At 69.4% G+C, this 57,671-nt stretch carries 46 protein-coding genes and 1 riboswitch (2 of these 47 only partly in view); of the genes, 20 read left to right on the top strand and 26 right to left on the bottom strand.

Features of this window, described 5'->3' with window-relative positions:
• Positions 1–825: the 3' portion of a GMC oxidoreductase gene (locus ACTMO_RS0114080; RefSeq protein WP_019855335.1), read on the top strand. Its footprint begins 810 nt before the window's first position; only the last 825 of its 1,635 coding nucleotides appear in the window; its start codon lies beyond the left edge, outside the window; the stop codon is at positions 823–825.
• 13 nt (positions 826–838) lie between these two features.
• Here the strand turns inward: ACTMO_RS0114080 and ACTMO_RS0114075 are convergent, their stop codons facing one another.
• Complete coding sequence (locus tag ACTMO_RS0114075; RefSeq protein ID WP_019855334.1) at positions 839–1,447, bottom strand: dTDP-4-dehydrorhamnose 3,5-epimerase family protein; 609 nt, start codon at positions 1,445–1,447, stop codon at positions 839–841.
• 398 nt (positions 1,448–1,845) lie between these two features.
• Here ACTMO_RS0114075 and ACTMO_RS0114070 point away from each other — a divergent pair, with 398 nt between their 5' ends.
• Both ACTMO_RS0114070 and ACTMO_RS0114065 read left to right on the top strand, forming a co-directional pair.
• On the top strand, positions 1,846–3,072 hold the full coding sequence (locus ACTMO_RS0114070) for an NAD(P)-dependent malic enzyme (RefSeq protein ID WP_019855333.1): 1,227 nt from the start codon (positions 1,846–1,848) through the stop codon (positions 3,070–3,072).
• Between the two features lie 428 nt (positions 3,073–3,500).
• A complete protein-coding gene (locus ACTMO_RS0114065) occupies positions 3,501–5,957 on the top strand; it encodes a putative bifunctional diguanylate cyclase/phosphodiesterase (RefSeq protein ID WP_019855332.1) in 2,457 nt (818 codons plus the stop codon).
• 33 nt (positions 5,958–5,990) lie between these two features.
• Here the strand turns inward: ACTMO_RS0114065 and ACTMO_RS0114060 are convergent, their stop codons facing one another.
• A complete protein-coding gene (locus ACTMO_RS0114060; protein ID WP_019855331.1) occupies positions 5,991–7,535 on the bottom strand; it encodes a bis-aminopropyl spermidine synthase family protein in 1,545 nt (514 codons plus the stop codon).
• Between the two features lie 286 nt (positions 7,536–7,821).
• On the opposite strand from ACTMO_RS0114060, the gene ACTMO_RS0114055 reads away from it, so the two are divergent.
• From ACTMO_RS0114055 to ACTMO_RS21105, 5 genes are all read left to right on the top strand, one after another.
• Positions 7,822–8,946 (top strand): ABC transporter ATP-binding protein, encoded by a 1,125-nt coding sequence (locus ACTMO_RS0114055; RefSeq protein ID WP_019855330.1) that lies wholly within the window; start codon positions 7,822–7,824, stop codon positions 8,944–8,946.
• Positions 8,931–9,605, top strand: coding sequence for an ABC transporter permease (locus tag ACTMO_RS0114050; protein WP_019855329.1), 675 nt, complete (start codon positions 8,931–8,933; stop codon positions 9,603–9,605). Before ACTMO_RS0114055 ends, ACTMO_RS0114050 begins: the two co-directional genes overlap by 16 nt.
• Positions 9,551–10,288, top strand: coding sequence for an ABC transporter permease (locus tag ACTMO_RS0114045; protein WP_019855328.1), 738 nt, complete (start codon positions 9,551–9,553; stop codon positions 10,286–10,288). The genes ACTMO_RS0114050 and ACTMO_RS0114045 overlap by 55 nt, the downstream gene beginning before the upstream one ends.
• A 2-nt stretch (positions 10,289–10,290) precedes the next feature.
• Complete coding sequence (locus ACTMO_RS0114040; RefSeq protein ID WP_019855327.1) at positions 10,291–11,172, top strand: ABC transporter substrate-binding protein; 882 nt, start codon at positions 10,291–10,293, stop codon at positions 11,170–11,172.
• A 296-nt stretch (positions 11,173–11,468) separates the two neighbouring features.
• Positions 11,469–12,686, top strand: a complete 1,218-nt coding sequence (locus ACTMO_RS21105) for an alpha/beta fold hydrolase (protein WP_019855326.1) — start codon at positions 11,469–11,471, stop codon at positions 12,684–12,686.
• Here the strand turns inward: ACTMO_RS21105 and ACTMO_RS0114030 are convergent.
• The gene (locus tag ACTMO_RS0114030; RefSeq protein WP_019855325.1) at positions 12,628–13,470 is read right to left on the bottom strand and encodes an IclR family transcriptional regulator; all 843 of its coding nucleotides are present in this window, start codon (positions 13,468–13,470) and stop codon (positions 12,628–12,630) included. The genes ACTMO_RS21105 and ACTMO_RS0114030 overlap by 59 nt on opposite strands.
• 91 nt (positions 13,471–13,561) lie before the next feature.
• Here ACTMO_RS0114030 and hutH point away from each other — a divergent pair, with 91 nt between their 5' ends.
• The 5 genes from hutH (at position 13,562) to hutI (ending at position 20,686) form a co-directional block, all read left to right on the top strand.
• Positions 13,562–15,139 (top strand): histidine ammonia-lyase, encoded by a 1,578-nt coding sequence (gene hutH / locus ACTMO_RS0114025; protein WP_019855324.1) that lies wholly within the window; start codon positions 13,562–13,564, stop codon positions 15,137–15,139.
• Complete coding sequence (hutU, locus tag ACTMO_RS0114020) at positions 15,136–16,791, top strand: urocanate hydratase (protein ID WP_019855323.1); 1,656 nt, start codon at positions 15,136–15,138, stop codon at positions 16,789–16,791. The genes hutH and hutU overlap by 4 nt, the downstream gene beginning before the upstream one ends.
• Positions 16,792–16,895: 104 nt before the next feature.
• Complete coding sequence (locus ACTMO_RS0114015; RefSeq protein WP_026449237.1) at positions 16,896–18,095, top strand: allantoate amidohydrolase; 1,200 nt, start codon at positions 16,896–16,898, stop codon at positions 18,093–18,095.
• Positions 18,096–18,118: 23 nt separating this feature from the next.
• Complete coding sequence (locus ACTMO_RS0114010) at positions 18,119–19,444, top strand: formimidoylglutamate deiminase (RefSeq protein WP_026449236.1); 1,326 nt, start codon at positions 18,119–18,121, stop codon at positions 19,442–19,444.
• A gap of 78 nt (positions 19,445–19,522) precedes the next feature.
• Entirely contained in the window at positions 19,523–20,686 is a 1,164-nt protein-coding gene (gene hutI, locus ACTMO_RS0114005) for an imidazolonepropionase (protein WP_019855320.1), read from the top strand.
• Positions 20,687–20,762: 76 nt separating this feature from the next.
• On the opposite strand, the gene ACTMO_RS0114000 is transcribed toward hutI, so the two are convergent.
• The 8 genes from ACTMO_RS0114000 to ACTMO_RS0113960 form a co-directional block, all read right to left on the bottom strand.
• Positions 20,763–22,226 (bottom strand): aldehyde dehydrogenase family protein, encoded by a 1,464-nt coding sequence (locus ACTMO_RS0114000; RefSeq protein ID WP_026449235.1) that lies wholly within the window; start codon positions 22,224–22,226, stop codon positions 20,763–20,765.
• A gap of 146 nt (positions 22,227–22,372) precedes the next feature.
• Entirely contained in the window at positions 22,373–22,807 is a 435-nt protein-coding gene (locus ACTMO_RS0113995) for an Asp23/Gls24 family envelope stress response protein (RefSeq protein ID WP_019855318.1), read from the bottom strand.
• Between the two features lie 141 nt (positions 22,808–22,948).
• Positions 22,949–23,848, bottom strand: coding sequence for a LysR family transcriptional regulator (locus ACTMO_RS0113990; RefSeq protein WP_019855317.1), 900 nt, complete (start codon positions 23,846–23,848; stop codon positions 22,949–22,951).
• Entirely contained in the window at positions 23,845–25,047 is a 1,203-nt protein-coding gene (locus ACTMO_RS0113985; protein ID WP_019855316.1) for a glycine C-acetyltransferase, read from the bottom strand. The genes ACTMO_RS0113990 and ACTMO_RS0113985 overlap by 4 nt, the downstream gene beginning before the upstream one ends.
• Before the next feature lie 46 nt (positions 25,048–25,093).
• Entirely contained in the window at positions 25,094–26,137 is a 1,044-nt protein-coding gene (gene tdh / locus ACTMO_RS0113980; RefSeq protein ID WP_019855315.1) for an L-threonine 3-dehydrogenase, read from the bottom strand.
• A 279-nt stretch (positions 26,138–26,416) separates the two neighbouring features.
• On the bottom strand, positions 26,417–26,611 hold the full coding sequence (locus tag ACTMO_RS0113975; protein WP_019855314.1) for a DUF6104 family protein: 195 nt from the start codon (positions 26,609–26,611) through the stop codon (positions 26,417–26,419).
• A gap of 327 nt (positions 26,612–26,938) precedes the next feature.
• Entirely contained in the window at positions 26,939–30,733 is a 3,795-nt protein-coding gene (locus ACTMO_RS0113965; protein WP_019855312.1) for a multifunctional oxoglutarate decarboxylase/oxoglutarate dehydrogenase thiamine pyrophosphate-binding subunit/dihydrolipoyllysine-residue succinyltransferase subunit, read from the bottom strand.
• A gap of 356 nt (positions 30,734–31,089) precedes the next feature.
• Positions 31,090–34,905: an ABC transporter ATP-binding protein gene (locus ACTMO_RS0113960; RefSeq protein ID WP_019855311.1), complete on the bottom strand. Its 3,816-nt coding sequence runs from the start codon at positions 34,903–34,905 to the stop codon at positions 31,090–31,092.
• Positions 34,906–35,263: 358 nt separating this feature from the next.
• Between ACTMO_RS0113960 and ACTMO_RS0113955 the strand changes: the two genes are divergently transcribed.
• Complete coding sequence (locus ACTMO_RS0113955; RefSeq protein ID WP_019855309.1) at positions 35,264–35,479, top strand: hypothetical protein; 216 nt, start codon at positions 35,264–35,266, stop codon at positions 35,477–35,479.
• 82 nt (positions 35,480–35,561) lie between these two features.
• Here ACTMO_RS0113955 and ACTMO_RS21100 read toward each other — a convergent pair whose 3' ends face one another.
• From ACTMO_RS21100 to ACTMO_RS0113900, 13 genes are all read right to left on the bottom strand, one after another.
• Entirely contained in the window at positions 35,562–36,428 is an 867-nt protein-coding gene (locus tag ACTMO_RS21100; RefSeq protein WP_019855308.1) for a phosphatase PAP2 family protein, read from the bottom strand.
• Positions 36,429–36,774: 346 nt separating this feature from the next.
• On the bottom strand, positions 36,775–37,602 hold the full coding sequence (locus ACTMO_RS0113945) for a hypothetical protein (protein WP_019855307.1): 828 nt from the start codon (positions 37,600–37,602) through the stop codon (positions 36,775–36,777).
• The gene (locus tag ACTMO_RS0113940) at positions 37,602–38,504 is read right to left on the bottom strand and encodes an ABC transporter ATP-binding protein (RefSeq protein ID WP_019855306.1); all 903 of its coding nucleotides are present in this window, start codon (positions 38,502–38,504) and stop codon (positions 37,602–37,604) included. Before ACTMO_RS0113940 ends, ACTMO_RS0113945 begins: the two co-directional genes overlap by 1 nt.
• Positions 38,505–38,517: 13 nt before the next feature.
• Positions 38,518–39,273, bottom strand: a complete 756-nt coding sequence (locus ACTMO_RS0113935; RefSeq protein WP_051099079.1) for a hypothetical protein — start codon at positions 39,271–39,273, stop codon at positions 38,518–38,520.
• A gap of 629 nt (positions 39,274–39,902) precedes the next feature.
• The gene (locus ACTMO_RS0113930) at positions 39,903–40,697 is read right to left on the bottom strand and encodes an ESX secretion-associated protein EspG (protein ID WP_019855304.1); all 795 of its coding nucleotides are present in this window, start codon (positions 40,695–40,697) and stop codon (positions 39,903–39,905) included.
• Positions 40,697–42,256, bottom strand: coding sequence for a PPE domain-containing protein (locus tag ACTMO_RS0113925; protein ID WP_019855303.1), 1,560 nt, complete (start codon positions 42,254–42,256; stop codon positions 40,697–40,699). The genes ACTMO_RS0113930 and ACTMO_RS0113925 overlap by 1 nt, the downstream gene beginning before the upstream one ends.
• Before the next feature lie 21 nt (positions 42,257–42,277).
• Positions 42,278–42,805 carry a DUF3558 family protein gene (locus ACTMO_RS22990; protein WP_157062895.1) on the bottom strand — a complete coding sequence of 176 codons (528 nt, stop codon included), beginning with the start codon at positions 42,803–42,805 and terminating at the stop codon, positions 42,278–42,280.
• Positions 42,793–43,200 (bottom strand): hypothetical protein, encoded by a 408-nt coding sequence (locus tag ACTMO_RS22465; RefSeq protein WP_245556307.1) that lies wholly within the window; start codon positions 43,198–43,200, stop codon positions 42,793–42,795. The genes ACTMO_RS22990 and ACTMO_RS22465 overlap by 13 nt, the downstream gene beginning before the upstream one ends.
• A gap of 323 nt (positions 43,201–43,523) precedes the next feature.
• Positions 43,524–44,375: an ABC-2 transporter permease gene (locus ACTMO_RS0113920; RefSeq protein ID WP_019855302.1), complete on the bottom strand. Its 852-nt coding sequence runs from the start codon at positions 44,373–44,375 to the stop codon at positions 43,524–43,526.
• On the bottom strand, positions 44,375–45,454 hold the full coding sequence (locus ACTMO_RS21095; RefSeq protein ID WP_019855301.1) for an ATP-binding cassette domain-containing protein: 1,080 nt from the start codon (positions 45,452–45,454) through the stop codon (positions 44,375–44,377). Before ACTMO_RS21095 ends, ACTMO_RS0113920 begins: the two co-directional genes overlap by 1 nt.
• A gap of 211 nt (positions 45,455–45,665) precedes the next feature.
• Positions 45,666–46,340 (bottom strand): hypothetical protein, encoded by a 675-nt coding sequence (locus ACTMO_RS21090; RefSeq protein ID WP_157062894.1) that lies wholly within the window; start codon positions 46,338–46,340, stop codon positions 45,666–45,668.
• Positions 46,341–46,764: 424 nt separating this feature from the next.
• Positions 46,765–47,880, bottom strand: coding sequence for an alanine dehydrogenase (ald, locus tag ACTMO_RS0113905; protein ID WP_019855299.1), 1,116 nt, complete (start codon positions 47,878–47,880; stop codon positions 46,765–46,767).
• A gap of 271 nt (positions 47,881–48,151) precedes the next feature.
• Positions 48,152–49,744 (bottom strand): PucR family transcriptional regulator, encoded by a 1,593-nt coding sequence (locus ACTMO_RS0113900; RefSeq protein ID WP_019855298.1) that lies wholly within the window; start codon positions 49,742–49,744, stop codon positions 48,152–48,154.
• Positions 49,745–49,928: 184 nt separating this feature from the next.
• A riboswitch (glycine riboswitch) is annotated at positions 49,929–50,046 on the top strand.
• A gap of 222 nt (positions 50,047–50,268) precedes the next feature.
• Between ACTMO_RS0113900 and gcvH the strand changes: the two genes are divergently transcribed.
• Both gcvH and ACTMO_RS0113890 read left to right on the top strand, forming a co-directional pair.
• The gene (gene gcvH, locus ACTMO_RS0113895) at positions 50,269–50,640 is read left to right on the top strand and encodes a glycine cleavage system protein GcvH (protein ID WP_019855297.1); all 372 of its coding nucleotides are present in this window, start codon (positions 50,269–50,271) and stop codon (positions 50,638–50,640) included.
• Positions 50,641–50,829: 189 nt separating this feature from the next.
• The gene (locus ACTMO_RS0113890) at positions 50,830–52,185 is read left to right on the top strand and encodes an L-serine ammonia-lyase (protein ID WP_019855296.1); all 1,356 of its coding nucleotides are present in this window, start codon (positions 50,830–50,832) and stop codon (positions 52,183–52,185) included.
• A gap of 94 nt (positions 52,186–52,279) precedes the next feature.
• On the opposite strand, the gene ACTMO_RS0113885 is transcribed toward ACTMO_RS0113890, so the two are convergent.
• Both ACTMO_RS0113885 and ACTMO_RS0113880 read right to left on the bottom strand, forming a co-directional pair.
• On the bottom strand, positions 52,280–52,726 hold the full coding sequence (locus ACTMO_RS0113885; protein WP_026449233.1) for an SSI family serine proteinase inhibitor: 447 nt from the start codon (positions 52,724–52,726) through the stop codon (positions 52,280–52,282).
• A 162-nt stretch (positions 52,727–52,888) separates the two neighbouring features.
• Entirely contained in the window at positions 52,889–53,617 is a 729-nt protein-coding gene (locus ACTMO_RS0113880; RefSeq protein WP_019855294.1) for a MerR family transcriptional regulator, read from the bottom strand.
• 104 nt (positions 53,618–53,721) lie between these two features.
• Here ACTMO_RS0113880 and ACTMO_RS0113875 point away from each other — a divergent pair, with 104 nt between their 5' ends.
• From ACTMO_RS0113875 to ACTMO_RS0113860, 4 genes are all read left to right on the top strand, one after another.
• Positions 53,722–54,918 carry a CaiB/BaiF CoA transferase family protein gene (locus ACTMO_RS0113875; RefSeq protein ID WP_051099307.1) on the top strand — a complete coding sequence of 399 codons (1,197 nt, stop codon included), beginning with the start codon at positions 53,722–53,724 and terminating at the stop codon, positions 54,916–54,918.
• 5 nt (positions 54,919–54,923) lie between these two features.
• Positions 54,924–56,072: an acyl-CoA dehydrogenase family protein gene (locus ACTMO_RS0113870; RefSeq protein WP_019855292.1), complete on the top strand. Its 1,149-nt coding sequence runs from the start codon at positions 54,924–54,926 to the stop codon at positions 56,070–56,072.
• Between the two features lie 140 nt (positions 56,073–56,212).
• Positions 56,213–57,364: an alkaline phosphatase family protein gene (locus ACTMO_RS0113865; protein WP_019855291.1), complete on the top strand. Its 1,152-nt coding sequence runs from the start codon at positions 56,213–56,215 to the stop codon at positions 57,362–57,364.
• 6 nt (positions 57,365–57,370) lie between these two features.
• On the top strand, positions 57,371–57,671 hold the start of the coding sequence (locus ACTMO_RS0113860) for an oxygenase MpaB family protein (RefSeq protein ID WP_019855290.1). Its footprint extends 605 nt past the window's final position; the window shows 301 of its 906 coding nt (coding positions 1–301); the start codon lies at positions 57,371–57,373; its stop codon lies off the right edge, out of view.

The raw sequence follows: 57,671 nt of genomic DNA, 5'->3' as shown, positions 1-57,671 counted from the left end.
GCGGTGGGAACCGGCAACGTGCGCATCGAGAGCCTGCGCCGGGTGAGTTCGATACGTCGAGAACGGGACGGCACCTTCGTGGTCTCGGTGCGGCGGATCGACGAGTCCGGCACCGTGCTGGACACCCGGGAGGTGGGATGTCGGTGGCTTTTCCTCGGAGCGGGCAGCAACGGGACGACCGAGTTGTTGTTGCGCTCCCGGGAGACCGGGTTGCTTCCCGAGTTGAGCGAACACCTCGGCCACGGCTGGGGGACCAACGGGAACGTGATGTTCGGGCGGTCCAACCCGCTCTGGGATCCGACCGGGGCGTGGCAGTCCACGATTCCGGTGGTGGGCATCGACGACCGGGACAACCCGCACGGGCCGGTGTTCGCCGAGAGCGTCCCGCTGCCGGCGGGAGTCGAGACCTTCGTCAGCCTGCACCTGGCGATCACCGAGAATCCGGAACGTGGTCGTTTCGTGTTCGACCCCGCCAGTGACTCCGCCCGGCTGCGATGGAACCCCGAACAGGGGGAACCGTCGGTGGTGGCGGCCAGGGCCACGTTCGACCCGGTCAACCGAGCCAACGGGACGATCTACCGGCGGGATCTGTTCGGGGACACCAGAGCGTTCGAGAACCGTTTCACCTATCACCCACTGGGTGGGTGTGTACTCGGTGCCGCCACCGACGACTACGGCCGGGTTCGTGGTTATCCCGGTCTGTACGTGACGGACGGTTCGCTGATCCCCGGGGCGGTGGGAGTGAATCCCTTCGTCACCATCACCGCGTTGGCCGAACGCAACGTGGAGCACGTGTTGGCCGCCGACCTGGGGATCCGCCGGTGAGGGGCGGTCGTGCTCAACCGAGGGAGCGTCTCCGCTCGTACTGGTCCAGACAGTCCTGATAGGAGGGAAGCGCTCCGGCGGCTGCCGCCTCGGCCAGTCCGGGGGCCTCGCGGTCCTTGTCGGACAGGATCGGGGAGGTGTCCAGTTCCCCCCAGGGCAGGCCCAGCTCGGGGTCCAGCGGGTTGACCGCGTGCTCGGCCGGAGGGTTGTAGGGGGTCGAGCACAGGTAGATCATCACGGTCTCCTCGGTCAGTGCCGCGAAAGCGTGACCGAGCCCTTCGGCGAGGTAGACGGCGTTGTAACGCTCGGCGTCCAGCCGCACCGCCTCCCACCGTCCGAAGGTGGGGGAACCCTCACGCACGTCGACGACCACGTCCAGCAGGCTCCCCCGTGCGCAGTAGACGTACTTGGCCTGTCCGGGGGGGACGTCGGCGAAGTGGACCCCGCGGATCACTCCCCGGCGGGAGACGCTGTTGTTGACCTGCGCCAGCGGCATGGGATGCCCGGTGGCCTCGACGAAGGGGGCCTGTTGGAAGGGGGCGACGAACAGTCCGCGCTGGTCGGGAAAGACCGGAGGGGTGAACTCCAGGGCCCCGTTGATGTCGGTGTGACGTACTCGCACGAGGGTAAGCCTAAGGAGTCTCTCGGTAGCCCCGCCGGGTGGTCGGCTGACGACGCACGCGGCGGCCTCGCGTGGTGCGGCGGCGGCTGCCTCGAGGAGAGGATCGGCTGCTGTGGGTGTTCCCCAAGCGGCCCACCGTGTCCGGATCCGCGGAGAATATATTGACATTTTGTTGAAGATACTGGTGAGCTGTGACACCAGTCGCAGACAGCCGCGGGGTGGCCTGGCAGACTTGTCGGACCGCAGCGTCCGCCGAGCCGCTGCCCGATCCGGGCAGTCAGTCTCGGTCACCCCTAGACGCCTCCCGGAGGCACCAGCTTCTCCGGTATGGCGTCGCCCGTCCGCCGACCGGAAAGCTCCTTTCCCGTCGGCCAGGTCAAGGCAACAGGAGGGACGCCGTGACCACCGTTAGTGACCAAGAGAACACGTCCGATTCGGCGGAGACGCCCCCATCGGCGGTCAACGCTGAACTCACCACCGAGGAGATCTTCGGTGCCCACGAGGGCGGCAAGCTTTCCGTCGCGCCGTCGACCGCGCTGACGACCCCCCGTGACCTCTCGATCGCCTACACCCCCGGTGTGGCCCAGGTCAGCCGAGCCATTTCCGCCGACGAGACCCTGGCCGCGCGCTACACCTGGACCAGTCAACTCGTGGCCGTGGTCAGCGACGGCACCGCCGTGCTGGGACTCGGCGACATCGGCCCCCGGGCCTCGCTGCCCGTCATGGAGGGCAAGGCCGCCCTGTTCAAGTCCTTCGCGGACCTGGACTCCTTCCCCCTGGTGCTGGACACCACGGACAACGACGAGATCGTCGAGACGCTGGTGCGTCTGCGTCCCTCGTTCGGGGCGGTCAACCTGGAGGACGTCGCGGCGCCCCGGTGCTTCGACCTCGAACGCCGGCTGATCGAGGCGCTGGACTGCCCGGTCATGCACGACGACCAGCACGGCACGGCGGTGGTGACCCTCGCTGCGTTGCGCAACGCCTGCCAGTTGTCCGGCCGCGAGTTCGGCTCGCTGCGGGTGGTGATCTCCGGCGCCGGTGCCGCCGGAGTGGCCTGCGCGGAGATCCTCGAAGCCGCCGGGGTCGGCGAGGTGGTCGTGGCCGACTCCCGTGGGGTCATCCACGCGGGCCGGGACAACCTCACCCCGATCAAGGAGGAACTGGCCCGGCGTACGAACCCCCGAGGGATCACCGGGGGTCTGGCGGAGGCGCTGCGTGGTGCCGACGTGCTGATCGGGGTCTCCGCCGGAACCATCCCCGCCGAACACGTGGCCACCATGGCCGAGGACGCGATCGTGTTCGCGCTGTCCAACCCCGATCCGGAGATCCACCCGGACACGGCCGCCGCCCACGCCGCCGTGGTGGCGACCGGCCGCAGCGACTTCCCGAACCAGATCAACAACGTGCTGGCCTTCCCCGGAATATTCCGGGGAGCCCTACAGGCCGGGGCGCGCATGATCAGCGACCGGATGAAGGTCGCCGCCGCCGAGGCCATCGCCGAGGTGGCGGCCGAGGCGCTGTCCGCCGACTACATCGTGCCCAGCCCACTCGACCCCCGGGTGGCTCCCGAGGTCACCGCCGCCGTCGCCGAGGCCGCCCGTCGTGACGGGGTGGCCACCGCCTGACCCGCCGGAGCGACGGGCACGTGAACCCCGCCTTCCCGGGGGCGTGCCCGCCCCGAGCGGGGTGAGTGCCGGGGCGCCGGAAGGAACGGCGGGACTCTCCCGCCCGCCACGTCCGCCCGGTGCCCGGCCTCCTCCGGTGCGGAAGAGCCGCCGACGTCGACCTCCGTGACTCTCTCCGCGTCCGTCCGCCGGAAACACCGCCCGATTCCGTCGAACACGGCGAGAGCGGTGTGACTTGTCCGGCACGGCATCACATTTTCGGCCGTTGTGCGTCCCACCTTGAGAAGTGTTCGGTCACTTCTCGACGTTGTGGCTGAATTTTTCACTCGAATGCCGGTATGGTTGGAAGAACGAGGTGTGGTGTCTACCACAATCCGGATCCCAGCCAGTGTGCACGGCGCGCGAAGCGGTGATGCGGAGGTTGGCCCTTGACCGAACGCAGCAGGCGAACCCGGTGGGTGCGTGAGGGGCTGCCCTCGGTGGACAGTGCCGAGGTGATCGGACCGGGAGTCGCCGACTCCCGGGTGGCCGTGGAGTCCCTGCCGGACGCCCCCGCCTTACTCAGCACCTCCGAGGGCCTGGTCATTCGCGCGACCGAACAGGCGGCGAGATCGCTCGGCACGGGTTCCGAGGAGGAGCTGCTGGGACGGGAGCTCACCGAGCTGCTGCGGGTGGAGGGGGAGTTCGCTCGCCCCCGGAACGGGGACGGGCGGTCGTGGTTTCGGGTGCTGAGTTGGTCGCACCGGGAGAACCCGCTGCTGACCGTCACCCTGCTGGTCGACGTGTCCGACCTGGTGACTCCGACCGCGGGGATGTTGGCCGCCGAACGGCACAAATTGCAGAGCGCGCAACGCGCCGCCCGCATCGGTACCTGGGAGTGGGATCCCCGCACCAACAGCACCCGGCTCTCGGAAATACTCTTCGAGATCACCGGCACCCCGCCGAGCACCGAGACCACCTTCGAGTACTACCTGGACCGCATTCACCCGGAGGACCGGGCGCGGGTGCGGGCCTGTTGGAAGCGACTCGTGGACGAGCACGTCCCCCTGGAGGTCGAACACCGCTACATCCGTCCGGACGGTGCGCTGCGTGTTCTGCTCTGCCACGGCGGGGTCTCCAGCGACGAATCGGGGCGGACCCTCATGGTCGGCACCGCACAGGACGTCACCGAACAACGGACGGCCGTGCGCAGGATGGAGAGGTCCAGTCAGCGGTTCACCGACCTGGTCGACGTCACTCCGATCGGGATCGGGCTGTTCGACGAGAGCCAACGACTGGTCGACGCCAACGACGCGCTGTGCGAGCTGCTCGGCTACCGTCTGGAGCAGCTGCGTGGCACGAGCGCGGTGGGGATCACCCACCCCGATGACCGGGCGATCGACCTGACCGACACGGAGTCCTCCGGTCGACGGCGCGGGCACGGGAACTCTCCGCAGCAGCGGATGTTGGTCCGTTCCGACGGGCAGCCGGTTTACTGCGAACTGCGCAGTGTCCCCTCGGTGCAGGACGACGGAACCAGGTTCTGGCTGGTGGTGTTCCAGGACGTCACCGAACGCAGACGCAACGCGGAGGCGTTGCGTTTCCAGGCCACCCACGACGAGCTCACGGGGCTGCCGAACCGGACCGCCGTCAAGGAGATGCTGGCCGGGATGCTCGCCGGGCGGAACCCCGGGAGCACGGCCGTGCTGTTCTGCGACCTGGACAACTTCAAACGCATCAACGACGCTCTCGGGCACGACGCCGGTGACGAGCTTCTCGTCGCCTTGGCCCGCAGGCTGGAGGACGGTCTTCCGCCGGGGTGCGTGGCCGCGCGCATCTCGGGGGACGAGTTCGTGGTGCTCTGTGTCGACGTGGACCGGGTCGGCGGTACGGACGCGCTGGCCACCCGGGTGTCCGGTCTGCTGGGGACCGCCGTGCCCCTGCGCGGACAGCTGGTGCGGCTCTCGGCCTCCGTCGGTGCCGCCGTACCGAGTGACGAGGCGACCGACGGCGACGATCTGCTCCGTTTCGCCGACGCGGCGATGTTCGAGGCCAAACGCAGCGGCCCCGGGCGGGTGTCGTTGGCCGGTCCCGCGCTGATGGCCTCGGCCGACAGTCAGTTGCGGATGGAGGGCCAGCTGAGGGAGGCCCTGGACGGGGACCAGCTGAGTCTGCACTACCAGCCCGTGGTGAACTCCGCCGGAAAGATCGTCAGTGCCGAGGCCCTGCTGCGCTGGCCGCATCCGGAGCGGGGGTTGCTTTCCCCCGGTGCCTTCCTGCCGGTGGCGGAGCAGGCGGGGCTGTTGCGGGACATCGACCGGTGGGTGCTGCGCACCGCTCTGCGGGAGGCGGCGGACTGGCCGTGTGGCCCCGTGGGGCCGGTGTCGGTGGCGGTCAACCTGGGGGCCCTGGTCCCCGGGGACCACGGTTTCGTGGACTACGTGACTGACTGTGTCGCCGCCTCGGGCCTCGACTGGGACCGGCTCGTCCTGGAGCTGGTGGAGACCTCACTGGTCGAGCTCCCCTTCCGGTCCAGGGACGCCATGCGGGAGCTGGTGGCCCTGGGGGCACGGTTCGCCGTGGACGACTTCGGTACGGGATTCTCCTCGCTCGCGCGGTTGAAGGAGCTGCCCGCGCAGATCATCAAGGTCGATCGGCAGTTCATTTCCGAAATTCATTCGAACAGTTGTGATCTGGCCGTGACCAAGGCGGTCGTCGACATGGCCGCGGCCATAGGCAGGGAGTGCGTGGCCGAGGGCGTGGAGAACTCCGCCCAGTTCGAGACGCTCACCGGCACCGGCGTGGACGGTTACCAGGGATGGCTGTTCTCCCCGGCCGTTCCGCCCGAGGAGTTCCGCGCCGTGCTCACCGCGGGAGTCCTGCCGTGGAAGCCGGACGAAGCGTGAGCCGTGCTCCGGTCTCCGCGCCGGAGAAGCGGCTCAGACCCCCTCGCTGTGCAGCAGGGCGTTCAACCGGTGCCGAGGCAGGTCGATCAGCCGCAGCCGGAGGTCCGCGGCGTCGGGGACCAACGCGGCCACGTGCGCGGCGGCCTCCTTCTTGGTCAGGGGAGTCTCGGAGTGGGCGATCAGCGCCTCGCGCCACGTGTTGGTTAGCTTTCCGTGCGCACGGTGCAGCAGGTAACCGGCCACCCCGCCCTGTGCTCCCCGGGCTCGTGCGGACACCACCGCGTGGGTGGCGTCCGGGGTGCTGCGGTGGAAGCGGAGCGTGTACTTGCCGTCGACCAGCTCGGTGAGCGCCTGTTGGGCGTGCTCACTGGTGATGTCGGGATGACGGTTGTCCACCAGGAAGGCCGCCTGGTCGGCGTTGCAGGCCAGCAGCATACGGACCAGCCAGGGACCCGGATCGGAACGCAGGTCGAACAGGGGGGTTCCCGTGCCGCCGCGCAGGGGACGTTGCCAACCCACCGGACGCGGCCCCTCCACGGCGGTGCCCACCACGGAGGCGACCGCGTCCACCAGTTCCGGGGTGACCTCCTCGGGATCACCCTCCACGGACTGGGGACCGTGGGTGTAGATCCGGTGTTTGTGTCGTTCCACCGACCTGCGGGCCTGGCCGGTCGGCTGGCACACGTACAGGTCGCTGGTGCTTCCGATGGCCTGAGCGCCCTCGTACTCGTTCAGTCCGGTGACGATGTTCTCGAACACCAGACCCAGCCGCAGCAGTTCGCGCTGCACCTTGTGTCCCAGGGCCGGGCTGCGGGAGCTGAAACCGTAGGCCAGCAGCAGTCGGGCGGCAGTGCCGGACATCCCTTCCAGCGCCCTGGTGGCGAACAGCCCGATCCCTTCCGGGGTGTAGGGCGGGTCGCTGAAGACCAGGTCGAAACCGCCGGCCAGGGACGGCGGAAGCCCGAACCGCAGGTCCGCGTGCACCGTGTGTACGGCAAGTCCGTGTTCGGCGGCGATCCCGTCGATGTGGGCGAGGATGCGTTCGTCGACGTCGACGACGGTGGCCCGGACTCCGGGGGCGAGCAGGCAGGTGGCCAGCGAGGTCAGGTCGTGGTCGCCGAGCAGCAGCAGTCGCGTCCCGTCCAGCTCGTAGTTGTCCCGCATCCACTCGGCCCGCCGGAGCGCGGTTTCGGGAGTGGCTGTCACGTGGTCCAGCGCGGTGGCCGGGGTGGGGCCACCGGCCACGAAGCCGCGGAGGAGTTCGGCCGCCTCGTGCGAGGACCTGCCGGCGGGTCGCTCGTCGAGTACCCGAGCGCGGTAGTCGGCAAGGGCCCGTTCGGCGAGCCGGTACCCCTCCGGCAGGTTCTCCACGTCCGCACCGGCCAGGGCCAGCAGCTCCTCCACGGTGCGGCGTGGTGTTCCGCAGACGCGCACCAGTTCCCGCAGCGAGTGGGGACGTTCGGCCAGCAGGGCGAAGACCCGGCGCAGGGGACGCGCGAGTGCGCCCTCCTGGCTGATTCGGTGGCGAACGGCTTCCGGCCCCGTGGACTCGGAAGCGGTTTCGGTCGGTGTGCTCATGTCGTGCCCCGGGATTCGTCGCCGCGGAACCCGTCCACCTCCGCGGTGGTGCGGATCCCATTGTCCACAACAACGGTTCCCGCACACGTGGCGCCCGCCGCCCACGCGGAGTGACCGCTTCCCTCCGCTGGGGCAGGGGGGCGTTCCGGGTGAGGAAACCGAACGGTCCTGGTGGCGCCGATGACGCGTAACGCTCATTACATCGCGTGAAACGTCTGATCGGGTTAGGCTCGGCGAAGCTTGTGACGGTCGGCGAGTGACCGTCGGTGATCCTCGAGGGGGCTCGATGATCGAGTTCCGAACCGTGCGCAAGCAGTACGACGACGGCACTGTCGCCGTCCAGGAACTCAGCCTGACCGTTCCGGCGGGAACCATCACCGTGTTGGTCGGCCCCTCCGGGTGCGGCAAGACCACGCTGCTGCGGATGGTCAACCGCATGGTCGAGCCCTCCTCCGGTGCCGTGTTGCTTGACGGCAAGGAGATTCGTGATTCGGACCCGGCCGAGTTGCGTCGCGGCATCGGGTACGTCATCCAGCAGGCTGGGCTCTTCCCACACCGCACGGTGCGGGACAACGTGGCCACCGTTCCGCTGTTGTTCGGGACGTCCCGCAGAAAAGCCCGGCGTGACGCCGAGGAACTGTTGGAGCGGGTGGGGTTGTCCCGGGAACTGGGTAAGCGGTATCCCGGACAGCTTTCCGGAGGACAGCAACAGCGGGTCGGAGTGGCCAGGGCGCTGGCCGCCGATCCGCCCGTGCTGCTCATGGACGAGCCGTTCAGCGCCGTCGACCCCGTGGTGCGAGCCGGTTTGCAGCAGGAGCTGTTGCGGTTGCAGGAGGAACTGGGCAAGACGGTGTTGTTCGTGACCCACGACGTCGACGAGGCCGTCCAACTGGGTGAACGGGTCGCGGTGCTGCGGCAGGGAGGAGAGCTGGCGCAGTACGCCGCACCGGCGGAACTGCTCGCGCGGCCGGCCGACGACTTCGTGGCCTCGTTCGTCGGCAAGGACCGCGGGTACCGTGGGTTGTCCTTCGTGGACTCCTCCGGCCTGGAGCCCGGCCCCGTCGACACCGTCCACATCGGTGACACCAGTGCGGATGTGCCCAGCCGGGCCGGGTGGGTGCTGGCGCTGGACGCCCAGGACCGTCCACGTGGTTGGCTGCCTCCTGGGTCGACCGTGCGCGGACGGCTCACCGAGGACCAGCTGGTCGCGGTCGGATCGCTCCACACCCTGGGCTGCCCGCTGCGCGAGGCACTGGACGCCGCGCTGTCTTCCCCGACGGGACGGGGCGCGGTGGTCGACGCGGACGGCGTGTTCCAGGGCGTGATCACCGCCGGACAGGTGTTGGAGCTGATCGAGAACAGACGACATCCCGCGCTGACCGAGGGTGCTGTCCAGTGTTCGAGGGACTGATTCGCTACTTCTCCAGCTCCAGTAACCGGGAGGTACTGTTCGAGCAGCTCGGCCAGCACGTCTACCTCTCCCTGGTGCCGTTGGCCGCCGGTGTGCTGCTCGCGTTGCCGCTGGGCAGGCTCGCCCAACGACTCCGTTGGCTGCGCGCCCCGCTGCTCGGCGGAGCCAACGTGGTCTACACGGTGCCCTCGCTGGCGGTTTTCGTGCTGCTGCCCAGCGTGATCGGCACCGGATACACCTCCTCGGGCAACGTGGTCATCGCACTCACGCTGTACACGACGGCGCTGCTGCTGCGTCCGGTGCTGGACGCGTTGGAGGCCGTTCCGGAGCACGTGACACTGGCGGCCACGGCCATGGGGTATCGCCCGCACCGTCGGTTCCTGGCCGTGGAGCTGCCGCTGGCGGTGCCCGCGTTGACCTCGGCCGTGCGGGTGGCCTCGGTGAGCAACATCAGTCTGGTCAGCGTGGGGGCTCTGATCGGCGTCGGCGGGTTGGGCAGGCTGTTCACCGTCGGGTTTCCGATGCCGGACACGGTGCGGATCGTCGTGGGAATCGTGGCCACGGTGCTGTTGGCGTTGGCGGTGGACCTGCTGCTGGTCGCGCTGTGGCGGCTGCTGACCCCCTGGGAACGCGCCGGGAAGGCGGTGAGCCGGTCCTGATCACCGAAATACTCGCCTGGCTGCTCGACCCGGGGAACTGGAGCGGACCCGACGGGATTCTGCGGCAGACACTGTTGCATCTGTTCTACTGTGTTCTCGCGGTGACCAGCGCGGTGCTGCTCGCGGTGCCCGCCGGGCTCTACATCGGACATACCGGGCGCGGTGCGGTGTTCGTCGTCGGGTTCGGCAACGCGCTGCGTGCCCTGCCCACACTCGGCCTGGTCACCCTGTTGACACTGGTGTTCCGCGGACGTGTCGCGTTGGTGGCGCTGACGGTGTTGGCGATACCAGCCGTGCTGTCCGGAACCTACGCGGGAATACGCGCCGTGCCCGCTCACGTGGTGGACGCGGCCAAGGGTATGGGCATGACCTCCCGGCAGCGACTGTGGAAGGTGGAGCTGCCCAACGCGCTGCCGCTGCTGATGGGCGGTGTCCGTAACGCGATGTTGCAGGTCATGGCCACCGTCATGGTGGCGGCCTACGTGGGGCTCGGTGGACTGGGGCAGATCCTGCTGACCGGGCAGCGGATCAACGACTACGAACGAATGGCCGGAGCGGCGATCCTGATAGCGCTGCTGGCGGTGCTGGTCGATCTGGTGCTGGCCGGGGTCACCCGTCTGGTCACACCTCGCGGCGTGTTTCTCACCGCACGGAGCGGGACCACGTCCCGGAGAAGGAGGTAACGATGAAACGGTTGCTCGTGTCGGTGGTGACACTGGTGACCGCCCTGGGAGTGTTGGCGGGGTGCTCCGACCCGACCGGGACGGGCGACGACTCCGGCGGCCCGATCGTGGTGGGGTCTGCGGATTTCAACGAGAGCCAACTGTTGATGGAGATCTACGCCGAGGCACTGCGCGAGACCGGTGCCGAGGTGCGCACCAAGGGACGCATCGGTGCCAGGGAGGTCTACGTCAACGCCGTCCGGGACGGGGAGATCTCGGTGATTCCCGAGTACACGGGGAACCTGCTGCGGCACTTCGACGACGACACCGAGGCCACCGGATCGGAACGGATCCACTCCGAGCTGCGCGCGAGGCTTCCGGACGGGCTGCGGGTGTTGGACTACTCCTCCGCCGAGAACTCCGACGTGCTGGCGGTGACCGAGAAGACCGCCGACAGCGGCCTGCGTTCGATGGCCGATCTCGGTGGTCGGTGTGGTGATCTGGTGCTGGGAGCCCCGGCAGAGTGGGCACCGCGTTGGAAACAGCGCATCTCCGAGCTGTACGGGTGCGAGTTCTCCGAGATCAGGAACCTGCAAGCCGGTAGCGTGCGGGTCAGGGAACTGACCGAGGGACGGATCCAGGTGGCCAACCTGTTCAGCACCACGGCGGCCATCGACCGGAACGATCTGGTCACGCTGGACGATCCGAAGGACATGTTCCCGGCGCAGAACGTGGTTCCGCTGGTGAACCAAGGTGAGCTGAACGACGGGCAGCGCAAGGTGCTCAACAGGGTCTCGGACCAGCTGACCACGCGAGATCTGACACGGATGAACAGGCGCATGTCCGTGGACAAGGCCAATCCGCGCGACCTCGCCGAGGAGTTCGTCGGCGGTCTCGACCTGTGAGGTACGACGGGAGGCCCCGCACCGGCGGCTTCGGTTCGCCGATCCGGGGCTTTCGTCGGTTCTCGTGACGCGGACCTCGCCGGCACCGGAGGCGCGAAGTGTGAAAGAGCCGAGTCGGACGAAACGGCCTCCGTTGCTCTTCGGGTCGAGGTGCCGGGCTTCCGAGCTCGGAACCCGTCGTCCCGCCGTGCTTCGGGAACTCCTCCGCTTCGGGACTCGTTGGCCCGGGTGTGAGGGCCACGTATCCGAAGCGTCCCCGAGTCCCGGGGACGGCGCGTCGTTGCCCGGTTCGTACGGTGCCGCGTCCGATCACGGCCGAAGGCGGCGGGTTCTTCGACCTCGCCTACACCCGTGAGGGGATCGCGGGAGGAACCCCCCTTCTGGTGATACCGGGAGGTCCCGGCCTGGCCTCGGTGGTCCCGTACCGGTCCGTCCGTCGTCTGGCGCGCCGGTACGGCTTCGACGTGGTGATGGTCGAACACCGTGGTGTCGGGCTCTCCCGGTGCGATCGGCGAGGACGTGTCCTGCCGTCGGAAGCGTTGACGCTGGAGGCGGTGGTGGACGATCTGGTCGCCGTGCTCGACGACTGCGGTTGGAGCCGGACGGTCGTGTACGGCTCCTCCTACGGAGGGACGCTCGCACAGGCGCTGGGTGCGTGGTACCCGGAGCGTGTGCGGGGGATGGTCCTGGACTCCACGGGATCCTCCGCCGCGGAGGAGGAGGTGGCGCGGGATTACGTCCGCGCGTTGCTCTGGCGCGGTGAGGACCCCGCGACGGCCACCACGGCCGCGATGCTGCGTGAACTCGTCGCCGACGGCCTCGTCCCCGTCGAGGAGACCGGTCCGGTCGTTGTCATGGGCTACGAGTTCGGCGGCACACCGTTGCTGCGCGAGTTGTACCGTACGGTCCGCGCCGGTCGCCTCGGTGTGTGGAACCGGCTCGCCCGGCTCGGGGTCCAGGCACTGCGTTACCGGCGTCCGTACCGCTTCGAACCCGATCCGGTCAGTGTCATCTACCATCGGCAGCTGCGCGGGATCGAGCCCGACGGGCAACCGTTGGATCCCGCCGTGCTGTTCGCCTCCCAGGCCCACCGGTACCCGGGTTTCTCCGGAGAACCGCTGGATCTGTTCGCTGCTCTGAGCGGGTTCACATGGCCGACGGCGGTACTGTCCGGCCTGCGGGACACGCGCTCGGTGCGTCCCACCGCGCACCGTGTCGTGGATTCGCTGCCCCACGGGGTGCTGGTGCCGTTCGAGGACTCGGCGCACAGCTTTCTGGACTTTCACCCCTCGGTCGCGCTGCTCGCCGCCAGCGCTGCCGCCGCGGGCACCGTCAACCGGCTTCCGGACCTGGCCGAGCGGTGCGAACGGCTTCCTCGTCCCCCACACGCCGCTGCTACCGGGATGATGCTGTCGAGCGGGATCAGAGCCGAGAAGGCGCTCGCCACGGGGCCGTTCAGTGTCGGCCGGACCAGGACTCGGTCGGGGCCGGGCGCCCACCGACACGCGAGGTGAGTTCCTCGGCGGTGGCGCGCACCAACCGCGCCAGTTCCGGCCAGACGGATCCGCACGGCTGCCGGTTCCGCCCGGTGTCGTCGGCCTCGCCGGGCTCGGAGCAGTGGTGCCGCATGGTCATGCTGATCGCCGCGGTCGGATGTCCGTTGTGGTCGAAAACGGGGCAGGCCACCGAGGCGAAACCCTCGGTGATCTCCCCGTCCTCCACCGACCAGCCGCGTCGCCGTTCCCGCGTCAGCAGCCGCCGCAGTTCCGGAAGGTTCCGCGGACCCCGCTCGGTACGCAGCACGAAGCTCTCCGCGCGGGGGAACAGCGCCCGCACCTGCACCCGGGGCAGGTGAGCCAGCATCGCCCGTCCGGAGGCCGTCAACTGCGCGGGCAGCCGCACCCCCACGTCGGTGACCAGGGTCTGTGGCTGCGCGGGGCGTTCCTTGATCAGGTACAGCAGTTCCCCACCGTGCAGCACACCCAGGTGGGCGTTGTATCCCGCCTGGTCCACCAGCCCGCGCAGCAACGGCCCGGCCAGTCTCTCCAACGGGTCGTGCCGCAGGTAGGCCGAGCCGACTTCGAAGGTGGCCACCCCCAGGCCGTAGCGACGCTCCTCCGGAAGGTGCGTCACGAAACCGGCGTCGACCAACTCACCCAGCAGGTGGTACGTCGTCGAACGCGGCAGCTCCAGTTCCCGGGCGATCACCGCCGCCGAGACCGGCCCAGCCCGTCTCGCCAGCAGACGCAACACCGCCAGTCCCCGCCGCAGCGCCGGAACGTCGCTGCTCGCTCCCATGGCACCCCCCCGGGGGTCGATGTCTGAAATCCCAGACACGAACACGCTACCCCGGCTTTCCGAGTCCCTCCCACCGCGATGGGATGGAGGTATGCAGCACCACGCCGAAAGCGCGGACCACACCACCGAACTCGGTCCCGAGCCGCTCACCGCCGAGACCGTGCTCGCGGTCGCCCGGGGCCACGCCGAGGTGCGGCTGTCCGAGCGGGCCGAACAGGGGATCGGCGAGACCAGGAAACACATCGACACCCTCGCCGCGGCCGAACAGCCCACCTACGGCGTCTCCACCGGGTTCGGGGCGCTGGCCGTGCGCCACATCCCCCCGGAACGTCGCGCGGCCCTGCAGGCCTCCTTCGTGCGTTCGCACGCGGCGGGCACCGGACCACCGGTGGAACCGGAGGTGGTTCGGGCACTGATGCTGCTGCGGTTGCACACCGTCGCCACCGGACGCACCGGTGTGCGCCCGGAAACCGCGCACGCGCTGACCGCGCTGCTCAACTCCGGCATGGTCCCGGTGGTGCACGAGTACGGTTCCCTGGGGTGTTCCGGGGACCTCGCCCCGCTGGCCGCCGTGGCCCTCGCGCTGACCGGGGAAGGGGAGGTGTTCGACACCTCCGGCACCCGTCGTCCCGCCGCCGAGGCCCTGCGTGAGGCGGGGATCGAGCCGGTCGCCCTGGCCGAGAAGGAGGGGCTCGCCCTGACCAACGGCACCGACGGGATGCTCGGGATGCTGGTGCTGGCCCTGCGCGACCTCTCCGAACTCGTCGACGTCGCCGACGTCACCGCGGCCATGAGCGTGGAGGCTCTGCTGGGCACCGACCGGGCCTTCGCCGCCGATCTGCAGGCCCTGCGCCCGCACCCGGGACAGGCGCTGTCCGCCGCCCGGATGAGTGCGCTGCTGAGCGACTCGGGAATCATGGCCAGTCACCGTGGCCCCGACTGCACCCGGGTGCAGGACGCCTACTCGATGCGCTGCTCTCCGCAGGTGCACGGCTCGGCGCGGGACACGATCGCCCACGCCCACACCGTCGCCGAACGGGAACTCGCCGCGGCCATCGACAACCCCGTGGTGCTCGACGACGGACGTGTGGAGTCCAACGGCAACTTCCACGGCGCACCGCTGGCCCACGTCCTCGACTTCCTGGCGATACCGGTGGCCGACGTGGCCGGCATCGCCGAACGGCGCACCGACCGCATGCTCGACGTGGCCCGCTCCCACGGTCTGCCCGCCTTCCTCGCCGACGACCCGGGGGTGGACTCCGGCTACATGATCGCCCACTACACCCAGGCGGGGGTGCTGACCGAGCTGAAGCGCTCGGCCAACCCCGCCTCGGTGGACTCGGTTCCCACCAGCGCGATGCAGGAGGACCACGTGTCCCTGGGCTGGTCGGCGGCCCGCAAACTCCGCTCGGCCGTCGACGGGCTGCGTCGGGTGCTGGCCGTGGAGCTGCTGGTCGCGGCCCGCGCCCTCGACCTGCGGGCACCGCTGAGTCCCGCCCCCGCCACCGGCGCCGTGCGCGACCTGCTGCGCACCCGTGTCGCCGGGCCGGGGTCGGACCGCCACGTGGCTCCCGAGATCGAAGCGGCCGAACAGCTCCTCGCCTCCGGGCGGGTGCGTGCGGTCGCCGCCGAACACGTCGATCCCGCCGTCCAGGGAGGAAACCAGTGAACACCGGCCCCCGCACCGTGCGCGCCCAGCGCGGCACCGAACTCACCGCCCGCGGCTGGAGCACCGAAGCCCCGCTGCGCATGCTGCGCAACAACCTCGACCCGGAGGTGGCCGAACGCCCCGAGGACCTCGTGGTCTACGGCGGGACCGGCAAGGCCGCCAGGGACTGGGACAGCTACGACGCCCTGGTGCGCGAACTGACCACCCTCGGCGAGGACGAGACCCTGCTGGTGCAGTCCGGCAAACCCGTGGGGGTGCTGACCACCCACGAGTGGGCTCCGCGCGTGCTGATCGCCAACGCCAACCTGGTCGGAGACTGGTCCAACTGGGAGGAGTTCCGCCGGCTCGACGCCCTCGGGCTGACCATGTACGGCCAGATGACGGCCGGATCCTGGATCTACATCGGCACCCAGGGGATTCTGCAGGGCACCTACGAAACCTTCGGTGCCGTGGCCGCCAAGCGTTTCGGTGGCAGCCTGGCCGGAACCCTCACCGTCACCGCCGGACTCGGCGGCATGGGCGGGGCGCAGCCGTTGGCCGTGACCATGAACGAGGGCGTGGCGCTGGTGGTCGAGTGCGACGCCGAGCGGGCACACCGCCGGGTGCGGCACGGCTACCTCGACGAGGTCGCCGAGGACCTCACCGACGCCGTCACCCGGGCGGAGCGGGCCAAGCGCGAACGCAGGCCCTGGTCGGTGGCGGTGATCGGCAACGCCGCCGAGGTCCTGCCGGAGCTGCTGCGCCGCCGGGTCGAGGTGGACGTGGTCACCGACCAGACCTCGGCCCACGACCCGCTGTCCTACCTGCCGATCGGAGTGTCCACCTCGGAATGGCACGAGCGGGCCAGCCGTGACCCGGAAGGGTTCACCGCCAGGGCGCGGGAGTCCATGGCCGAACACGTCCGTGCCATGGTCGGGTTCCTGGACGCCGGAGCGGAGGTCTTCGACTACGGCAACTCGCTGCGGGGCGAGGCGCGCGCGGCGGGCTACGAACGGGCCTTCGACTACCCGGGTTTCGTGCCCGCCTACATCCGTCCCCTGTTCTGTGAGGGCAAGGGTCCGTTCCGATGGGCCGCGCTGTCCGGGGACCCGGCCGACATCGCCGCCACCGACCGGGCGATCCTCGACCTGTTCGGCGAGGACGAGCACCTGGCCCGGTGGATCAGGATGGCCGGGCAGCGGATCTCCTTCCAGGGGCTGCCCGCGCGGATCTGCTGGCTGGACTACGGCCAGCGCGAGCGGGCCGGGCTGCGGTTCAACGAGATGGTGGCCTCCGGGCAGCTGCGAGCCCCCGTGGTGCTGGGCAGGGACCACCTGGACACCGGCTCGGTGGCCTCGCCCTACCGGGAGACCGAGAGCATGGCCGACGGTTCGGACGCGATCGCCGACTGGCCGCTGCTGAACGCGCTGGTCAACACCGCCTCCGGGGCGAGCTGGGTGTCCGTGCACCACGGCGGCGGGGTCGGCATGGGACGTTCGTTGCACGCGGGTCAGGTCACCGTCGCCGACGGCACCGACCTGGCGGCGCGCAAGCTCAGCCGGGTGCTGAGCAACGACCCCGCCACCGGGGTGCTGCGCCACGCGGACGCGGGCTACGAGCGGGCCCGGCGTGTCGCCGCCGAGCGCGGCCTCCACGTTCCCCACCAGAGCTGACACCGGGTTCCGCGCGGGCACTCCGGACGCGCGCCCGGGTCGAACGAGTCGTCCTGACGGAGAACACCGGGGTGTCGGGCACACCCGGACGAACGGAGGATGCGGTGGCCACACCGAACGAACTGCTCGCCGACATCGCGGACGTGGGGCTCGTCCCCGGCCGGGGCGGCTATCACCGGCACGTCTTCGACCGCGCCGAGACGGAACTGCGGGAATGGTTCGTCGGGCAGGCGGGAGCACGGGGACTGGACGTGCGCACCGACGGCAACGGCAACATCTGGGCGTGGTGGCCCGAACCGGGCGACGACGCGGTGGTCACCGGCAGCCATCTGGACTCGGTGCCCGGCGGAGGGGCCTACGACGGCCCACTGGGCGTGGCCAGCGCCCTGTCCGCCGTGGACATGCTGCGGGCCGAGGGGTTCCGCCCCGGCAGGCCGCTGGCCGTGGTGGTCTTCGCCGAGGAGGAGGGCGGCAGGTTCGGAGTGCCCTGCCTCGGTTCCCGGCTGGCCTGTGGGTCCGTCGATCCCCAACGGGCGCTGGGACTGCGGGACGAGACGGGCACGACCCTCGCCGAGGCGATGCGCGCCGCCGGGGCGGATCCGGAGCTGGCCGGGCCGGACCGGGTCAACCTGCCCCGGGTGGGCAGGTTCGTGGAACTGCACGTCGAACAGGGGCGAGGTCTGGTCGAGCACGGCTCGGCCGTGGGTGTGGCCTCGACCATCCTGGGACACGGGCGTTGGCGGTTCGGGTTCACCGGTCAGGGGAACCACGCGGGGGCCACCCCGATGGACGACCGCAGGGACCCGATGATCCCGGCCGCGCGGCTGGTCACCGAGGCACGCGCCGTCGCGCGGCGGTTCCCCGACGCCCGGGCCACGGTGGGCAGGCTGCGCCCGAGTCCCGGCGGTACCAACGTGATCGCCGGGTCGGTGGACGTGTGGCTGGACGCCCGGGCGCACGAGGACGCCGACACCAGGGCGCTGGTCGAGGAGCTGTCCGCGCGGGCTCGGGAAGTGGCCGCGGAGGAGGGGTGCACGGTCCGCGTGACCGAGGAGTCCTACTCGGACACCGTGCGGTTCGACCCGGAGGTGCGGGACGAACTGGCCACCGTGCTCGACGCGCCCACCCTGCCCACCGGGGCGGGACACGACGCCGGGACGCTCGCCGCGCACGTTCCCACCGGGATGCTGTTCGTGCGCAACCCCACCGGCGTCAGCCACGCTCCCCAGGAGCACGCGGAGGCGGCGGACTGCACCGCCGGAGCCGAGGCGCTGGCGCGGGTGCTGCGGCGGTGGAGCCGATGACCGGGAAGGAGCGACAGCGGGTCATGTCCTACTGGTGCGAACGGGCCTGGCTTCCCGACGGGCCCACGGCGAACGTGCTCGTGGAGACCTCGGGGGGACGTATCACCCGGGTCACCCCCGGCGTGGGGCAGTGCCCACCGGGAGCCCGGAGACTGGACGGGCTGACCCTGCCCGGGACGGCCAACGCGCACTCACACGCCTTCCACCGCGCCCTGCGTGGCCGCACCGCCGACCAGCGCGGCACCTTCTGGACCTGGCGGAACCGGATGTACCGGCTGGCGCACCGCCTCGATCCGGACAGTTACCACCGGCTCGCCCGGGGGGTGTACGCGGAGATGGCACTGGCCGGGATCACCGCCGTCGGCGAGTTCCACTACCTGCACCACGCCCCCGGCGGGGAGAGCTACGCCGATCCGCACGCCATGTCGCACGCGCTGGTCCGGGCGGCCGGTGAGGCCGGAGTCCGGTTGACCCTGTTGGACACCTGCTATCTGAGCGGCGGGTTCGGCCCCCCGGTGGAAGGCGTGCAGACCCGGTTCTCCGACGGGACGGCCGAGGGCTGGGCCGAGCGGGTCCGGGACTTCCGCCCCGAGTACGAGGGGGTGCTGGTGGGGGCCGCGTTGCACTCGGTGCGGGCGGTGCCCGCCGAGCAGATGCCGGTGGTGCGGGAGTTCGCCCACACCGGAGGGGTGCCGCTGCACCTGCACCTGTCCGAACAGCGCGCCGAGAACGACGCCTGTCTGGCCGCCACCGGCCGCACCCCGACACAACTGCTCGACGAACAGGGCGTGCTGCGCCCCGGGACCACCGCCGTGCACGCCACCCACCTCGCACCGGCGGACGTGGTACGGCTCGGGCGCAGCGGCACCGGAGTGTGTCTGTGTCCCACCACCGAGTCCGACCTGGCCGACGGCATCGGTCCGGCCGACGAGCTCGCCGCGGCCGGTTGCGCACTCTCGCTGGGCAGTGACGGGCACTCGGTCGTCGACCCGTTCGAGGAGGCCAGGGCGGTGGAGTCGGGGATGCGGCTGCGCAGCGAGGTGCGGGGGCACTTCTCCACGGCGGAACTGACCGCCATGACCACCTCCGTGGGGCACCGGGCGCTCGGCTGGCCGGACGCGGGAACCGTCCAGGCGGGCGAGCGCGCCGATCTGGTCACCGTTTCCCTGGACGGGGCGAAGTTCGCCGGGGTGCCGCCGTCCTCGGCCATGCTGGTGGCCTCGGCGGCGGACGTGCGGGAGGTGGTGGTCGACGGCACGCCCGTGGTGCGGGACGGGGTGCATCTGCGGGTGCCCGACGTGGCCGGTGAGCTTCGCGCGAGTGTCGAGGAACTGCTCGGAACACCGTGACCACGATCGGTCCCTCAGCGACAGGACGGTCGTACACGAGACACCCCGCGGGGTGAACGAGGACGGAGCGGAACGCAGTTGCGGACAGCCACCACCATCACCGGGATCTCCGAGCTCACCACCAACGACGAGGAGCTCGGCCGCCTGACCGGGGCGGCGTTGGTCTTCGAGGAGGAACGCATCACCTGGGTGGGGCCCGAGCGAGAGGCCCCGGCGGCCGACCAGCGGATCGACCTGGGAGGACGAGCCGTGTTGCCCGGCTGGGTGGACAGCCACACCCACCTGGTGTTCGCCGGGGACCGCACCGCCGAGTTCACCGCACGCATGGCGGGCCGGCCCTACACCGCAGGCGGCATCGCCGGGACCGTCCGGGCCACCCGCGCCGCCACCGACGAGGAACTCGCGGCCAATCTCCGCGCCCACCTCGCCGAGGCCGCCGCCCAGGGAACCACCTGCGTGGAGACCAAAACGGGCTACGGACTGACCGTGGAGGACGAGCTGCGTGCCGCACGCCTCGCCGCGACCGAGGCCGACGAGGTGACCTACCTCGGGGCGCACCTGGTTCCCCCGGAACGCGAGGCCGAGGACTACCTGGACACGGTGTGCGGGCCGATGCTCGACGCCGTGGCCCCGCACGTGTCCTGGTGCGACGTGTTCTGCGAACGCGGTGCCTTCGACGCCGGACAGTCCCGGCGGGTGCTGCTGGCCGCCCGCGAGCGGGGGCTCGGGCTGCGGGTACACGGCAACCAGCTCGAACCGGGTCCGGGGGTCGAACTGGCCGTGGAGCTGGGAGCCGCCAGTGTGGACCACTGCACCCACCTCACCGAGACCGACATCGACGCGCTCGCCGCCTCGGAGACCGTGGCGACCCTGCTGCCCGCCTGCGACCTCTCCACACGCCAGCCACTGCCGCCGGCGCGGAAACTGCTCGACGCGGGGGCGACCGTGGCGCTGGCCACCAACTGCAATCCCGGTTCCTCCTACACCTCCTCCATGGCCTTCTGCGTGACCACCGCCGTGCTGCAGCTGGGGATGAGCGTGGAGGAGGCGGTCCGGGCCGCCACCCGGGGCGGGGCCGCCGCACTGGGACGGGACAGCGGCGACGGGGCGGTGGGGGTGGTGCGCCCCGGTGCCAGGGCGGACGTGCAGGCACTCGACGCGCCCAGCGCGGCGTGGCTGGCCTACCGCCCCGGAGTGCCGCTGACCCACCGGGTCTGGCGTGCCGGGCGGAGCCTGGTGTGAACCGAGCGGGCGGGAGACCGCCGTTGTGGCCTCTCCCGCCGGTACGCGTCCGCCGCCGGAGTCGGGTGGCACGCCCTCAGAACGGGAAACGCGCCTGCCGTTCCCGGAAGGTCACCCACCTGGTGTCGGTGAAGGCCTCGACACCGTTGCGTCCGCCGAAGTGCCCGAACCCGGAGTCCTTCATCCCTCCGAACGGGGCCTGCGGCTGGTCACCCACGGACTGGTCGTTGATGTGGAAGATGCCGGTGCGCACCCGCTGGGCGATCGACCAGCCCCGTCGGGTGTCCTCGGTGATCACCCCTCCGGTGAGTCCGTACGGCGTGTCGTTGACGACCTCCACGGCCTGGTCGACCGACTCGTAACCGAGCACCGTGGTGACGGGGCCGAAGATCTCCTCGGAGTGGATCCGCTGCCGGGCGGTGACGTTGTCCAGCACGGTCGGCGCGTACAGCGTGCCCCGCGGTTCCAGCCCGCCGCAGTGCGGCACCGCCCCGGCGCGTACCGCCTCCTCCACCAGTCCCCGGATCCGCAGCGCGGCCTGTTCGTTGATGACCGGACCGATCGCGGTCTCGGGATCGCGCGGATCCCCGTAGGGCAGCTTCGCCACCTTCTCGCCGAGCCGGCGGGCGAACTCGACACGCATCCCCTCGGGCACCAGCACGCGGTCGGCGGACATGCAGATCTGACCGGCGTTCATGAACGATCCGAAGGCCACGGCCTCCACCGCGTAGTCCAGGTCCGCGTCGTCGAGCACCAGCACCGAGTTCTTGCCGCCCAGCTCCAGCACGGCCGGGGTGAGATGGCGGGCCGCCTCGACACCGATCGAACGTCCCACCTCGGTGGAACCGGTGAAGTTGACCCGGCGGACCCGCGGGTCGGAGATCAGTGTGGTGCCGATCTCGGCCCCTTCGGAACGCTCGTTGGTGACCACGTTGAGCACCCCGTCGGGCAGCCCGGCCTCCCGCATGATCCCGGCCAGCCAGTACCCGGCGGTGACGGGGGCGTCCTCGCTCGGTTTGAGCACCACGGTGTTGCCGACGGCCACGGCCACGGCGAAGGAGCGGGTTCCGAGGATCAGGGGGGCGTTCCACGGCGCGAACGCGCCGACCACCCCGGCGGGTTGGCGCAGGGCGAACCCCCATTCGTCCGGGTCCGAACCGCTCAGCACCTCCCCTCGGGGTGCGGTGAGCGAACCGGCGGCCTCACGGAGGATGTCGGCGGCCAGCTCGACGTTGAACAGTGCCCACGGCCGGGTGCCCCCGACCTCACCGGCCATCAGCCGCACCGCCTCCTCGGCGCGGTCGGTCATCAGCTCGGCCGCGCGCAGCAGGATCTCCCTGCGGCGCAGCACCCCGGTGCGGGACCACTCCGGGAAGGCGGCGGCCGCCGCGTCCACGGCCGCGGTCACGTCCTCGGGTGAGGCCGCGGGAACCTCGGCGAAGACCTCGCCGGTGTAGGGGTCGATATCGGTGGTGGTGCGTCCGCCCTCGGCGGGACGGCTGTCCCCTCCGATGAGCAGTCGGTGTTCGAGCGGCGCCATCGTCTCCCACTCTCCTCCGGGGTCTCGCACGCATCCCATCATCGGAACCCGGTTCCGTGCACCCTTCCGGGCGATATCGCGTCCCGTTCGCCACCCGGTGTGCGCACTCCGGACGTTCCGGCCGACGTCGGCGCCGCGGATCCCGGTCACTCGACGCGGGCGGGCCCGTTGCCGGTTCCCTCCTCGGAGGAAGGCAGGTGCACGTCGCCGACGGCGATGTTGACCTCGATGACCTCCAGCCCGGTCATGCGCTCGACCGTGTCGATCACGTTCCGACGCACGGCCCGGGTGAGGTCGACGATGGCCACGCCGTAGTCCACGACCAGGTCCAGGTCCACGGCCGCCTGTCGCTGCCCGACCTCCACCTGGACTCCCGAGGTGGAGGAGGTGCCGCCCCCGGGCACGCGTTCCCGCAGCGCACCGAAAGCCCGGGAGACCTCGCCTCCCAGCGCGTGCACCCCGGCGATCTCGCGGGTGGCGTTCGCGGCGATCTTCTGCACCACCGGGGGAGCTATGCTCGTCCGCCCGCCCGAACCGTCCTCGGGGTCTCCGTGGGCGGGGGTGTGCTCGTTCTGGGTCATGGTCGTGCTCCCTGTCCTCGTGACCGACTTCTCCCGTCACCGGCCGACGTTCGCGCGCCGGATGTGCGCGGGAGCTTTCCCGGAGGATGACACGGACGGGAGCTTCGCGAACGGCCCCGCGCTGCCGGTGGCCGGAAACGCTCACAGCCCGCGCGCCGTGTCGAGCAGCGTGTCCAGCACGCTGCGCAGCAGTGGATGCTCCTCGCGCCCGTGCGGGACGGCGGCGAACACCCGTCTGGTGGGGGCGTGCTGGCTCAGCGGGCGGACCGTGGCACCGTGCTCGGCCGGGACGGCCCCGCGCGGCACGAGCGCCACCCCGGTTCCCGCGGCGACCAGCGCCACCACCGCGTGGAAGTCGTCGGAGACGTGGGTGATGTGCGGGGAGAAACCCGCGTCGGAACACCGGGTCCGGGTGACCTCATGACAGGGGTTGTCCGGCAGGGGGGCGATCCAGTCCTCCCCGTCGAGTTCCTCCACCGTCACCGTCTGCCGGGCGCACAGGGGATGGTCCGGCGGCAGCACCGCGTCGAACGGTTCCGTGTAGAGCGCCCGGCGGGTCAGCCGTTGCTCGTCGGAGCGCGCGGTGGCGCTGTACTCCATCGAGATGGCGATGTCCGTCTCGCCGGACAGCAGCATGAGCAGGCTGTTGTGTGCCTCCGCGTCGCGGACCAGCACGGTGATCCCCGGCGAGTGGGCCCGCAGCGCGGCGATCGAGGGAGCCACCACCCGGGTGATGGCGGAGGCGAAGGCGGCGACCTCGACCCGCCCCACCGAGCCCTCCGCGCAGGCGGCCATGCTGGCCTCGGCTCGTTCCAGCTCGGCCAGCACGTTCTTCGCGTGCTCGGCGAGCAGTTCCCCCGCGGCCGTCAGCCGCACCCGCCTGCCGCTGCGCACGAGCAGTTCCTGCCCCGCCTCGTGCTCCAGCGCGGTGAGCTGTTGGGACACCGCCGAGGGGGTGAGGAAGAGCGTCTCGGCCGCCGCGCGCACCGTGCCGTGGTCGGCCAGGGCGCGCAGCACGGCCAGTCGACGCGGGTCAATCATCGGACCAGCTTATCCGCCTTCTCCCGCGCCCGGACGAACGCGTTGACCGCCCGGTCGACGTCGGCGGGTTCCAGCGCGGCCGACATCTGGGTGCGGATGCGGGCCTTGCCGTGGGGCACCACGGGGTAGGAGAACCCGATGACGTAGACCCCTTCCTCCAGCAGCAGTTCGGCCATGCGGGCGGCCTCGGCGGCGTCGCCGATCATCACCGGGATGATGGGGTGCTCGCCGGGCAGCAGGTCGAATCCGGCCTCGGCCATGCCCGCGCGGAACCGCTCGCTGTTGGTGCGCAGCCGCTCCCGCAGGTCCGGCCGGGAGGTGACGAGGTCCAGCGCGGCCAGGGCCGAGGACACGATCGGCGGAGCCACCGAGTTGGAGAACAGGTAGGGGCGGGAACGCTGGCGCAGTATCTCCACGATCTCCGGCCAGGCCGAGACGTAACCGCCGCTGGCCCCGCCGAGGGCCTTGCCCAGGGTTCCGGTGACGATGTCCACCCGGTCGGTGACCCCGAAGAGCTCGGGCGTCCCGGCGCCGTTGGGGCCCAGGAACCCGGCCGCGTGCGAGTCGTCGACCATGACCAGGGCGTCGTGCCGTTCGGCCAAGGCGCAGATCTCGTCCAGCGGAGCCAGGTAACCGTCCATGGAGAAGACCCCGTCGGTGACGATCAGGCGGTACCTGGCGTCGGCGTGTTCGGTCAGCCTGCGTTCCAGGTCGGCCATGTCCCGGTTGGCGTAGCGCGCCCGACGGGCCTTGCACAGGCGGACCCCGTCGATGATGCTCGCGTGGTTGAGTTCGTCGGAGATGATCACGTCCTGTTCGTCCAGCAGGCTCTCGAACAGCCCCGTGTTCGCGTCGAAGCACGAACCGTACAGGATCGTGTCCCCCGTGCCGAGGAACTCGGACAGCCGTCGTTCCAGTTCCTTGTGCGGTGCCTGGGTTCCGCAGATGAACCGGACGGAGGCCATGCCCAGTCCCCACTGGTCCAGTCCCCGCTTGGCGGCCTCGACCAGCTCGGGGTGGTCGGCCAGGCCGAGGTAGTTGTTGGCGCAGAGGTTGAGCACCTCGGCCTCGGAACCGTCCGCACCGACCCCCACGCGGGCGCGTTGCGGCGTTTCCAGGACGCGTTCGTGCTTGTACAGGCCGGCCGAACGGATCTCGTCCAGCCTGCCCCGGAGGTCGTCGGCGATGCTGCCGAACATGGGTTTCCTTTCGCCGGTGACTCGTGATGTGGGGTGAAACGGCCCCTCACGCGGAGGTTCGCTCCACCGTCCAGTCCAGAATGATCTTCCCGCACCGGCCCTGGCGAGCCGTCTCGAAGGCCTCGCGGTGTTCGGTGTAGCCGAAGCGGTGGGTGATCACCGGGCTCAGGTCGAGGCCGGATTCCAGCAGTACCGACATCGAGTACCAGGTCTCGAACATCTCCCTGCCGTAGATGCCCTTGAGGGTGAGCATCTTCAGCACCACGGAGCTCCAGTCGATCGCGAACCCCTCGGCGGGCAGGCCGAGCAGGGCGATGTGCCCGCCGTGGGACATGTTGGCGATCATGTCGCGCAGCGCGGCGGCCTGCCCGCACATCTCCATGCCCACGTCGAAGCCTTCGGTCATCCCGAGCCGCTCCTGCACCTCGTCGAGGTCGTGCTCGGTGATGTTCATCGCGAAGTCCACGCCCACACGGCGGGCCAGCTCCAGGCGGTACTCGCTCGCGTCGGTGATCACGACGTGCCTGGCCCCGGCGTGGCGCGCCACGCTCGCCGCCATCAGCCCGATCGGGCCCGCCCCGGTGATCAGCACGTCCTCACCCACCACCGGGAAGGTCAGGGCGGTGTGCACGGCGTTGCCGAAGGGGTCGAACACCGCGGCCACGTCCGGGTCGACGGGCTGCTGGTGCACCCAGCAGTTCGACTCGGGTACGGCGGCGTACTCGGCGAACGCCCCGTCGTGGTGCACGCCGAGCCCCCTGGTGTCGGCGCAGAGGTGTCGCCTGCCCGCCAGGCAGTTGCGGCACCGTCCACAGACCAGGTGCCCTTCCCCGCTGACGAGGTCACCCACGGCCACCTGGCGCACTCCGGCGCCGACCTCGACCACCTCGCCGACGAACTCGTGACCGGCGATCAACGGGGGCGCGATGTTCGCGGCGGCCCACTCGTCCCAGGCGTCGATGTGCAGGTCGGTGCCGCAGATCCCGGTTCGCAGGATCCTGAGTACCACGTCCCGGGGGCCGGGCCGCGGGTCGGCGACCTCGGTGAGTTCCAGCCCCGGGGCGGCAGCCGGTTTCACCAGTGCTCGCACGGTTCCTCCCATTCCGACGGCGATCCGGCCCGGGCTGTTGGCCCGTCGTGAGGCCGCGTTCCTGCCGCCGAGGCACCGGTGGGCGCCTCGGGATCGCCGCTCGGGATTGTCTCCCCGTGTGGTGGTCCGGTCCAGCAGGACTTTCCGCACAGGGGGATTAGCCGAACTGAACAGCGGGACACGCGCCCACGGCCCGTTCCTCCCCGGACGGCCGCGCTCCCGCCGCCGGGGGAGCGCCGGGGCGGTGCGTGTCCCGCCGGCCGGAACGGAGGAGCCCGCTCACTCCTCGTCCAGGGGCTCGTCCTCGGTGTCCTCGTCGCGGGCCAGGAAGGTGGCCAACCGTTCGACGGCGTCCTCGAACTCGGGGTTGCTGTCGACGAACGCCCGCATCCGGTCGGACAGCCACACCATGCTCACCTGTTCGTCGCCGCGACGCTCCTCGAGCTCCTCGAGGCCACGGTCGGTGAAGTACACACCCGTCTCCCAACGGTCTCGTGTTTGTCGGTCTTCCGGGAGAAGCTTAGGAGCTCTCGCGGAACGATCCGCCGGCAGGCACCCGGTGCGTCAGCGTGCTCGTGCCAGCGGGATGTTGGTCGAGGTCCGGGAACCGGACCACGTGCCGAGCCTGGATGACCTGGAAGTTGAAACCCGTGGTCTCGGTCGAAGCGGGCGCCAGGCTCTCGAATCCGACCGGGGCAGTGGTGACACCGCCGTACGCGGACACGACGGGGCCGCCGGCCCGTGCGGACCGGCGGCCCCGTCCCGGTGTGAGAACTCCGGCCGTCGGGGCCGGTCCCGGGGTCAGTCGGCGAAGGCGTTGTCGATGACCTCGGCCTGCTCCACGTCGTGGACCTTCTTGAGACCGGTGGCCGGTGCGGCCATCGGCCTGCGGGCGGCCACGGTGAGCCTGCTGGCCAGCTCCGGTCCGAACTGGTGGGGCAGGGCGAGCCCGAGGAACGGCCAGGCGCCCTGGTTGCGCGGCTCCTCCTGCACCCAGCGGATCTGGGTGGCGTTGGAGTAGCGCTCCAGCATCCTGCCCAGTTTGCGGTGCGGAAGCGGGTAGAGCTGCTCCAGCCGCACGATCGCCGTGTCCTCCAGCCCCCGTTGGGCCTTCTCCGCAGCCAGCTCGTAGTAGAGCTTGCCGGTGCACAACACCACCCGGCGCACCTTGGCCGGGTCCGGCTCGGCCGGGTCGTCGATGACCGAGGTGAACTTGCCCGAGGTGAAGTGCTCGATCGGGCTGGTCGCCTCCTTGAGGCGCAGCATCGACTTGGGGGTGAACACCACCAGCGGGCGGTCGATGCCGTCCAGGGCGTGCCTGCGCAGCAGGTGGAAGTAGTTCGCCGGAGTGGACGGCATGGCCACCGTCATGGAGCCCTCCGCGCACAGCTGCAACCAGCGCTCGATGCGGGCCGAACTGTGGTCCGGCCCCTGGCCCTCGTGACCGTGCGGAAGCAGCAGGACCACGTCCGAGCGCTGGCCCCACTTGGCCTCACCGGAGGAGATGAACTCGTCGATGATCGGCTGGGCGCCGTTGAAGAAGTCACCGAACTGGGCCTCCCACAACACCATGGCGTCCGGGTTGCCCACCGAGTAGCCGTACTCGAAACCGACGGCGGCGAACTCCGACAGCGCGGAGTCGTAGGTGAGGAACTTCGCCTGCTCCGGCGAGAGGTGCTGCAACGGGGTGTACTCGGCGCCGGTCTTGCGGTCGATGACCACCGCGTGGCGCTGGCCGAAGGTGCCCCTGCGGGTGTCCTGCCCGGTCAGCCGCACCGGGTACCCCGAGGTGACCAGCGATCCGAGCGCGAGCAGCTCGCCGAAGGCCCAGTCGATGCCGCCTTCCCGGCCCATCTTGGCGCGACGCTCCAGCACGGGCTTGACCCGCGAGTGCGGGGTGAAACCCTCCGGAAGGTTGGTCTGGGCCTCGGCGATCCGCCGCAGCTCCCCCTCGGAGATGCTGGTGTCCAGCTTCGCCGGGATCTGCTGTTCGGACTCCACCGAGGGACTGGGCTCGGGCGGATGCTTCTCCAGCTCACGCACCTCGTTGAACACGTGCTCGAGCTGGTTGGCGTAGTCCTTGAGCGCGCTCTCGGCCTCCTCCATCGTGATGTCGCCGCGTCCGATCAGGGACTCGGTGTAGGTCTTGCGGACGCTGCGCATCTTGTCGATCGCGTCGTACATGGTGGGCTGGGTCATCGAGGGGTCGTCGCCCTCGTTGTGCCCGCGCCTGCGGTAGCAGACCATGTCGATCACGACGTCCTTGCCGAAGGCGTTGCGGTACTCCACCGCGAGCTTGGCGACCCACACGCAGGCCTCGGGGTCGTCCCCGTTGACGTGGAACACCGGCGAACCGGTCATCTTGGCCACGTCGGTGGAGTACTTGCTGGAGCGGCCGGACTCGGGGGTGGTGGTGTAGCCGACCTGGTTGTTGATGATCACGTGCACGGTCCCGCCGGTGCGGTAGCCGCGCAGCAGCGACAGGTTCAGGGTCTCGGCGACCACGCCCTGCCCGGCGAAGGCGGCGTCGCCGTGCAGCAGCACCGGCAGCACGGTGAACCCTTCCTGGCCCTTGTCCAGGATGTCCTGCTTGGCCCGCACGAGGCCCTCCAGCACCGGGTCCACGGCCTCCAGGTGGGAGGGGTTGGAGGTCAGCGAGACCTTGGTCTCGCCGTCCCCGAACATCCTGAAGTACTTGCCCTCCGCGCCGAGGTGGTACTTCACGTCCCCGGAGCCGTGGGCCTGTCCCGGGTCGAGGTTGCCCTCGAACTCCTGGAAGATCTGCGCGATCGGCTTGCCCACGATGTTGGCCAGCACGTTGAGCCTGCCCCGGTGCGGCATGCCGATGACGACCTCGTCGAGCTCGGCCCGTGCCGAGGAGTCCAGCACGGCGTCCAGCAGCGGGATGATCGTCTCGGCGCCCTCCAGGGAGAAGCGTTTCTGCCCGACGTACTTGGTCTGCAGGAAGGTCTCGAACGCCTCGGCCGCGTTGAGCTTGGACAGGATGTACTTCTGCTCCGACTGGTCCGGCTTCTCGTGCGGTTTCTCCACACGCCGTTGCAGCCATTCCCGTTCGTCCGGTTCGAGGATGTGCATGTACTCCACGCCGACGGTGCGACAGTAGGAGTCGCGCAGCACCCCGAGCACGTCGCGCAGGGTCATGTGTTCCTGACCGGCGAAACCGCCGACCGGGAACTCCCGGTCGAGGTCCCACAGCGTCAGGTTGTGCGAGAGCACGTCGAGGTCCTCGTGCCTGCGCTGCCGGTAGTTCAGCGGGTCGATGTCGGCCATCAGGTGCCCGCGGGTGCGGTAGGCGTCGATCAGCTCCAGCACCCGGGCCGTCTTGTCGACCGCGCCTTCCGGGATGTCGGTGGACCAGCGCACCGGCTCGTAGGGGATGCGCAGCGAGGCGAAGATGTCGTCGAAGAAGTTGTCCTCGCCGAGCAGCAGGTTGTGTATCTTGCGCAGGAACTCGCCGGACTCCGCGCCCTGGATCACCCTGTGGTCGTAGGTGGAGGTCAGCGTTACGATCTTGCTGATCCCCATCTCCGTCAGGGCCTTCTCACTGGCCCCCTGGAACTCGGCCGGGTACTCCATGGCGCCCACGCCGATGATGGCGCTCTGGCCCTGGGTGAGCCGCGGCACCGAGTGGTTGGTGCCGCTGGGGCCCGGGTTGGTCAGCGAGATCGTGGTTCCCGCGAAGTCCTCGGCCGTCAGCGCGTTGTTGCGGGCCTTGCGGATGATGTCCTCGTAGGCCTGCCAGAACTGGAGGAAGCTCATGTTCTCGCAGGCCTTGATGGAGGCCACCACGAGGTTGCGCGAGCCGTCCTTGCCGGGCAGGTCGATGGCCAGCCCCAGGTTGACGTGCTCGGGGGTGACCACGGCGGGCTTGCCCTTCTCGTCCACCCCGTAGTGGCGGTTCATCCCGGGGAAGTCCTTCAGCGCGCGCACCATGGCGTAGCCGATCAGGTGCGTGAAGGAGATCTTGCCGCCCTTGTTCCGCTTCAGGTGATTGTTGATCACGATGCGGTTGTCGAAGAGCAGCTTGGCCGGAACCGCGCGCACGCTGGTCGCGGTGGGCACCGTCAGCGACTGCTCCATGTTCTTGGCGATCGCCGCGGCGGGCCCGCGCAGCGGTTTGGTCTCCGCACCGCCGGGCTCCTCCTTGACCGGGGCGGCCTTGGCGGCCTCCTGCGGTGAGGGTTTGGCGGCCTGCTGCGCGCTCTTGGTGCCGTCCGGGGAGGAACCGTTCTGCTGCGTGGAACCGGTCCGGGGGGCGGTCTGCCGCTCCCCGGCTGTGCCCCGCTGCTCCGTCGGTCGGGTCTCGGCGGGTGCGGCGGTGGCCACCGTCGCGCCGTTGTGCGACTGGCCGTTCTGTTGCTCGGCCCTCACGGCGGTCGAGGTGGTCCGGCTCGCTGTCGCGCTCGTCGCCTCGCCCGAGCCCTCTCCGGTGGTTGACTGGTCGGGACGGTAGTCGGCGAAGAACTCGTGCCACGCGGAGTCTACCGACGACGGGTCATTGAGGTACTGCTCATACATTTCCTCGATCAACCACTCGTTGGGGCCGAACTGTGAGGCTGGACTGCTGCTGGACACGGCTGGAGTTCGCCTCGATCCATCTGCTCGTGGTTTTGCAACGCTCGGCAACCAGGCTAACGCTTCCGGGCTGTCTCGTTGGCACGCTCCCGAAGCCGATCAGCGCGGACGCGGGGGTCCGAATCGATCAGGTGCCGGTTGCCCACATTCTTCCGGAGGAGTCGGTGGCTGCCGAAACCCGTGCTTTCCGGTAGAGTGAGGGGCTTTGGTCGGATCCGGGGCGGCTCGCCCCGCACGCTCGTGTGGCCCCGTTCCCGGACGGGTGTGAGGTTCCCCCCAATTCGGGTTCTTCCCGGATACTGGCAGGTAACGGCCGTATGACGGGAGTTCGTCGGGATGGAGTCCCCGACGCGGAGTCACCCCCGCGCCGGGGAGAGAGCGTTCTCCGCCACGGCGGATCCGTCCGGGACGGGCTGCTCGGTGACGCTGTCCCACAGCCGGGCGTAGTGGCCGCCGTGGGCGAGCAGCTCCCCGTGGGTGCCCTGCTCGACGATCCGTCCCTCGTGCAGCACCACGATGCGGTCCGCCCGCGCGGCCGTGGTCAACCGGTGCGCGACCACGAAGGTGGTGCGGTTCTCCGCGAGGCTGGCGTGGGCCGCCGAGACCACGGCCTCGGTCGTCGGATCCAGGGCCGCCGTGGCCTCGTCCAGCAGCAGCACGTCCGGGTCCACCAGCTCGGCACGGGCCAGCGCGACCAGCTGACGCTGACCGGCCGAGAGCGCTCTGCCGCCCTCACCGGTGCGCTGGCGGAATCCGTTCGGCAACGCGGCTATGCCGGGCAGGGCTCCCACCCTGCGGGCGGCCCGTTCGATCTCGGCGGGGGTGGCCTCGGGACGCCCGTAGGCGATGTTGCTCGCCACGTCACCGGTGAACAGGTGTCCCTCCTGCGGGACCACCGCCAGATGCCGGTGGTACTGCGGCAGCGGGTAGTCGCGGATGTTCACCTCGTCCGCCAGGATCCCTCCCTCCGAGGGATCGTAGAACCGGGCCAGCAGTTTGACCAACGTCGACTTGCCCGCCCCGGTGGCTCCCACGAGAGCCACGGTCTCCCCGGGGGAGACGTGCAGGGAGACCTCGGACAACGCCGCGCGCTCGGTTCCCGGGTAGTGGAAGGAGACCGAACGCACCTCCATCTCCCCCTCCAGCTCGCTCGGCACCGTGGCGGGGTGGGTGGCCTCGGGAACCGACGTGGGAGTGCGCAGCAGCTCACCGATCCGACGCAGTCCGACCCTGGCCTGCTGGTAGGAGTCGAAAACCCCGGACAGCTGTTGCACCGGGCCGAAGAACATCCCCAGGTACAGCAGGAAGGCCGCCAGCACTCCCGCCGTGAGTTCGCCGTCGGCCACCCGGACGGCGCCGACACCGAGCACGGCGGCCTGGGCGAGCTCGGACAGCATCGTCACGAAGGGGAAGTAGGTGGCTATGTAGCGCTGGGCCCGCAGTCGGGAGCGCCGGTAGGCGTCGCTGCGCGCCGCGAAACGGGTGGCCGCCAGCCGTTCCCTGCGATGGGCCTGGGAGACACGCAGCCCGGCGACGTTCTCCTGCATCTCCGCGTTGACGGTGCTCACCCGCTCCCTGGCCTCGGCGTAGGCGACCGAGGACACCCGCCGGAAGACCACCGTGGCGACCACCAGCAGCGGCAGGACCGACAGTGCCACCAGCGCCAACGAGAAGTCCGTGACCAGCAGGGTCACCGCCACCCCCAGGATGGTGGAGACGCTGACCACGGCCGTGGCCAGCCCGGTCTGCAGGAACGAGGACAGCGCGTCCACGTCGGTGGTCATCCGGGTCATGATCCGGCCCGCGCGTTCCCGCTCGTAGAAGTCCAGTCCCAGCCGTTGCAGGTGGGAGAAGCTACGCAGCCGCAACAGGTACAGCAGGGTTTCCCCCGACCGGGCCGCCACCACAGTCTGGAGCCGCATCGCGAGCCAGCCGAGCAGCACCACCCCGCCCCCGACGGCCGTTGCGGTGAACAGCGTCCCCGGCTCGTGCGCGGCCACACCGCCGTCCACGCCCCAGCGGACCAACGAGGGCATGCTCACCCCCACCGCCGCGTTCAGGGCGAACAACAGCACCGTGAGCAGGAGCGTCCCCCGGATGGGGCGGAACAGCTCCGTGAGCCGGAAACACGGGTCCGGTGCCGTGGGATCGGTCCCGTCCAACTTCGGCTCGTCGGTGGCCGCGGGAAGCCGTTCGACCGCCTCCAACAGTTCCCGTGTGGGGGCCGCCGCCTCGGTGGCCGCCGCCGACCCCCGCAGCGCGCGGGCCCCGCCACCGGGGGTGGCCGAGGTCGTCGGACTCTCGACACGCCCACGGTGGGACCGGGCGGTGTCCTCCGGTTCCGGCCAGAGCTCCGGGGTGGGTTCCTCCCCCGTCGGAGGTCCCACCGGATGCCCGGCCTGCTCCACCGAGTCGCCGGGCCCGCACAGCAGCGAACGGAAGAGCTCCGAGCGCTGCTCCAGCTCCTCCCTGGTTCCGCTGTCCACCACCCGGCCCCCGTCGAGCACCGCGATGCGGTCGGCCAGGTCGAGTGTGGACCGGCGGTGTGCGATCAGCAGCGTGGTGCGTTGGGAGGTGACCGGGTCCAGGGTGGCGTGGATGGCCGCCTCGGTGGCGGGGTCCACGGCCGAGGTGGCGTCGTCCAGCACTAGGACGCGAGGGTCGCTCAGCAGGGCCCGAGCCAGCGCGATCCGCTGCCGTTGCCCACCGGAGAGGGTGAGTCCCCGTTCCCCCACCACGGTGTCGTAGCCCTGCGGAAGCGCGGCGATGAACTCGTGGGCCTCGGCGGCACGGGCGGCCGCGACGATCTCCTCCTCGGTGGCTTCGGGGTGCCCGTAGGAGATGTTGTCCCGGATGGTCTCCGAGAACAGGAAGGCCTCCTCGAACACCACTCCCACGGCCGAGCGCAGCGAGTCCAGCCGCACCTTCCGGACGTCCCGCCCGGGTGAATCCACTCCGTCCCCGCCGATCCGGACGCTTCCGGAGTGCACGTCGTAGAAGCGGGGCAGCAGCAGCGAGACGGTGGACTTGCCGGAACCGGCCGGTCCCACCAGAGCGAGCGTCTCACCGGGGCGGATCTCCAGCGAGGTCCCGCGCAGCACGGGCTGGTCACCGGTGTAGCCGAAGCACACCCGGTCCAGTTCCACCCGCAACGGGCCCTCGGGCAGCTCCACCGCGTCCGGGGCGTCGGTGACCTCCGGCTGCGTGTCGATCACGTCGTGGAGCCGTTCCAGTCCGGCCCGGGCGTGCTGGGACTGGATCAGCACGTTGGACAACATGCGTGCCGGGGCGGCGAGCATGGTCAGATAACCGGCGAAGGCGACGAAGGTTCCCACACTGACCTGCCCGTGTAGCGCCAGCCACCCCCCGAGACCGAGCACGCCGACCTGCCCGGCCAGCGGGAGCGCGGTCAGGTGTGCCGAGGGGGCCGCGGTCACCCGTGCGGCGCGCAGCCGGTCGGCGAACAACCGGCGGGCCCGGGTGACCATCCGGTTCACCTCGTGCGTTTCCTGGCCGAACCCCTTCACCACCCGCACGCCGCTGACGGTTTCCTCCACCTGCTCGGCCACCTCGGCGGCCCGCTGCTGGGCGGCCCAGGTCGCGGGGAACAGTCGCTTCTTGCTGCGTGCGGTGACCACGGCGATGAGCGGGCCGACCACGAGGGCGATGACCGTCAGCAACGGGGACAGCCACAGCATCGCTGCCAGGGAGAACACGGCCAGCATCAGGGTGCCCGCCGCCAGCGGCAGCATGGACAACAGCCCGTTGACCAGTTGCAGGTCACTGATCGAACGGGAGATCACCTGGCCGGTGCGCAGTGAGTCCTGTTTCGCCCCGTCCAGTCGCTGCACGGCGCCGAACACGGCCCGGCGCAGGTCGTGCTGCACGTCCACCGCCAACCTGCCCGCGCTGTAGCGACGCACGAAGGCCGCGCCGAAGCGGAACAGCCCCAGCCCCACCATCGCGACCACGATCCAGCCGAGCCGGTGGGTTCGGCCCGCGACGGCGTCGTCCACGGCCACCTTGGTGAGCACGGGAACCGCCGCCTCCATACCGACCGCCGTGACGGCGGAGCCCATGGAAAGCAACACGGCCACGGGGTGGCGCCAGCAGGCGGCGGCCAGCCGTCGGATCCATCCCGGTTTCGGGTGCGCTTCTCCGGTTTCGGACACCCCGTCAGGTTAGGGGGTCGGTCCAGGGATGGCCGGGGTGTCGAGGCCGGGAGGCGCTCGGGGTGTGAGCGGCGGAACACCCGCTCGTCGGAGGGAAGCGGGCCGGGTTCCTCGCCGCCGCGGCACGGGCGGGGGGAGTTCGGCGGGACCCGGCGGCGGCGTTAGGATGCCCGCCGCGCGTGCTGGGGGCGCGGGTCCCCGAGAGCTTTCTCCTTCCGTGGCGGGGATTCGGCTGTGGCCGTTTCCGTGCTCGGGATGTCACGCTCGGGCGGCGGTGGAATCAACCACCGGCCCAGGTACCGAAGCAGGCTCTTCGTGTTCGAGGTGTTTTCGTAGCGGCGTTTGTCGGGAGAGTCCGATGAAGTACGTGTGGTTCGGCGTACTGCTCCTGCTGGGGCAGTTGGTGCCGGAACTGTTGTTCCCCGAGGACGTGACCGTCGAGCCCGGCCGCTACGCGGCCATGGCGGGAACGGCGGTGTTGGCGGCCGTGGTGCTCTTCGTGTGGGAACGATGGTCGCGGGGCCAGCGGGTGCTCCGGCCACGTCGGGCCCGAGCGTACGAGGGCGAGGTGTGATCGGCACCTGATTCCCCCGAGCCGGACTCTTCCGGGGAGCACGTTCGATGACGAAGCCGCGCTCCCGGTGAGAGTCGAGGCCCTACCGGCTCGTTCGGTTGGCGGTGGGGAGGGGCCGTGTCTGCGCACCACGGCGGCGCGCCGACACCGTGTCAGCGTGTGCTGTTCGAGCAGGCCCGTGCCCTCGGTCGGAGGTTCCGCGGAAGTCGATGGGCTGGGTCGGTAAGTCGATGGGCTGCGTCGGCGGCTCCGGGGAGGACTCCCCAGCGCGGTGTTCGGGTCGAGCGCCGCTGGCCAGCAGCTTCCCCAACCTCGGGGTCTCCCGCAGTTTCTCGACAGCTCGTGTCGTCGGGAGCACACCGAGCAGCATCACCAGCGACACCACACTCGCCCCGACCAGGAAGCCGACCGCCACGTCGTGCGGAAAGTGCGCTCCCACGAACACACGGGACGCCGCGGCCGTGATCCCCACCAGCAGTGCCGGAACGCCGAGCCCGCGCCAGACGAACACGATCCCGACGGCTGTGGCACCCGCGACGGCGGAGTGGTTGCTGGGGAAGGACCAGTCCCCGACAGGGTCACAAGCCGCGATCGTGTTGATGTCCGACAACAACCGGCACGGCCGTCCCACCTCGAACAGTTCCTTGAGGGTGTTGTTGGTGAGGTAGGCCGCGATCATGCCCAGTGGCGCCAGCAGCGCGAACGCCATTCCGCGCGCGGGCAGCCCCCGTGCCCGCCACATGCCCCAGGCGAGGACGGCGGTCATGACGAACAGTGAGCCGTCGGTGAACAGCATCGCCAGCAGGTGCACGAACTCCGGTGTCGAGTTCGCGAACCCGATGATGTCGAGGTACCACTCGGCGCTGATGTCCGGAACGTCCTCGACGCCCGAGATCGCCTGGTTCGTCGTCAACGTGGTCAGCCCGTCTGCTGGGGCCGTCTCGTCCATGCCGTCCGTCCTCGTCGGGAGTCGTCCTTGGCGGGATCGCCGGAACCGCTCGGAGAACGGTGAGCGTGCCACCGTGGGAGGGGGTGATCCCGGCTCGGTTCGGGTGCTCGCTCGGCACGTGCGTGAGGGTCGTCGGTACCGAAGCGATCTGTTCACACAGCGTACCGTCGGGCGCTTCCCGCCGTTCACCCCGAGGTGATCTCCGCTTCGGGCGAGACCGACTTGCCGGGCGGCGGATCCGCGAGTCGGACGGAGCGGCCTCGGCCCGTAGGAGGTCCGTGTCGTCCTTCCGAACCCACGTCCAAGGCCGTTCAGCGCGGACGGCCGGGGTCCGCCTACTCCGCGTTCAGCTCGGTGCGGCCAGCAGCGCGGCGTTACGACGGGGGCGGCGCAGCAGCCACCCGCACAACCCGCCCCACACCAGCAGGTTCACGGCGAGTTTCACCGCCAGCACGGTGCCGCTCGGGGCGTAGAGCACAGGGTAGGCCGTGAGCACCAGGAAGGGATCGCCCAGCTCGACCCAGCGCAGCCCGATGCCGGTCGAGGTGAGCGGCACCTGGACCAGCAGGGCTCCGGCGATCAGCAGGGTGGCCGTCCGCTGGTTCCGCAGCCCGTTGACGACCGCGGCCGTCAGCAGCCCGGTCAGCACCAGCGCGGCCCAGTCGAGCAGCAGCGCCAGCAGCACGAAGCCAAGTCCCGGCTGGATCACCGGGTCCAGTCCTTCCACGGCCTCGGCGGTGAGCAGCGGGCTCCGCGGACCCGAACCGAACTGGTAGGTCATGTGGACCAACAGCAGCAGCCAGGCCGCGAGGAAGGCCGTGGCGGTGAGCACCACGGAACCGATCACCGAGGTGATCCAGCGGTTGTGACCGAGCACCAGCTGTGCGTGGGTGTGCAGGCCGTTCGAGCGGGAAGCCGCCTGCGTGACCGCCGTCAGCAGTCCGTAGCAGACCACCAGTTCCATCGCCAGGGTTCGCGGCTCCAGCGAGGACAGCACGATCCAGTCCCCGTAGGTCGCCTCCTGCGGAAGGCCTGCCGGCGTGGAGCTGGTGCCGACGAAGAACCAGGCCAGCAGGATCACCGGGGTGGCCCAGCGCAGCGCGGGCAGTGTGGCCAGCATCACCGCCAGCCGCGCGGTGCCGCCGTGGCCTCCCGCCTTCGGGTGTCGTGGCATCACCAGCTGTCCAATCCACGGAAGGGTTGTTCGATGTCGCGGCCCAGGTCCTCCACGTTCTCCAGCGGCAGCTGTGCCCGCGAGAGCAGCGCCAGCAGTTCGTGCAGCGGCGCGGACCGCTCGGCCAACACCCCGATGTAGGGATCGATCCGGTGTGTCCAGTCGTGTTCCTTCAGCACCGTGGCGGCGGCGTGCCGGGTGTCTTCCGGGGCTTCCGTCTCGCCCGCGAAGCGCAGCCGCCACCACCGGGGGCTGTCCTCGGGCCAGCGGGTGACGACCTCACCGCCGGAGATGTAGACGATCTCGTCGCTCATCTCGTCGACGTCGGCGATCGAATGGCTGCTGAAGATCACCCCGGTTCCGGCCCGTGCCCGCTCGCCGATCAGCTCCTTGAGCCGGATGATCCCGGCGGGGTCGAGCCCGTTGCCGGGTTCGTCGAGCACCAGTACCTCGGGATCGCCCAGCAGCGCCCGCGCCAGGCACAACCGGCGTCGCATTCCCAGCGAGTAGGTGCCGACCCGCTTGCGCGCCGCCTGGCGCATCCCCACCGCGTCGAGGCACTCGTCCACCTCCTTCGACGTGACGCCGCCCAACATCCCGGCCCACTGGTCGAGGTTGCGGCGTCCGGAGACGCTGTTGATCAGTCCGTCCTGGTCGAGCACCGCGCCGAAGCTGGGCCGTGTGCCTCTTCCCGCGGTGTGGTGGTGCAGTTGGCCCGCGCTCGGTTCGATCAGCCCGAGCAGCGTGGCCAGCAGTGTGGTCTTGCCCGCTCCGTTGGGGCCGACGATGCCCACGGTCCGGCCACTTCGGACGGTAAGGTCGATGTCGCGGACCGCCCAGTGGTGGCCGAAGCGTTTGCCCAGTTTCTCGGTTTCCAGCAGTGCCCGGTTCGGGGTTTCCATGTGATTGTGCGACCTAGCGTTCGGCTCGGGGGGCGAGTAGGGCGATGACGGTGATCAGCGTCGCGTCGACGAGCAGCCACAGCGCGGGGCCGATCGTCCAGTTCAGCGGGTTGTGCGGGAAGAGTATGGCTCCCTGCCCGGGGGTGAGCATCAGGTTCGGAGGAGTGAGTCCGAGCTCTTCACCCCCGACCGCGCCGAGCAGCACCGCCAGCGGCGCGCAGACCAGCGCGACCAGCCGGGGTGTGCGGTAGACGGCGAGCAGGTGCGCCACCAGCAGCACGCCCACCGAGACCAGGCAGCACCACAGCAGCATGACCAGGTCCACGACCGGTCCCATGGCGTGCATCCCGGGCCACAGCAGCACGCTTTCGTCGACGGTGCGCAGCGGGTAGACGAACAGCGCCAGCACGTCGACGAAGACCACCATCGTGGCGGTCGTCGCCACCGCCCGACCCGCCGCCACGCGTACCGAGCCGAGCACGTGCTCGCGCGGCCCGACTCCCGCGATCCGCAGGTACTGGCTGCGTCCGGTCTCCTGGTCGGTCACGAACACCGGCGCGGCGGCCAGCACTCCGACGAACAGCGCGAGGATCACGGGAATCGGATCCGAGTGCGCGAAGTAGCCGATCGCGGCTTCCTTCAGCGAGATCCGGTGCTGCAGTTCCACGACGAACAGCGCGATCCCCAGCAGCAGCCCGGCACCGATGTTCACCAACGGTTGGCCGGGCCAGTACCCGGCCGAACCGTCGCGTCTTGCGACGAGATTCATAGTGGGAATAATCTAGCACAGTCGATCAGACAAGGTGAACCGAGAACTTCGCGTGCGTTTCGAACAGCCAAGAATCGGCGTTTCCGTATATTTTGACCTTCTTGGCCCCGGTTTCCGGGTTGGTCCAGAGGGCTCGACTCATCTGTCCAGATTTCAATAATCTACAGTCTCCGAATTCGGAGCCATTCGTGTTAAGACGCAGGCAAAATCCGGCCGGGTCTTCGGATTCGTGCAGATATATTTGCACTGACTGCTTTATGTGTACGGTTATCGTTGTGCAGTATTGCGCACCGCCTGAAGTCCTCTCTTCGGTTTTGGGGCGAGCGTTACTCAGAAGAGTCCCTGCTCTTTTCTTTCTTTGGCCTTCTGGCAGGCCTCCAGAAACTGGAGTGGTGTCACCTTACGCAAATCTACGCGTTCACCCCGACGCGGATACTCTCTTCCCGTTCCACAAGTTGGAGCTGACCGTCTACCGGAGATACGACACCAACGAGAGCTAACGAGATCGTCTTCGGCTTCACCGAGCAGTGACCACGCCCGACGGTGGTGTTCCGGGCGCGGCGGTCCCCAGCGGTTCGGCGGCGTTCTCGGAGCCGCGCCACCGGAGAAGGGGACCGTCCTCGATCCCTTCAACCGTGGGTCAGCGCGTCGAGCTGTTCGGCCAGGTAGCCGGCGAGGCGTCGTTTGTCGGCCCCCGCGAAGGTGTTCCACTCGGCGCCGTCGTTGTTGCGTCGGGTGGTGACGCTGTAGCGACCGCTGTCGGTGTCGCGCCAGCCGACAGGGGGCATACGGACGGTTTCGCCGCTGTCATTCCGTCCGCTGACGAAGAAGTACCCGATGCGGTGGGTGGGTTGGGTGAGGATGTGTCGGGCGGCGCGCGTGTCCCGTCCGCCACGGCGCGCGGTGGCGGTGGTCTCGACGGTGGACAACCAGCTTTCGTCGTCCCGGTCGGGTTCCTCGTTGTGCCACCCGCCGCCGTCCGAGGCGTGGATGGTGGCGGCCTCCAACTTGCCCGCCGCCACCTCGGGCAGCAGGTCGGCGCTGAGTCTGGCGAGCCCGCGTGGGTCGACGAACGTGAGGCGCAGGTTGTCGGGATACTGCACGGCCCGCACCCCGGTATGACCGGAGACCGCCGTGCGGGCACGGAAAACCTCCTCGGTGGCGGTCTCCACATAGGTCACGGCGATCTCGACACGGGGTGTGTGCAGCAACCGCAGTGCCGCTTCGAGGTCCTGGTCCGGTTCCTCGCCGTCGAGTAGCCCTCGCCGGGACAGTTCGGCGTACACCTCGGAACGGACACCACTTCGCTCGTCGGTGGTCGAGCCGTGGTGGTCGAACTCGAACGGGAACCGGCGGAGGTTGATCGCCAGCTCCTCGGCGAGGACGTCGACGGCTTTGGTCGAGAGCGTGAACGATCTCGGCATCAGTGGCCGCCGCCCTCCTCGTCGGGCCGTGCTCCGAGGACCGGGGGAGCCACGCGGGGCAGCCCGAGGTCGTCGCCGATCTCGTCGCTGTCGAGCACGTACTTGCGCTCGTGTTCCTCGTCTTCGGCATCGTTGGAGTTGGTGCCTGCTCCGGCGCCCACGGGCATACGCCCGAGGCCCCGGTTGGAGTTCGACGGGACGGCAGCGCCGGATGCCGAGGACGTCGGAGAAGCGGGAGTGGGTCCCACCCCGGCACGTCCGCCGGGACCGAGCGGGTTCGCTCCCGAGCCGGTCCCGGAACCACCAGCGCGGCCGGGAGCGTAACCGCCCGTACGGCCGGGTGTATACCCACCGGTGCCGCCGCCCCCGCGACCGGCTCCGGGCACGGTGCCTCCCGGAGGTACGGGAGCCCAGCGGCCGTTGTAGGGGTTCTGACGCATCCACTGTCCGGTGCGTGGGTCCTGGCGATACAGCGTGCCGTCCGGCCCGCGCACCACCCCGGGCCGCGAACCGCCCGTGTTGTCCGGAGAGTTCCACGACGGCGTGGTGGTGGACGGTTGGTTCGCCGAGGAGACGGGAGGCTGCCCCGTGCTCGGGCCGGAGGCCGCCGGGGTGACCGTGCCCGCGCCGGTTCCGGCGGAATGGGTGCCGGCCGGGATGCCGCCGCCGACCGGGTCGGAATAGCCGCCGCTCGCGGCGAAACCGTTTCCCGTGCCGCTGCCGGCGCCCGTTTCGGTGCTGCCCACACCGGTGGGGACCGCTCCGGGGGAGTCGTCGTCGGGGGATTCCGGGGGAGGGGCGAACCGCGGGGTTTTCTCGGCGGTTTCGCCGAAACTCCGCTCCATGGTGCCCATCACCCGGGCGGCCTCCTGATGGGCCCGCTGTGCCTGCTCGGCCTTCTCGCGGATTTCGTTGGCCCGCTGCACCGCCGTGAAGGGGTTGGGATTGGACGCCAGGTCCAGCAGCTCGGACTTGAGGTCGAACTCCGGATCCTCGGGCATGGAGTTACGGGCCTGTTCACCTGCCTCGGCCTGCATCCCGATCTGGTTGGCCGTCAACTGGGCGGCCTGCCCGGAATGTCCCATGTGGTTGGAGAGCGTAGTGACCCGGGCCCGCATCGCGTCCCCGGCGTCGCCGGTCCAGGTCCGCTCCGTCCTGGCGGCGGCCTGGCGGAGCCGCTCGGCGAAGTCGATGAGTTTGGCGCCGTGGTCGTTGTAGACACGGCCGACCTCATGGACCTGGTTCGGATCGAAGTCCTCCCGCACGAACCGAGCCAGTTCCTTGTGCGGAAAGGCCTCGTACCTGGTGCAGCCCAGATCTGCGGGACGTTGCCTCATCCGCATCTCAGCGGTAACCGATTCGGCCTGCTGCCGGACATACTGCCGCGCCGCCTGATCGGCTTTGACCTGCGCCCGTACCCTGTCCACCGCATCCGTGAGAAAACCGAAAGCGCCCGTGTCCTGCTGGCCCGACCCGGAACCGTAGTGCTGCCGATAGGCTTCTTCCTCCTTGTCGGCCACGTACTCGTAGCTGTGGTAGTCGTCCTCCCTCTCGGACACCCTGAATCCCCCTCGGCGTGTTCAGTTTTCCGATATGTTTTTTTCGACCATCGGAGCCACGTTTCTGACAAGGTCGCATGATTCGGTGTCATTGTTGCCCACGGCGTCGATCGTCACGGTCTCCGCGCTGTTCGCCGGTATGGCCGCCGTGCAGGATCCTTCCGATATTCCCGTGGCGATGACTCCTTCTTTTTGGTTGATTTTGAATGTTTTCTTCTCTCCCGAGGAGAGATTTATTTCTTTTATCGACTTGTCGGCGTGGAAAGTGACACTCAGGGCTCCTTCTGGCAAGTTCCAACGACATGACTTGGCATTACCTATTTCCTTGGGCGTTCCGGTGTCCTGTGTCCTGATGTCGTGTTCTTGTTCTCTGGTCAGGGACTCGCATGGAAGCATGCTTGACAAGGACGTTTTTTCGATCGAATCTCCCGGAGGGTTCATGTTCTCCGGTGCTTTTCGCCCGTCCGGGCCGCCACAGGAGGCCAGTATTGTCAGGCTGATTCCGCTGACGGCCGTTGTGAATATCGCTTTTCGGTTCAAGGTGGGCATGAGTCTGATCGTGCGCTTCCTTCGATTTTTGTTGCACTGTTTTCGTCGATGTCCTGGTACAGTCTGATTCCTTTTCTGATCGCTTCCACGGTTTTGGGTGCGTTTTTTCTTATTTTTATTATCAGGCGATCGTAAGATTCGTTGTCGCCGGAGGCCACTTTTTGGTTGAAATCTGCTATACTCTTGCCTGCGGGGCTGTGACCGAGAGGCGTTCTCTGCCTGAGTGTGATGAGGTCGAGTTGCGCGTTTTCCGCCCACTCTTCCAAATCCTGGAAGATCTCGATGAGTTCGTTCCCCGCGTCGGGGGTGATGGTGAACTCGCCTTGGTCGGCGGCGGTGATGATGCCCCGCATGGCATCGTTGGTCGACGACAGGTTCCCGGTCAGCTCGTGCATGTCGGCCACGGTGACGTGTCCCCCACGTTCGTGTAATCGTTCGACCGCGCCGATAGTAGAGGCGGTAGTGTGGGGAGTCAACAGATCTTGGGGACGAAACAACTTTTGGGTCAGGGTTCCTCCTTTTCGGGGGAGTCGACCCTGGGTGTATGAACAGATATCACATTTCGTGTTCGAAGTCGGATTTTTTCGTTCGACCGAAAGGAGGAGTAGAAAAACCGCCGAACGGTGGTGTGCGGCACGTTCGTCAATCACCGAACGGAGCGGAGCACGGCGGAACATCCCCGTCGGAACCTCCGGAAAGGGGATGTCCCGCCGGTGAGTCAGAGGATGTCGCGTTTGGCGGTGGCCAACCAGCCACCGGCCACGAACACCGCCGCGTAGCCGACGAACACGAGCAGGCTCCCCCACCACGGGAAGCCGTAGCTGCCACCGAAGGCCGAGTGCAGCAGCTGGAACGCCGTCTTCGAAACGAAGGGTTCCCGGGCCCCGGCCACGTCCGAGATGAACATCGGTACCGAGACGTTGCCGACGATGCCGCTGGAGGCCTCTCCCGGAAGGTAGTCGGTCAGCCAGCTCACCGGAGTCTGGGTGAGCGCTGAGGAGGCCATTCCCTCGAACACCAGCAGGTAGCCGAGGATGATCAGCACGGCGGCCACCGAGTTGGTGACCAACGCTCCCAGACCGATGCCCACCAGGGTCCACAGCACCATGGACAGCAGCCCGGCTCCGCCGACCATCAGCCACTGCGGGAGTTCGCCGAAACCGTCCGCCCCCAGTCCGACCAGACCGCCGAGGGAGGAGCACAGCGCGTTCACGAGTCCGTAGAGCAGCGCCACGTTGGTGTAGGCGATCAGCTTCGCCCCCAGCACCGCCCCACGGGGGTTGGCCGTGAGGAACGTGGTGGTCACCGTCTTCTGGCGGTACTCCCCGGTCACGGCCAGTGCCCCGAGCAGCACGGCGAACACGGTGACGTTGTTCGTGGACAACGACATGGTCAGCAGCCCGGTGGGCAGCTTCTGGCCCCTGGTCATCTCCAGGACGAGGTCCGTCTGGCCGAGTGCGGCCCCTCCCCAGCCCGCCAGGAAGCTCAGCACGGCCACCGGGAGCAGTAACGCCCACCACAGGTGGGTGGTGAAGATCTTGCGGAACTCAGCCTTGACCAGCCCGTTCATCAGGCATTACCCCCGTGTCCACCGTTGTCGTCCTGTCCGTGCCGGTGCTGCTCCGCGGACGTTCGTTGATAGCCCTGTCCCAGCCCCGGAGGGTCTCCTCCGGGCCCGGAGTGTCCGCTCGGAGCCCACGGGTCGGCGTTCGGCGGTGGGTGCGCGGGACCGGTCGGTACTCCGCCGGTGTACTGGCCGCTGGTGAGTTGGAAGAAGATCTGTTCGAGATCCAGGTTCTCGTCCTGCATCTCCTGCACCGCCACTCCGGCGCGCAGCGCCAGGTCGGCGACCCTGCCGGAGTCCGTGCCCGGGATCACCAGTCGGCCGTCCGGCAGGTACTCGGCGGTCATTCCCTCCTGGTTGAGCAGCGTGACCAGTGCGGCCGGGTCCGAAACGCGCGTGAGCACCCGGGAGTGCTGACCGGCGCGCAGTTGTTCCAGGCCCCCGTTGTACACGCACCGGCCGCGACTGACGATCACGACGTTGTCCACGGTGTGTTCCATCTCGCGGAGCAGGTGGCTGGAGACCAGCACCGTGCGTCCCGTGGAGGCGAAGGACTTCAGAAAACCGCGTAACCAGGCGATGCCCTCCGGGTCCAGCCCGTTGGCCGGTTCGTCCAGGATCAGGATGCCCGGATCGCCGAGCAGCGCGGTGGCCAGGGCCAGCCGCTGGCGCATGCCGAGGGAGAAACCGCCCGTCTTGCGGGTGGCCGCGCTGCTCAGCCCCACCAGCTCCAGCACCCGGTCGGCCTGTTGGTCCGGCAGGTTCAGCGCCGCCGTGTAGCAACGCAGATGAGTGCGTGCGGTCTGGCCGGAGTGGAATCCCTGCGAGTCCAGTACCGCCCCCACCACCGTGGCCGGGTTCGGCAACCGGGAGAAGGGCTGCCCGTTGACGTAGGCGGCTCCGGACGTGGGCCGGATCAGCCCCAGGACCATGCGCAGGGTGGTCGTCTTTCCCGAGCCGTTCGGTCCGAGGAAGCCGGTCACCGAGCCCGGTTCCACCGAGAAGTTGAGGTTGTGGACCGCCTCGATCGGTCCGAAGCTCTTGTGCAGCCCCTGGACCAGGATGCGGCCGCTGCCGTCGTGCACTCGTCCCCTCCAGATCGCGGAATGTGCCGGCGTCCGTGCGTTCGCGTGGGTGATGGAGTGTCCGGAACGGGACGCCAACCACATCCTGCCTCATGTGGTGGGTTCCGGGGGGCGGTGTCGGGACGAGCCCCCGCGACGGGCCGGTCACGGGGGCCCGGGAAGCCGGGCAGGGTACGAGACTTCCGCCCGGTTCGTCGCGGCCAGCGAGGGGTCATCCCCGGCGGGGACGCCGGAGTGTGTGTTCGGCCACTCCGGCACGGTGGATCCGGCTGTGGTTCGTCTCCAGGTGGCCCCCCAGCGGTGGCAGGGAGGCGGTGAGCTCTCCGTGCGCGGGGGACGGATCCTTCCGGAGTGAGAGCTCCCCGGTGTCCCAGTGTCCCGGGGCGTGTACTCCGCTGGACACGATGGTTTCCCGCACCACCGGAACGGAGGGGATCGGGGCGCGGGGGCGTGGTTGGTCGTCGCGGGAGCCGCCTCGGCGTCGGGCGGGGGTTTCCGGTGTGGACCGCGTTCCTTCGGGGAGCTCGTCGACGAGTTCGGTGTAGGCGGTGCTCCACACCCCGCACGGCCAACGGCGTCCCCGCAGTCCGCCCGGGCAGACCCGGCACCGTCCGTGGGCGTCGGGAAGGTGCTCCTCCAACAGGGCACGCAGCCCTTCGGTCAACCGGTGCAGTTCCGTCCGGGCGAGTGCGAGCACCTGGTCGGACTCGCCCTGTTCCGCGATGTGTTCGAGCCGGTTCAGTCCTTCGACGGCCGAGGAGGGGGATCTGGTGTGTTCCTGGGGCGCGGGGAACCCGGCGCTCGGGATCCGGAAGGGGGAGGTGCTTTCGGTGCGGTGTTCCGTGCTCGCGCGACGGTGCTGCGATCGGTTCGGGTCGGGGTGCATCGGGGTCCTTCGGTCCGGGGTGTTGTTCGTGGCCGTGCTTCCGGGCGGGCGGGAACCGCTCGGCGAACCGGTGGTTTCCCCGTCCATCCGGAACGTGCGTCCGAGGACCGGTATCGACACTAATATGTAAAAGCTTCAGATTTTGCTCGTTTTTTCACTCTTAGGAGTGAGTCGAGAACGCGGGAGTAGCCGAACTCCGAGAAAATCGGAGAACATCCGTTGTTATCCCTTCGGTAACCCGGAGGGTGTGTTCTACACTGGGGTCGGCGGCCAGCTCCCGGTGACCCCCAGGCTGGTTGAGCAGGCCGCCCCTACGTGCGGGGCCCCGTGGCCGGTCGACCGGCCACGGGGCCCCGTTCCGTGTGCTCCCCGTCTGCCCACCGCGCGGAACCGTTCCCGGCGGGTGGACCCACCGGCAGGACGGTCAGTCGAGCACGCCGCTCACGTCACTGAACGACAGACCGTGGGCAGTGGCCACGGGCTCGTTGAACAACATCCCGTCGTGCGTGTTCAGTCCCCGCGCGAGTGCCTCGTCCTCCCGGCACGCGGTGTGCCAGCCCTTCTCGGCGATCCGCAGCGCGTAGGGCATGGTCACGTTGGTCAACGCGTGGGTGGAGGTGTTCGGGACGGCGCCGGGCATGTTGGCCACGCAGTAGAAGACCGAGTCGTGCACCCGGTAGGTCGGCTCGTCGTGGGTGGTGGGACGCGAGTCCGCGAAGCATCCTCCCTGGTCGATGGCGATGTCCACCAGTACGCTGCCCGGCTTCATGTGGGAGACCAGCTCGTTGGAGACGAGCTTGGGCGCCTTGGCACCCGGGATCAGCACGGCGCCGATGACCAGGTCGGCGTTGCGCACCGCCTGCTCGACGCTGTAGCGGTTCGAGGTGACGGTGCGGATCCTGCCCTCGAACTCGCGGTCTATCTCCCGGAGCTTGTCCACGTTCGTGTCCAGCAGTTCGATGTCCGCGCCCATGCCGAGCGCCACGCGGGCCGCGTTGAGTCCGGCCACACCACCGCCGATGACCACCACACGCGCCGGGGGAACACCGGGTACCCCACCGGGCAGCATCCCGCGCCCGCCGCTCGGCCGCATCAACGAGTACGCCCCCACCTGCGGGGCGAGTCTGCCCGCGACCTCGCTCATCGGGGCCAGCAGCGGCAGCTTCCCCTCGGAGTTCTGCACCGTCTCGTAGGCGATACCGGTCACCCCCGAGTCGAGCAGCGCGTTGGTGAGCTGGGCGGAGGCCGCCAGGTGCAGGTAGGTGAACAACACCTGGTCCCGCCGCAGGCGGGGGTACTCCTCGGCGATCGGTTCCTTGACCTTGAGTACCAGCTCGCCCTCCCCCCAGACGTCCTCGGCGGTGGGCAGCACCTTGGCTCCGGCCGCGAGGAAATCCTCGTCCGGGATGGAGGAACCCAGGCCCGCACCCGTCTCCACGAAAACCTCGTGGCCCCGGCTGACGAACTCGTGTACCCCGGCGGGGGTGAGTGCCACACGGTACTCGTTGTTCTTGATTTCGCGGGGTACGGCGATCTGCACGGTCTTTCCTTTCCTCGCACACCTGTCTCGAACCTGCTCGGGTGATCGCCGAACCGGCCGGACGTCGCCGGAAGGAGTTCGTCTCCCGGGCGGGGAACCGGCGGGTTGCGGAGTCGTCAGGCAGGAACGGAGTTCGTGCGCACCACGATGCGCCGTCAGCGGACGCGGCGCATCGTTCCCATGGAATGAGATTGCCCGGAAGATGTTGTGGCGACGGCACAAAGGGCTTTTCGGCGAAGTGCTCGTCGCGACCGCAAGTCCCCGTGGGGTCTCAGGACCGGCCGTGCGGGTTCCACAGTTCGCTCAACAGCTGCACCAGCAGCGCCGCACGGACCTCGGCGTCGTCGAGATCGACGTCGACGAGGTCGTTCAACCGCTTCATCCGGTACCGGAAGGTGTTGGGATGCACCCGCAGCTCCCGACTGGCCGTTCTGGGATCCCCCGGATGCCGCAGCCAGGAGTACAGCGTGTTCAGGTACTCGGTTCCGTGGTTGCGGTCGTGCTCGCGCAACACCCCCAACGGACCCAGGTCCCCGATCCCGGCGTCCGCGGAGGCGCCCGCCATCCTGGTGAGCACGAGCGGATGCCAGAGGTCCTCGTAAACCGCCACCTCCCGGTCGACCAGGCCCGCCCGCAACAGCCCGAGCACCTCGTCCGCTCCTCCGCGCGAGGTGGGGAGCTCGGCAACGGCCACCGCCGTTCCGGCCGCCACCAGCGGACGCGAGGTCTCCGGAACCAGTTCGTGTATGTGGGCCAGCAGCGCCTCGCGGAGGGCGGGCCAACCCCCCGGGCCGGTGCGGTCCGGCACCACCGCGTACAGCACTCCTCCCGACTCGGCGACCAGCGGACGGTGACCGACTCCCCGCGTGATCCACTCCCACACGGCGAGGCGGTGCCCCTCGTCCATACCGTCTCCGGCCCGCACGTCGATCGCCACCACCCGGTGCGGTTCCGCCCGCACCCCCAACTCGTTCGCCGCGGACCGCCAGCCCTCCGCCCCCTCCAGCAGGAGCCGCACCAGCCGGGCGGAACGCTGTCGCTCGGAGTCGGTCAACATCCTGTGCCGCAGCAGCTGGAGGGCGACCAGCGCGGCCGTGTCGGCGAAGGCGGAGGCCCGCTGCTCGGAGACCTCACCGGTGACCACGGCCCACATGGACCCGAGCAGTTCACCCCCCATGCGGATGGGAACGACCAGACGGGGCAGCGTCCCGTCGGGCTGTTCGGGGACGTAGATCGCCGATCCGCCCTTGGTCAGCTGTCGGAACGTCCCCCTGGCCCGGAACTTCGCGAGCACGTCCTCCGGTTGGCCACGTCCCATGATCGTGGAGATCCGGGCGGGGTCGGCCAGATCCTGTCGGGCGGAGTAGGCCAGTACCCGGGAATGCGCGTCCTCGATGGTCACCGGGGCGTCGACCATCTCGGCCACCGCGTCGGCCAACCGGAACAGGTCCCCCGAGCCGGAGGAGCCCAGCCGGGGTGGTTCGGAGGCGGAGTCCGGTACCTCGGTTCCGGCCAGGGCGGCACGCAGCAGCCAGACGAGCTGGGCCCAGGCTGTTCCGCCGCGCACCTCGACCAGGCCCACCCAGTGGCGTTCGGCCGCCTGACACACGGCCTCCGCCGTGCACAGCGGAGGCTTGAGCAGCACGGCCGCCGCCCCGTGCTCCCCGCAGGCCTCCGTGAGTTCCACCGCCTGTCGCTCGGTGGTGATCCCCACGCCGAGCACCACGTCCCCGGTGGCCACCCCGCGAGGGTCGTCTGGCTCGGCGATGACCACGTCCGCCACGTCGCGCCGGGCCTGTGGGGACGTCACCGGACGCAGCAGCGTGGGGCCCACCCGTTCCACCAGTGCCTGGACGTCGACCATCACCCGCTCCTCGCGTCTGAGCCACGACGGGTTTCCGCGGCCCCGGAACGCGCCGGGACACCGACACCGGTGTCCGTGCTCACACTCTCGGTGGTGATCCGTCCCGCTGTGCGGGGTTGGGGTTGGACACCGTCATCCGCCGGGTTATCGTTGCCGAACACAGCGACAATCGCATATCGGCCGACGACATCGGGCGGGAGAGTCCCGGCGCACCGACGCGGTTTCCGCGGTAGCGTGCCGACCGGGCGCCGAAGGAGCAAAACTCCCCGCAAACTCTCAGGCACCCGTACCGCCCGACCGAGGCAACTCTGGAAAGCGCACCCTTCGGGCGTGCGCACCCACGGTGCAAACCGCAACGGTGCGGTGAAGCTCTCAGGTTCCGCAACAGAGGGGGAGGCCGCCAAGTACGCGGATACGGTACTGCCGGACGCCCGTCGCGACGGGGGTCGGCGCGGTGTTGATCGCGTGACGGTGGCGACGTGCCATCGAGAACCGTGTCCAAACGACAGTGATGGAGCCTCCCCATGAGCCTGCCCACGGACCTCAAGTACACCGAGGAACACGAGTGGCTCGCCGAACGCGGCGAGGTCGTGCGCGTCGGCGTCACGCCGTACGCGGCCAACGCGCTCGGTGACATCGTCTATGTGGACCTCCCCCAGGAGGGCCAGGAGATCACCGCCGGTGAGGCCTGTGGTGAGCTGGAGTCCACCAAGTCCGTCAGCGACCTGTACGCCCCGGCCAGCGGTGAGGTCACCGCGGTCAACCAGGCGGTGGTCGACGCGCCGGAGCAGATCAACGCTGATCCCTTCGGGGAGGGGTGGCTGTTCGAGATGCGCGTCAGTGAGTACGGCTCGTTGCTCGATTCGGGGCAGTACGCCGAACTGACCGGTGAGTGACCGGGGCTGTTCGCCGAAACGTCCACAGGCGGGCGCGGAGCCGGACTCCGGCCCGGGCCGCTCGTGGATCCGGAAGTGAACACCTGACAGGGTCCTGCCGGTCCTGAAGGAAATCCCGGTGGGGTGGGGAGCCGACGCGGTTTCCCGCCCCGCCGGAACCGAACTCGATACGCGAAGAAGAGACGATCAATGGCGATCAGTGTCTTCGATCTTTTCTCGGTGGGGATCGGCCCGTCCAGTTCACACACCGTGGGTCCGATGCGTGCCGCCGCGCGCTTCGTGGAGCGGCTGCGCGGGCAGAACCTGTTGGAGCGTGTCACGCGCGTGCGTGCCGAGCTGTTCGGCTCGCTCGGCGCCACCGGACACGGTCACGGCAGCCCCAAGGCGGTGCTGCTGGGGCTGGAGGGGCATCGCCCGGAGACGGTCGATCCGATCGCGGTCTCCGGCAGGGTCGACGAGATCCGCGCCGAGGGACGACTGTCGTTGGACGGCACCCACGAGATCCGCTTCGACTCCGACGAGGACCTCGTGATGTACCGGCGGGAGACCTTGCCCGTCCATCCCAACGGGATGCGTTTCACCGCCTCCTCCGGGGACGGGACCTCGCTGTGCACGGCGGTGTACTACTCGGTCGGTGGGGGGTTCGTCGTCGACGAGGAGGCGACCGGCACCGATCGGATCAAGCAGGACGCCACCGAGCTGGCCCACCCGTTCCGCACCGGGGCGGAACTGTTGCGACGCTGTGCCGAGTCGGGCAAGTCGGTCAGCGACCTGATGTGGACCAACGAGCTCGCCTGGCGGGACGAGCAGCGGGTCGCCGACGAGCTGTTGGGGATCTGGCACGTCATGCGCGAGTGTGTGCACAACGGGTGCAACAGCACCGGTTCGCTGCCGGGTGGGTTGAACGTGCGGCGCCGTGCCTACGAACTCCGGTCCAAGCTCGGCGACTTCGACGATCCCATGGAGTGGGTGACGGTGTACGCCCTCGCCGTGAACGAGGAGAACGCCGCCGGTGGCCGGGTCGTCACCGCTCCGACGAACGGGGCGGCGGGCATCGTTCCCGCCGTGCTGCACTACTACATGCGGTTCCTGCCCGGAGCCAGTGGCTCGGGGGTGGTGCGCTTCCTCCTCGCCGCCGGGGCGGTGGGGGTGTTGTTCAAGGAGAACGCCTCGATCTCCGGTGCGGAGGTGGGGTGCCAGGGCGAGGTCGGATCGGCCTGTTCCATGGCCGCCGCCGGTTTGGCCGAGGTGCTCGGGGGCACTCCGGAACAGGTGGAGAACGCCGCGGAGATCGCCATGGAGCACAACCTGGGACTGACCTGCGACCCGATCGGAGGTTTGGTGCAGATCCCGTGCATCGAACGCAACGCCGTGGCCGCGGTGAAGGCGATCACCGCGGCGAGGATGGCCCTGCGGGGAGACGGCAGCCACTTCGTGTCGTTGGACAAGGTCATCGCGACCATGCGTGCCACCGGCGACGACATGAAGGACAAGTACAAGGAGACCGCGCGCGGCGGGTTGGCCGTCAACGTGATCGAGTGCTGACCGGGGAACCAACCGCGGTCGGAACCTGATCTCGGACCGCGCCCGTGGGAACCACGGGCGCGGTCCGCGCATCCCTCGGTGAGGGCTCATCCGTTCAGAGGGCGAAAACCTTCCCGGTGTAGGCACGCATCTCGCAGGCGTTGGAGTACGTCTGGCTGTAGCGCACGGGACTGTTCTTCCAGGTGCCGGTGGCCGTGACGGTCACCGGGCGGTACACCAGCGGGCACATCGGTTTCGCCTTGCCCGCGCGCAGGGACTCGAACTCGCCGTGGACGGCGGCGAGTTGCTCACAGGCCACGGTGGCTCGTGGGTGGGTGCCACCGGCCGGGTCGCAGCGCAGTATCGCCGCTTTGGAGTCCTTCGTGCGGTCTCCCGGTGTCACCCGCAGGTCGAGCATGCTTATCTCGGGCCGGGTGGTCGCCGTGTCCTCCGGTGACTCCGGTGGAGTCGCCGCCGCCCGCGGAGCGAGCGGGACGAGCGCGGTGGCCAACACGGCTGCCGCCGCGACTAAGGATCGGCTGACGATCCGAGAAACGCCCATGTCGGGTTTCCCTCCGTACGATCGGGACTGACTCCAACATGGTTACCCGGCGGACGGGGTCGAACGCCGCAATCACGCCGCAAGATCACCGGATCGGGTTTCCCCTGTTCGAGGGGGCCGCCGGGATCGTGAGGCCGGTGTGGACCGGAGGGCCGCCCAGACTCAGACGTGGTTGCGGATCACCTCGTTGACCGCCCGTTGGAAACCGTTGACCAGCACCTGGATCGTCAACGGACGCAGCTGGTCGGCGGTCGCGCGGATCCGTTCCCGTTCCTCCTCCGGACGACCCCGTTCCATGTAGGGCCGCAGCACGTTCGCCGCGAAGAGCTCGCGCAGTTCCTCGGCCATCCTGGTGGTGTGCTGCTCCACGAGTTCCTTGGCCCGCAGCAGCATGTCCGGTGGCAGGTCGAGCTCGATGATGCGCAGGCCCACGCTCAGCATGGAGGCGCTGGTAAGCCGGAACTCCTCCTGCCGCCCCGCTTCCCGCTGGGGCTCCTCCAGGATCCCCAGGGTGAACAGCTGTTCGATCTCGGCGTCCTCCAGTGCGCGCCCGGCGCGTCGGTCCAGTTCGTGCCGGTCGAGGTGTTCGGCCTGGTCGTCCGTCCAGGGAGCCAGCAGGGCGCGCTGGAGCGCGAGTTCCTCGGGGGCCGCGTCGGAGGGCAGACGTTCCAGGTGGCGTTCTATGGCGTTGAGGGTGAAACCGAGGTTCTGCAGCTCGCGGATGAGTTCCAGGCGGGCCAGATGGTCAGCTCCGTACAGCCCCACCCGGCCACGCAGTCGTGGCGGGGGGAGCAGACCGCGGGACGCGTAGAAGCGCACCGTTCGCACGGTGACTCCCGATCTGGAGGCCAGCTCGTCGATCGTGAGTTCTTCGTCTGCTGTTCGGAGCATGTCCCGCAGGATACTACTTGACCAATGTGACACCAGGAGTGTAACACTAACCGCGTCGAAATAAGGGTGTCCGGGGTCACGCACGTGTGAAGGAAGGTGTCGAGGTGGCGAGTTCGACGGATGGCTCCACCACGGAATCGACGGGGCGGACGGGGGGCTCCGGGCCGCTGGCGGGAGTGCGGGTGGTCGAACTGGCCGGGCTGGGTCCCGCTCCGTTCTGCGCCATGCTGTTGGCCGACCTGGGGGCCGAGGTCGTCCGGGTGGAACGTCCCACCGAGCCCGCGGGGCGGCAGGACCTGCTCAACCGGGGAAAACGCTCGATGCTGGTCGACCTCAAGCACGAACACGGACCGTCGGCCCTGCTCGCCCTCGTCGAACGAGCCGACGTGCTGCTGGAGGGGTTCCGTCCCGGGGTGGCCGAACGCCTGGGGCTCGGCCCCCAGGAGTGTTTCGCGCGCAATCCCGCTCTGGTCTACGGGCGGATGACCGGCTGGGGCCAGGACGGGCCGTTGGCGGAGACCGCGGGCCACGACATCGACTACATCGCCCTCAGCGGCGCGCTCCACGCCAGCGGCAGGGCGGGGGGACCCCCGAGTTTCCCGGCGAACCTGCTGGGGGACTTCGGCGGCGGAGCGATGTACCTCGCCGTGGGTGTGCTGTCCGCGCTGCTGCGTGTCCGGTCGGGAGGGGGCGGCCAGGTGGTGGACGCGTCCGTCGTGGACGGAACGGCCCACCTGGCCACCATGCTCTACGGCATGGTGGCCACGGGGGGCTGGACCACCGAGCGCGGGACCAACCTGCTCGACGGCGGTGCCCCCTTCTACGACGTGTACCCCACTTCGGACGGCGAGTACGTGGCCGTGGGGGCACTGGAGCCCAGGTTCTACGCGGAACTGGTGGACAGGCTCGGACTCGCGGAGCGGCTGCCGGACCGGGACGATCCGGCCAACTGGCCCGAGATCCGCGCGCGGCTGGCCGAGACCTTCGCGAGCGGGACACGGGAGTACTGGACCGAGGTGTTCGACGGCACCGACGCGTGCGTCAGCCCGGTGCTGTCCATGACCGAGGCGGCCGAACATCCGCACGTGCGTGCCAGGGGCACGCTCGTGCGCACCGAGGACGTGGTGCAGCCCGCCGCAGCGCCACGTTTCTCCGCGACACCCAACCCGCATCCCGGAGCCGTGCCGGAGGCGGGGGCGGACACCGCCGGAGTGTTGCACGCATGGGGCGTGGCCGGCAGGGAGGAACTGCTGCGGTCCGGCGCCCTGCACGGCGATCTCGACAGTCGACGGGAGATGTGAGACGGATGCGCAGGGAAATATTCAACGAGGACCACGAGGCGTTCCGCGAGACCTGCCGTACCTTCATCGCCAGAGAGCTGGTGCCCCACCAGCGGGAGTGGGAGGAAGCGGGGATCGTCAGCCGGCGGGCCTGGCGCAGGGCCGGGGAGCAGGGGCTGCTCGGCACCGCCGTCGAGGAGCGCTTCGGCGGTGGGGGTGTCGACGACTTCCGGTTCAACGCCGTGCTGGACGAGGAACTGGTCGCCGCCGGGGTGACCGGTTTCGGGGCGCCGGTGCACAACGACATCAACGTGCCCTACCTGACCAAGCTGGCCACCGAGGAGCAGAAACGGCGTTGGCTGCCGGGTTTCTGCACGGGTGAGACCATCACGGCCATCGCGATGACCGAGCCCGGAGCCGGCAGTGACCTGCAGGGGATCCGGACCACCGCCGTACGTGACGGTGACGAGTACGTGCTGAACGGGCAGAAGACCTTCATCAGCAACGGCATCAACGCCGACCTGGTCATCGTGGTCGCCCGGACGAACCCCGACCCGGAGGTGGGCCACGAGGGCATCAGCCTGCTGGTCGTCGACAGCGACAGCCCGGGTTTCGAACGGGGCCGCAACCTGGAGAAGATCGGACAGAAGTCCCAGGACACCGCGGAGCTGTTCTTCAACGACGTCCGTGTTCCCGCCGCCAATCTGCTCGGGGAGGAGGGCCAGGGGTTCATCTACCTGATGCGGAACCTGCCGCAGGAACGGCTGTCCATCGCGGTCGCCTCTGCCGCCGGGGCCGCCAAGGCCCTGGAGATGACCAAGGAGTACTGCGCGGAACGCACGGCCTTCGGCAGGCCGATCGGCAAGTTCCAGAACACGCGGTTCGAACTCGCCGAGATCGCCACCGAGGTGGAGATCGGTCGGGTCTTCGTCGACCGTTGCATCAGCGAGCACGTTCACGGTGAACTGAGTATCGAGCACGCCGCCATGGCCAAGTGGTGGGTGACCGAGATGAACAAGCGCGTGGTGGACAGGTGTCTGCAGCTGCACGGAGGGTACGGTTACATGCTCGAGTACCCGATAGCGAAGGCCTTCCTGGACACGAGGGTGCAGACTATCTACGGGGGGACGACGGAGATCATGAAGGAGATCGTGGGCAGGCAGCTGGGCTTCTAGCGGGGGAGAGCCCGGTCGTTCACCGTGCTCGGAGGTGACCGCTCGTACCGCCCCGGAGGGAGTTCCGGGGCGGGAACGCCTCAGGGGAAGTGTTTCCGTGCTGCCGGAAGTCCCGTCGCGGAAGCCGGAAGGTTGACAGGATGGACTGGATCGTCGCCCCGGGCGATGCCGAGTGGCGGTTGGCCGAGGTGCTTCCCTCGGCACTGGGGGCCATGGGGGTCTCCGGATTCACCGACACCATCGGACTCCCTTCCTGCGGCAGTGCCGCTGTGTTGCTGGTGGACGGTCTGGGGTGGCGGTTACTGCGGGAGCACGCCACGGACGCGCCGCTGCTCGCCTCCCTGGACACCGGAACTCCCGGCGCCGCCGGTTTTCCGACGACCACGGCCACGAGCATCACCTCGCTGGGTACGGGGTGTCCCTCCGGTAGCCACGGAATCGTCGGCTATTCCTTCGCCGAGCCGGGGGGAGGGCTGTTGCGTCCGCTCTCCTGGACGGGCAAGGACGGTTCCGGGGCGGGTGGGAGCCTGCTGGAGCGCTGGCCGCCGGAGGAGGTCCAGCCGAACGATCCGGTGCCCGAACGCGCGCGTGCCCACGGGGTGGACACCAGGATCGTCGTTCCGGCCGAGTTCGGAGGGACCGGGCTCACCCGGGCCGCCCTGCGTGGGGGGACGTTCCGGGGGATCCGTGCGCTGGGTGATCTCGCCGCCGAGATCTCGGCGGCGCTCACCGCCCCCTCGCCCGTGCTGTGCTACGGCTACCACGGACAGCTGGACATGCTGGGCCACGTGCACGGGCCGGGCTCGCTGCCCTGGCGGATGCAACTGCGTCAGGTGGACACCCTGGTGCGCTCGCTCGTCGAGCGTCTGCCGCGCGGATCCGTCCTGCTCGTAGTGGCCGACCACGGCATGGTCGACGTGGTTCCGGAACTGTCCCTGGACATCGACGCGGAGCCCGAGCTGCTCACCGGAGTACGGCTGGTGGGTGGGGAGGCGCGGGTCCGGCACGTCTACACCGAACCGGGTGCCACGGAGCGGGTGCGTGTCGCGTGGGCCGAGCGGCTGGGAACGGACGGTCTCGTGGTCACCGCCGAGGAGGCCGTCGCCGCCGGTTGGTTCGGTGCGCGGCCCACCGACGAGGTGCGAAGCAGGGTGGGTGACGTGATCGCACTGGCACGTCACAATGGAATGGTCCGTTCACGCTCCGAGCCGAACGAGGCGGCTCTTCTCGGCCAGCACGGTTCGTTGACGGCCGAGGAACAGTACGTTCCCATGCTGCTCGCACAGGGGTGAGAGGTCGTGTCCGAGACCGATGTCAGACAGCCGTGGTTCGACCCGTTGGGCAAGTTCGCCCGGCTGCGGCTGATCCGGGACCTGGATCCGGAGCGGGACCACACCCTGATATACCGCATATCGGCCGGTCTGGAGTTCCCCTGGGACTACCGGAGGGCGCTGGAGCTGGCGCTGTTCCGCACGTTCTGCGTGCCGAGCATTTCGGGGCTGTTGCGGCGTACCGGCGAGTTCGCCCGCAGGACCCAGAAACGCTACGACGACACCTCCATCCTCATGGAGGAACTGGGTCGGCACGGCTACGACTCGC

It is taken from the genome of Actinopolyspora mortivallis DSM 44261 (assembly GCF_000384035.1).
GTDB classification, from domain to species: domain Bacteria; phylum Actinomycetota; class Actinomycetes; order Mycobacteriales; family Pseudonocardiaceae; genus Actinopolyspora; species Actinopolyspora mortivallis.
Note: the sequence above shows the minus strand (reverse complement) of the source record. Positions and strands in the feature narration are given on the sequence as shown.

Excerpts from the sequence above, each read along its gene's own strand:
- ACTMO_RS0114060 (WP_019855331.1), bottom strand. The coding sequence starts at position 7,535 with ATGAGCACACCGACCGAAACCGCTTCCGAGTCCACGGGGCCGGAAGCC.
- ACTMO_RS0114055 (WP_019855330.1), top strand. The coding sequence starts at position 7,822 with ATGATCGAGTTCCGAACCGTGCGCAAGCAGTACGACGACGGCACTGTC.
- ACTMO_RS0114040 (WP_019855327.1), top strand. The coding sequence starts at position 10,291 with ATGAAACGGTTGCTCGTGTCGGTGGTGACACTGGTGACCGCCCTGGGA.
- ACTMO_RS0114030 (WP_019855325.1), bottom strand. The coding sequence starts at position 13,470 with ATGGGAGCGAGCAGCGACGTTCCGGCGCTGCGGCGGGGACTGGCGGTG.
- hutH (WP_019855324.1), top strand. The coding sequence starts at position 13,562 with ATGCAGCACCACGCCGAAAGCGCGGACCACACCACCGAACTCGGTCCC.
- ACTMO_RS0114010 (WP_026449236.1), top strand. The coding sequence starts at position 18,119 with ATGTCCTACTGGTGCGAACGGGCCTGGCTTCCCGACGGGCCCACGGCG.
- ACTMO_RS0114000 (WP_026449235.1), bottom strand. The coding sequence starts at position 22,226 with ATGGCGCCGCTCGAACACCGACTGCTCATCGGAGGGGACAGCCGTCCC.
- ACTMO_RS0113995 (WP_019855318.1), bottom strand. The coding sequence starts at position 22,807 with ATGACCCAGAACGAGCACACCCCCGCCCACGGAGACCCCGAGGACGGT.
- ACTMO_RS0113990 (WP_019855317.1), bottom strand. The coding sequence starts at position 23,848 with ATGATTGACCCGCGTCGACTGGCCGTGCTGCGCGCCCTGGCCGACCAC.
- ACTMO_RS0113985 (WP_019855316.1), bottom strand. The coding sequence starts at position 25,047 with ATGTTCGGCAGCATCGCCGACGACCTCCGGGGCAGGCTGGACGAGATC.
- ACTMO_RS0113955 (WP_019855309.1), top strand. The coding sequence starts at position 35,264 with ATGAAGTACGTGTGGTTCGGCGTACTGCTCCTGCTGGGGCAGTTGGTG.
- ACTMO_RS21100 (WP_019855308.1), bottom strand. The coding sequence starts at position 36,428 with ATGGACGAGACGGCCCCAGCAGACGGGCTGACCACGTTGACGACGAAC.
- ACTMO_RS0113945 (WP_019855307.1), bottom strand. The coding sequence starts at position 37,602 with ATGCCACGACACCCGAAGGCGGGAGGCCACGGCGGCACCGCGCGGCTG.
- ACTMO_RS0113940 (WP_019855306.1), bottom strand. The coding sequence starts at position 38,504 with ATGGAAACCCCGAACCGGGCACTGCTGGAAACCGAGAAACTGGGCAAA.
- ACTMO_RS0113935 (WP_051099079.1), bottom strand. The coding sequence starts at position 39,273 with ATGAATCTCGTCGCAAGACGCGACGGTTCGGCCGGGTACTGGCCCGGC.
- ACTMO_RS0113930 (WP_019855304.1), bottom strand. The coding sequence starts at position 40,697 with ATGCCGAGATCGTTCACGCTCTCGACCAAAGCCGTCGACGTCCTCGCC.
- ACTMO_RS22990 (WP_157062895.1), bottom strand. The coding sequence starts at position 42,805 with ATGCCCACCTTGAACCGAAAAGCGATATTCACAACGGCCGTCAGCGGA.
- ACTMO_RS22465 (WP_245556307.1), bottom strand. The coding sequence starts at position 43,200 with ATGCACGAGCTGACCGGGAACCTGTCGTCGACCAACGATGCCATGCGG.
- ACTMO_RS0113920 (WP_019855302.1), bottom strand. The coding sequence starts at position 44,375 with ATGAACGGGCTGGTCAAGGCTGAGTTCCGCAAGATCTTCACCACCCAC.
- ACTMO_RS21090 (WP_157062894.1), bottom strand. The coding sequence starts at position 46,340 with ATGCACCCCGACCCGAACCGATCGCAGCACCGTCGCGCGAGCACGGAA.
- ACTMO_RS0113900 (WP_019855298.1), bottom strand. The coding sequence starts at position 49,744 with ATGGTCGACGTCCAGGCACTGGTGGAACGGGTGGGCCCCACGCTGCTG.
- gcvH (WP_019855297.1), top strand. The coding sequence starts at position 50,269 with ATGAGCCTGCCCACGGACCTCAAGTACACCGAGGAACACGAGTGGCTC.
- ACTMO_RS0113890 (WP_019855296.1), top strand. The coding sequence starts at position 50,830 with ATGGCGATCAGTGTCTTCGATCTTTTCTCGGTGGGGATCGGCCCGTCC.
- ACTMO_RS0113885 (WP_026449233.1), bottom strand. The coding sequence starts at position 52,726 with ATGGGCGTTTCTCGGATCGTCAGCCGATCCTTAGTCGCGGCGGCAGCC.
- ACTMO_RS0113880 (WP_019855294.1), bottom strand. The coding sequence starts at position 53,617 with ATGCTCCGAACAGCAGACGAAGAACTCACGATCGACGAGCTGGCCTCC.
- ACTMO_RS0113870 (WP_019855292.1), top strand. The coding sequence starts at position 54,924 with ATGCGCAGGGAAATATTCAACGAGGACCACGAGGCGTTCCGCGAGACC.
- ACTMO_RS0113865 (WP_019855291.1), top strand. The coding sequence starts at position 56,213 with ATGGACTGGATCGTCGCCCCGGGCGATGCCGAGTGGCGGTTGGCCGAG.